The sequence below is a fragment of the Streptomyces sp. NPDC031111 genome, assembly GCF_055570675.1.
The window spans coordinates 1-56,903 of sequence record NZ_JBVIGS010000017.1 but is presented as its reverse complement, the minus strand read 5'-3'; the positions used below and the strand labels follow the sequence as shown (position 1 = coordinate 56,903).

The following is a 56,903-nucleotide window of genomic DNA, read 5'->3' as shown; positions in this document are numbered from 1 at the left end:
CCATGGCCGCCTACGCCGAGTCCTTCCTGCACAAGGACGCGCCCCTGTTCTCGGACGCGCTGACCGTCTCGCCGTACCTCGGCTACGGCTCGCTGAGCCCGGCCGTGGCACTGGCGCGGGAGACCGGCACGGGGCTGTTCGTGCTGGCGCTCACCTCGAACCCGGAGGGCGGCGAGGTGCAGCACGCGATCCGTGCCGACGGGCGGACCATCGGGGCGACCATGCTCGGGCACCTGGCCGTCGAGAACGCCGGCGAGGAGCCCCTCGGGTCCTTCGGCGCGGTGGTCGGCGCGACGCTCGGCGACCTCTCCTCGTACGACCTGGACATGGGCGGGCCGATCCTCGCGCCCGGCATCGGCGCGCAGGGAGCCACGCCGGCCGACCTTCCGGCGGTGTTCGGAGGCGCGGTGCGCAATGTCGTGCCGAACGTCAGCCGGGGAGTGTTGCGCCACGGTCCCCACGCGGTCGCTCTGCGTGACGCCGCGGAGCGGTTCGCGGAGGAGATCCGGGCCGCGGTGACGCCGGCCTGAACCGTCCGACGACGGATTCCGAGGTCGCCGGACTCTGGATACATCCTCAAATCCGGGGCAGTATGTCCTCAATGTCCGGCCTGGCAAAGGCTGACCAGGACTTTTCCGCTGTTCTCGCTGACTCCGGCGGAGTTGGCCGCTAGTCTCCGACGGAGAGTAAACGGGCAAGCGTGTTGCTCGTGGCTCCCCAGGTGTGGGGCGACTAGGTTCCTCACCGGTCCGTATCCGACAGTTCGACATCCGAGGTGACGTAGGCGTGGCTCTTCCGCCCCTTACCCCTGAACAGCGCGCAGCCGCGCTCGAAAAGGCCGCCGCGGCTCGCCGGGAGCGGGCCGAGGTCAAGAATCGACTCAAGCACTCCGGCGCCTCCCTTCACGAGGTCATCAAGCAGGGCCAGGAGAACGACGTCATCGGCAAGATGAAGGTCTCCGCCCTGCTCGAGTCCCTGCCGGGCGTGGGCAAGGTCCGCGCCAAGCAGATCATGGAGCGACTGGGCATCTCCGAGAGCCGCCGCGTGCGCGGTCTCGGTTCCAACCAGATCGCCTCCCTGGAGCGCGAGTTCGGCAGCACTGGCTCCTGAGTCCCGGGCACTCCGGGATTGCTGGAATAATCGCTGCATGACTGAACGTCCGCGGCTGACCGTGCTCTCCGGCCCCTCCGGGGTCGGCAAGAGCACGGTCGTCGCCCATATGCGCAAGGAACACCCCGAGGTCTGGCTCTCGGTGTCGGCGACGACCCGCAAGCCCCGCCCGGGGGAGCAGCACGGAGTCCACTACTTCTTCGTCACCGACGAGGAGATGGACAAGCTGATCGCCAACGGCGAGCTGCTGGAGTGGGCCGAGTTCGCCGGCAACCGCTACGGCACGCCGCGCGCGGCGGTGCTGGAGCACCTGGAGGCGGGTGTGCCCGTGCTCCTGGAGATCGACCTCCAGGGCGCGCGGCAGGTCCGCGATTCCATGGCCGAGGCGCAGCTGGTGTTCCTGGCTCCTCCCTCCTGGGAGGAGCTCGTGCGCAGGCTCACGGGCCGGGGCACGGAGTCGCCCGAGGTCATCGAACGACGACTGGGGGCCGCGAAGACCGAACTGGCCGCCGAGCCCGAGTTCGACACCACCCTGGTCAACACCTCCGTCGAGGACGTGGCCCGCGAGCTGCTAGCCTTGATGAACGTCGTGTGATCGTGAGCAGTCGTTCACCGGTCGCACCGACTGAATCTTTCCCATCCATCGGAAGGTAGAGCGTGTCCTCTTCCATCTCCGCGCCCGAGGGCATCATCAACCCGCCGATCGACGAGCTCCTCGAGGCCACGGACTCGAAGTACAGCCTCGTGATCTACGCGGCCAAGCGGGCCCGCCAGATCAACGCGTACTACTCGCAGCTCGGCGAGGGCCTGCTCGAGTACGTCGGTCCCCTCGTCGACACCCACGTCCACGAGAAGCCGCTCTCGATCGCCCTGCGCGAGATCAACGCGGGACTGCTGACCTCCGAGGCCGTCGAGGGCCCCGGTCAGTAATCGGTCGGTAAGTCGTATCAGCTGATTGCAGCTGACTTTTCCACAGGCCCGGCAGTACGTCTGCCGGGCCTGTGGTGTCTCATGGGGGTGGTTGCACGTTTCCGAGGTCCGGGGAGAGACGGTGGACAAGCCCAAGGTCGTTCTGGGGGTCAGTGGTGGCATCGCCGCGTACAAGGCCTGTGAGCTGCTCAGGCGGCTGACGGAGTCGGGACACGACGTCCGGGTCGTCCCCACCGCCTCCGCGCTGCACTTCGTCGGCGCCGCCACCTGGTCCGCCCTCTCCGGCAACCCGGTCTCCACCGAGGTCTGGGACGACGTCCACGAGGTGCCGCACGTCCGCATCGGACAGGACGCCGACCTGGTGGTCGTCGCCCCCGCCACCGCGGACATGCTGGCCAAGGCGGCCCACGGCCTGGCCGACGACCTCCTCACCAACACCCTCCTCACCGCCCGCTGCCCGGTGGTCTTCGCCCCCGCCATGCACACCGAGATGTGGGAGCACCCGGCCACCCAGGACAACGTGGCGACACTGCGGGCGCGCGGCGCCGTGGTCGTCGAACCGGCCGTCGGCCGGCTCACCGGCGTCGACACCGGCAAGGGCCGGCTGCCCGACCCGGGCGAGATCTTCGAGGTCTGCCGCCGGGTGCTGGCCCGCGGTGTCACCGAACCCGACCTCAAAGACCGACACGTCGTCGTCAGCGCCGGAGGCACCCGCGAGCCCCTCGACCCCGTCCGCTTCCTCGGCAACCGTTCCTCCGGCAAGCAGGGCTACGCCCTCGCCCGCACCGCCGCCGCCCGGGGCGCCCGCGTCACGCTGATCGCGGCCAACACCGCCCTGCCCGACCCGGCGGGCGTGGACGTCGTGCGCGTCGGGACCGCCGTCGAACTGCGCGAGGCGGTGCTCGGAGCGGCCCGGGACGCCGACGCGGTGGTCATGGCCGCGGCCGTCGCGGACTTCCGCCCTGCCGTCTACGCGGCCGGGAAGATCAAGAAGAAGGACGACCAGGAGCCCGAGCCCATCACCCTGGTGCGGAATCCGGACATCCTCGCCGAGATCTCCGGCACTCGGGCACGCGCCGGACAGGTGGTCGTGGGCTTCGCCGCGGAGACCGACGACGTGCTCGCCAACGGCCGCGCCAAACTGAAGCGCAAGGGCTGCGATCTGCTGGTGGTGAACGAGGTGGGGGAGAGCAGGACCTTCGGCTCCGAGGAGAACGAGGCCGTGGTGCTGGGGGCCGACGGCAGCGAGACCCCCGTGGCGCACGGCCCCAAGGAAGCCCTGGCCGAAACCGTGTGGGACCTGGTGGCCGAACGACTTGGATGAGTGATTCATTCGTCCACCAGTTCCCCGAAAGCTCGCCCCTCGGGGCGTGGCGCCACTGGCCAACGCCGCTCGGCATGGGCAGAATGCCCGTGCCGCAGGTCACAGCGCTCTCGCGAGACGAGACGGGGGGACCGGTGGCGAAGCACGACCGATAAACTGTTCCACGGACGGCGTCGGGTGCAGCCCCCGCCGTCCGCCAATGATCAGCCAGCAGCCGCTGCAACCCCAGGGAGCGTTGTGTCCCGTCGTCTGTTCACCTCGGAGTCCGTGACCGAGGGTCACCCCGACAAGATCGCTGACCAGATCAGCGACACCATTCTCGACGCGCTGCTCCGCGAGGACCCGACCTCCCGGGTCGCCGTCGAGACCCTCATCACCACCGGCCTGGTGCACGTGGCCGGCGAGGTCACCACCAAGACGTACGCGGACATCGCGACGCTGGTGCGCAACAAGATCCTGGAGATCGGCTACGACTCCTCGAAGAAGGGCTTCGACGGCGCCTCCTGCGGCGTCTCGGTGTCCATCGGCGCGCAGTCCCCGGACATCGCTCAGGGTGTCGACACCGCGTACGAGTCCCGTGTCGAGGGCGACGACGACGAACTGGACCGGCAGGGCGCCGGCGACCAGGGCCTGATGTTCGGCTACGCGACGGACGAGACGCCGACGCTGATGCCGCTGCCCGTCTTCCTCGCCCACCGGCTGTCCAAGCGCCTCTCCGACGTGCGCAAGAACGGGACCATCCCCTACCTGCGCCCGGACGGCAAGACCCAGGTCACCATCGAGTACGACGGTGACAAGGCGGTCCGTCTGGACACCGTGGTCGTCTCCTCCCAGCACGCCTCCGACATCGACCTGGAGTCGCTGCTCGCCCCCGACATCCGCGAGTTCGTCGTGGAGCCGGAGCTGAAGGCGCTCCTGGACGAGGGCATCAAGCTCGACACCGAGAAGTACCGGCTGCTGGTCAACCCGACCGGCCGCTTCGAGATCGGTGGCCCGATGGGCGACGCCGGCCTGACCGGCCGCAAGATCATCATCGACACCTACGGCGGCATGGCCCGCCACGGCGGCGGAGCCTTCTCCGGCAAGGACCCGTCCAAGGTGGACCGCTCGGCGGCGTACGCGATGCGCTGGGTCGCCAAGAACGTGGTGGCGGCCGGTCTGGCCGCCCGCTGCGAGGTGCAGGTGGCGTACGCCATCGGCAAGGCCGAGCCGGTCGGCCTGTTCGTGGAGACCTTCGGCACCGCCAAGGTCGACACCGAGAAGATCGAGCGGGCCATCGACGAGGTCTTCGACCTCCGCCCGGCCGCGATCATCCGCGACCTGGACCTGCTGCGCCCGATCTACGCCCAGACCGCCGCCTACGGCCACTTCGGCCGTGAGCTGCCCGACTTCACCTGGGAGCGCACCGACCGCGTGGACGCCCTCCGCAAGGCGGCGGGGCTGTAGGCCCGGCCGCCCCACGTCCCACGAGGCCCGGCACCCCCTCCGCGGGGGGCGCCGGGCCTCGGCGCGTCCGCGGGCCGGCCGCCGAAAATCTCCGCGCACACCGCCGAGGAGAGCCCTAGGCTGTGAGCGCGGCGACGCCACGGCCCGGTGCGAAGGGCACGGATACTTCTGGTGAACACCTCGCAGGTTCGAATCCTGCTGCCGGTCCCCGACCGGTATGGCCGAGCGGCCCAAGGCAGAAGCGCCTTCGGGCGTTCGTGATCCGTACCCGGGCAGACCTCGGGCCGGCGTCGCTGTCAGTCGTGTTTGGTAAGAATGCAGGTGTGAGCAGCGAGAACGGACAGCCGGACGGCGGCGCGGAGGGCGCGCCGCCCGAGCAGCTCGCGCTCATCCGGGAGAGCGTGCGCAAGGCCAAGGCGCCCCGGGCCAAACCGCGCACCTGGCGGGGCGCCGCGCTCGCCAGGGAACTGCCCGTCGCCCGGGTCCTCGTCGACAAGGGCGTACTCCACCTCGACCGCTACTTCGACTACGCCGTGCCCGAGGAACTGGACGCCGACGCCCAGCCGGGCGTGCGGGTGCGGGTGCGCTTCGGGGCCGGGCGGCACCGCGTGCGCGAGGGGCGGCGCGAGGGCGGCGGACTGATCGACGGATTCCTCGTCGAGCGGCTCGCCGAGTCCGACTACTCGGGACCTCTGGCGGCACTGGCCCAGGTCGTCTCGCCCGAGCGGGTGCTCAGCGAAGAGCTGCTGGGGCTCGCCCGCGCGGTCGCCGACCGGTACGCGGGCAGCCTCGCCGACGTCCTCCAGCTCGCCGTGCCGCCGCGCAACGCCCGCGCCGAGCAGCGGCCCTCACCGGCCCCGCTGCCCCCGCCCGCGCCGCCCGCACCCGGCTCCTGGGACCGGTACGAACAGGGGCCCGCCTTCCTGACGTCGCTGGCCTCGGGCGGCGCCCCCCGGGCCGTGTGGAACGCGCTGCCCGGGCCGGGCTGGAGCGAGGAACTGGCCCGGGCCGTCGCCGCGACCCTGGCCTCGGGGCGGGGCGCGCTGGTCGTCCTGCCGGACGGACGGTCCGTCGCCCGCGTCGACGAGGCCCTCACCGCGCTGCTGGGGGAGGGGCGGCACGCGGTGCTCACCGCCGACGCCGGCCCCGAGAAGCGGTACGCGCAGTGGCTCGCCGTGCGGCGGGGGTCCGTACGGGCCGTCGTCGGGACGCGGGCGGCGATGTTCGCACCGGTGCGCGACCTCGGACTGGTCGCCGTCTGGGACGACGGCGACGACAGCCACAGCGAGCAGCACGCCCCGCAGCCCCACGCCCGCGAAGTGCTGCTGCTGCGGGCCGCGCAGGACAAGTGCGGCTTCCTGCTGGGCAGCTGGACCTGCACCGTGGAGGCCGCCCAGCTCGTCGAGACCGGCTGGGCCGGACCGCTGGTCGCCGGGAGGGAGCGGGTGCGGGCCGCCGCGCCGCTGGTGCGGACCGTCGGCGACGGGGAGCTGGCCCGCGACGAGGCCGCCCGCGCGGCCCGGCTGCCGAGCCTCGCCTGGCAGGCCGCCAGGGAGGGGCTGCGGCACGGGCCGGTGCTCGTCCAGGTGCCCCGCCGGGGATACGTGCCGCGGATGGCGTGCGCCAACTGCCGGGAACCGGCGCGGTGCCGGCACTGCTCCGGACCGCTCCAGGCACAGGGCGCCGACGACCTGCGGTGCGGCTGGTGCGGGCGCGAGGAGGGCGGATGGCACTGTCCGGAGTGCGGCGGGGTCCGGCTCCGGGCCCAGGTGGTGGGCGCGCGGCGGACCGCCGAGGAACTGGGCCGCGCCTTCCCCGCGGTGCCGGTGCGGACCTCGGGACGCGAACACGTGCTGGACACGGTGCCGGGGACGCCCGCGCTGGTGGTGAGCACCCCGGGCGCGGAACCCGTGGCCGAGGGCGGGTACGCGGCGGCGCTGCTGCTGGACGGATGGGCCATGCTCGGCCGGCCGGATCTGCGGGCCGGGGAGGACGCGTTGCGCCGCTGGATCGGCGCGGCGGCGCTGGTGCGTCCGCAGTCGGCCGGCGGCACGGTGGTGGTGGTCGCCGAGCCGACCCTGCGGCCCGTGCAGGCGCTGGTGCGCTGGGACCCGGTCGGGCACGCGCTGCGGGAACTCGCCGAGCGGGGCGAACTGGCGTTCCCGCCGGTGTCGCGGATGGCGGCGGTGTCGGGGCCGGGGGAGGCGGTGGCCGGGTTCCTCCGCGCGGTGGAGCTGCCCGAGCGGGCGGAGATCCTGGGCCCGGTGCCCCTGCCGGTCACCCCGGCGGGCCGCCCGCGACGGCCCGGCGCACCGCCACCGGGTGAGCACTGGGACCGCGCACTGATCCGGGTGCCCCCCGGCGTCGGCGCGGCGCTGACGGCCGCGCTGAAGTCCGCCCAGGCCGCTCGAATGGCCCGGGGCGGAAGCACCCCCGTGTGGGTCCGCATCGACCCCCCGGACATCGGCTGATCCCGCCGGAACGTCCCCGCCCTCCCGGGGCGGTGCGTCCGGGAGGGCGGGAAGGGTGGGGCTCAGCTGTTGCGGGGGGCGGGAAAGGCGGTCGGGCGTGGCTCGTCGCGGAGGGACGGGCTGCCGGCCGTGGGCTGGGTCGGCATGGAACGGGCCGCGGGGACGGTCGGCACCGTGGAGACGCCGGCGCCGACATTGACCGTACGGGTGCCCGCCGCCTCCGCGGCGGCCTCGGTGGCCGCCGGTGCCTGGGCGGCACGGCGGGCGCCGTAGCGGCGGTGCACCGCCTGCTTGGTGACTCCGAGCGCGGAGCCCACCGCGTCCCAGGAGAAGCCGAGTGAGCGGTCGAAGTCCACGGCCGCCGTCACCAGGGTCTCGACGCTGTCCCGCAGCTCCTGGGCGAGACGGACCGTCGGGGCGGGGGCGCGTCCGTAGACGACGAAGCCCGTGGAGGGGCCGGAGCGGCGCGGGCGGTAGACGTTGCCCAGCTGGGCGGTGAGCGTGCGCAGCGCGTCCACCTGCCGGCGGACCCGCTCGATGTCCCGCACCAGCAGGTGCAGGCTGGCCCGAGCCTGGGCGTCGTGGGTTGCGTGGTCGGCCATGAACAAGCCTCTCGAACCGGCGTTGAAAGGGATGAGCCCGTGTCGGGGGCCCGTGGTCAACTCTTTCTTGACCAACGCGGGAGCGCTCCGCGGGTCACGGGGTGGGGGCGTGGGGGCATATGCCCACGCCCCTGTGGGAGGTTTGCGCCTCGGCCTTCGGCCGAGGTTTCTCCCCGCCCGCGCACCGCCCGTTTCCAGTGGGTCGAGAGGTGGACGTTTCCCGTGGGGGGGTGTTCGCCGCCGGCGGCTCGCCCTGCGTGGGTGCGTGCGACGCCGCCTCATAGACTGGTGCGCTGCCCGTGTCCGTCCCCGCCCGAGAGGCCCCCAGCACCCCATGAAGCTCGTCTTCGCCGGTACCCCCGAGGTCGCCGTTCCCGCACTGGACGCTCTTCTCGCCTCCGGGCGGCACGAGGTGGCCGCCGTCGTCACCCGCCCCGACGCGCCCGCCGGACGCGGGCGCAGGCTCGTCGCCTCCCCCGTCGCCGAGCGGGCGGAGGAAGCCGGGATCGAGGTGCTGAAGCCGGCCAGGCCCAGGGACCCCGAGTTCCTGGAGCGGCTCGAGCGGATCGCCCCGGACTGCTGCCCCGTCGTCGCCTACGGAGCCCTGCTGCCCAGGGCCGCCCTCGACATCCCCGCCCGGGGCTGGGTCAACCTGCACTTCTCACTGCTGCCCGCCTGGCGCGGCGCCGCGCCCGTGCAGCACGCCATCATGGCCGGCGACGAGATCACCGGCGCCGCCACCTTCCTGATCGAGGAGGGCCTGGACTCCGGGCCCGTCTACGGCACCGTCACCGAGGCGATCCGCCCGACCGACACCAGCGGCGACCTGCTCACCCGGCTCGCCTTCGCCGGCGCGGGGCTGCTCGCCGCCACCATGGACGGCATCGAGGACGGCACCCTGAAGGCCGTACCGCAGCCCGCCGACGGCATCAGCCTCGCCCCCAAGGTCACCGTCGAGGACGCCCACGTCGACTGGAACACCCCGGCGCTGCGCGTCGACCGGGTGGTGCGCGGCTGCACCCCCGCTCCCGGCGCCTGGACCACCTTCCGCGGCGAGCGGCTCAAGATCGTGCAGGCCGCTCCCGTACCGGAGCTGACCGATCTCGCGCCCGGGCAGCTGTCCGCCGGCAAGAACAACGTGTACGTGGGCACCGGGTCGTACGCCGTGGAGCTGCTGTGGGTGCAGGCCCAGGGCAAGAAGCCGATGCGGGCGGCGGACTGGGCGCGCGGGGTGCGCATCGCCGCAGGGGAGAGCGTCGGCGGCTGACGCCACCGGGACCCGCACGACGTAGGCTGGAGCGCGCACCTCACCTCACATCCGGAGCACATTTTTCGTGAGCGACCAGCCCCGTCGGCCCCGCAGGCCCGCCAAGCCCTACCGTCGGCCCAAGAAGGACCCCGTCCGCATCCTCGCCTTCGAGGCCCTGCGGGCCGTCGACGAGCGGGACGCGTACGCCAACCTCGTCCTGCCCCCGCTGCTGCGCAAGGCGCGCGAGAAGGGCGACTTCGACGCGAGAGACGCGGCGTTGGCGACCGAGCTGGTGTACGGCACGCTGCGCCGGCAGGGCACGTACGACGCGGTCGTCGCGGCCTGCGTCGACCGGCCGCTGCGCGAGGTGGACCCGCCCGTGCTGGACGTCCTCGGCCTCGGCGCGCACCAGCTGCTCGGGACGCGGATCCCGACGCACGCCGCCGTGTCCGCCACCGTCGAGCTGGCCCGGGTGGTGCTCGGCGACGGACGCGCCAAGTTCGTCAACGCCGTGCTGCGGAAGATCGCCCAGGACGACCTCGACGGCTGGCTGGAGCGGGTCGCGCCGCCCTACGACGAGGACCCCGAGGACCATCTCGCCGTCGTGCACTCGCACCCCCGCTGGGTGGTGTCCGCGCTGTGGGACTCCCTCGGCGGCGGACGCGCCGGCATCGAGGAGCTGCTGCGCGCCGACAACGAGCGGCCCGAGGTGACCCTGGTCGCCCGTCCCGGCCGGGCCACGCCCGCCGAACTGCTCGACGAGGAGGCCGCCGTACCCGGCCGCTGGTCGCCGTACGCGGTGCGGCTGACCGAGGGCGGGGAGCCGGGCGCCATCACGGCGGTCGCGGAGGGCCGGGCCGGGGTGCAGGACGAGGGCAGCCAGCTCGTCGCGCTCGCGCTCGCCAACGCGCCCGTCGAGGGCCGCGACCGGATGTGGCTGGACGGATGCGCCGGACCGGGCGGGAAGGCCGCGCTGCTCGGGGCGCTCGCCGCCGAGCGGGGCGCCGTACTGCTCGCCTCCGAGAAGCAGCCGCACCGGGCCGGGCTGGTGGCGAAGGCGCTGCACGGCAACCCCGGGCCCTATCAGGTCGTCGCCGCCGACGGGACGCGTCCGCCGTGGCGGCCCGGCAGCTTCGACCGGGTGCTGGTCGACGTGCCGTGCACGGGCCTGGGCGCGCTGCGCCGGCGGCCCGAGGCGCGCTGGCGGCGCCGGCCGGAGGACCTGGACGGTTTCGCCCCGCTCCAGCGCGGGCTGCTGCGTACCGCCCTGGAGTCCGTGCGGGCCGGCGGTGTCGTCGGCTACGCCACCTGCTCGCCGCACCTCGCGGAGACCCGGTCCGTCGTCGCCGACCTGCTCAAGCAGTTCCCGGACGCCGAGCTGATCGACGCCCGGCCGCTGCTGCCCGGTGTGCCTGACCTCGGCGAGGGCCCCGACGTCCAGCTGTGGCCGCATCTGCACGGGACCGACGCGATGTATCTGGCGCTCATCCGCCGGACCGGCTGACCGTCTCCTCGGGCTCCCGCACCGCGCCGGCGTCCTCGCGGGACAGCCGGTGCGGCCACCACACCTTCGGTCCCACGTCCAGGAACAGCGCCGTGACCAGCACCGACCGCACGACGAAGGTGTCGAGGAGCACGCCCAGGGCCACCGCGAAGCCGATCTCGGCGAACGCGACCATGGGGAGCGTGCCGAGCGCGGCGAAGGTGCCGGCGAGGACCAGTCCCGCCGAGGTGATCACGGCACCCGTGGCGGCGAGACCGGTCACCACGCCCGGCCGGGTGCCCTGGCGGGCGGCCTCCTCGCGGACGCGGGTGGTCAGGAAGATGTTGTAGTCGATGCCGAGGGCCACCAGGAAGACGAAGACGAACAGCGGGAAGTCGGTCGACTCGCCCGCGTAGTCGAAGACGTGCCGGAAGGCCAGGGCACTGAGGCCGAGCGCCGCCGCGAACGACAGGATCACCGTCGCGATCAGCAGCAGCGGGGCGATCAGGGCCCGCAGCAGCACACAGAGGATCAGCAGCACCACGACCAGCACCAGCGGGATGATCAGCACATTGTCGTGCGTGGTCGCCTCGTCCATGTCCAGCAGGGCCGCCGTACCACCGCCCACCCGGGCGTCGGCGTCCGGGACCGCGTGCACGGCGTCCCGGACCCGCTCCACGGTCTGTTTCGCCGCGTCGCTGTCCGCCGGGGCGGTCATGGTGGCCTCGAACAGCACCGTGCCCTCGAAGGAGGGCTTCGTGCCCGGTGGCAGCCCGAGGGACTCCGGGACGACCCCCTCCGTACCGGCGACCGCCCGGCCCACCTGCTCGGCCTGCGCCTGGTTGGCGACCACGACGAGCGGATCGCCGCTGCCCGCGGGGAAGTACCGCGCGGAGACCTCCTGTCCGGTGATCGAGTCGGGCTTCCCGGTGAACGCGTCCGCGTTGCCGATGCCCTCCGCGCGGAGCTGGATCAGGCCCAGCGAGCAGACCGCCAGCACCGCGGCCGTCACGCCCCACACCATGCGGGGACGGCGGGCGATACGGCGGCCCGTGCGGGCCCACACGCCCCGCTCGGTGGGGTCGGGGGCGCCGTGGTGCGGGATCACCGGCCAGAAGATCCACCGGCCGCAGATGACCAGCAGCGCGGGGAACAGCGTCAGCATGGCCAGCAGGGCGACCGCGACACCGATCGCGGCGACCGGGCCGAGGCCCCGGGTGGAGTTCATCTCGGCGGTCAGCAGCACCAGCATGCTGAGCACCACGGTCGCGCCGGAGGCCAGCACGGCGGGGCCCGCGCGGTGCAGGGCCAGCGCCATCGCCTCGTGCCGGTCCTCGTGCCGGCGCAGCTCCTCCCGGTAGCGGGCGACCAGCAGCAGCGCGTAGTCCGTGCCCGCGCCGAAGACCAGCACCGTGAGGATGCCGGCGCTCTGCCCGTTGACCGTCAGGCCCGCGTACTCGGCCAGGAAGTAGATCAGTGCCTGCGCCGTGAACAGCGCGCAGATCACCGAGAGCAGCGGCACCAGCAGCAGGGTGGGGCTGCGGTAGGTGACCAGCAGCATCACGATCACGACGCCCATCGCCGCGAACAGCAGCGTGGAGTCGATGCCCTCGAACGCCTCGGCGAAGTCGGCCGACGTGCCGCCCGGGCCCGTGATGTGCACGGCGAGTCCCTCGCCGCTCTCCCCGACGTCGTCCCGGATCGAGTCGACCGCGGGTCCGATCCGTTCCCAGCCCTGCGCGTCCATCGTGATCGGCACGAAGACCTGCGCGGCCCGCGGGTCGGTCTCCCGGTCGAACACCGGACCGCGGGCCTCGTCGCCCCTGATGCCGTGGTCGCTCAACTGCCCGAGCTGCTCCACGTCCTCGGCGATCCGCTCCCGGTCGGCGGCCGTCAGACCGCCGTCCCGCGCGTAGACCACGATCGCGGGGATCTGCTCGGGCCGGAAGTCCTCGGAGATCTCCAGCACCTGCGTGGACTCCGCCGACCCCGGCAGCCACGAGGCCGCGTCATTGTCCTGCGCATCGGTCAGCTTCTGCGCGAACGGCGCCGTCACGAACAGCACCACCACCCACAGAACCAACACCAGCCACTTCGAACGCCGCCCGCAGACCAACTGTGCAATCCCACGGCTAGCCGTCATACCCACCTCCGCAGCAGCACCGGCAAGGGGCGCGGGGAACTGCGCGACCAGCCACACTCAACCCGCAGCCGAACCGAACCGCCAGCCCTCCGGGGCCCCCACCGTCCAAGCACAGGACAGCGCATACGCTTGGGGCATGGCCCCGCAGATCAGCCCCAGCATCCTCTCCGCCGACTTCGCCCGCCTCGCCGACGAGGCAAAGGCGGTGGCCGGCGCCGACTGGCTTCACGTCGACGTCATGGACAACCATTTCGTCCCGAACCTCACGCTCGGCGTGCCGGTCGTAGAGTCGCTCGCCCGTGCGACGGACACCCCGCTGGACTGTCATCTGATGATCGAGGCCCCCGATCGGTGGGCGCCCCAGTACGTGGAGGCGGGGGCCGGTTCGGTCACCTTCCATGTCGAGGCGGCCACCGCGCCCGTGCGGCTCGCCCGGGAGATCCGCGCCAAGGGCGCCCGTGCCTCCATGGCGCTCCGCCCGGCCACCCCCATCGAGCCGTACGAAGACCTGCTCCCCGAACTCGACATGCTGCTGATCATGACGGTCGAGCCGGGATTCGGGGGTCAGGCCTTCCTCGACATCATGCTTCCGAAGATTCGCCGTACCCGCGAGTTGATCAGCAAGCACGGTCTGGAGCTCTGGCTCCAGGTCGACGGCGGGGTCTCGGCGTCCACCATCGAGCGGTGCGCCGACGCCGGCGCCGATGTCTTCGTCGCGGGTTCCGCCGTGTACGGGGCGGAGGATCCGGCCGAGGCGGTACGTGCATTGCGCAACCAGGCCGAGGCCGCCACGGCCAAGGCGTCGTGGGCGTGCGACCACTGAGCGTCAGGAACATGAACGGCACCCAGCAGGGCTGATCGACCGCGCCGGATCTGCAAGGATGAACGGCGAATCCAGAGTGTGAACAGCAGTGAGGAGATCGCCGTGTCGGGTATGTCGGCGGGCCGGTCAGCCATGCGGATGGGACCCGCTGAGCTGGTGCAGGCGGCGGCCATGGCCCGCCGCTTCTACCTCGAGGGCAAATCCAAGATCCAGATCGCCGAGGAGTTCGGCGTCAGCCGCTTCAAGGTGGCCCGGGTCCTGGAGACCGCCCTCGAACGGGATCTCGTACGGATCGAGATCCGCGTGCCGGCCGAGCTGGACGCAGAGCGCTCCGACGCGCTCCGCGCCCGGTACGGCCTCAGGCACGCCGTCGTGGTCGAGTCCCCGGCCGAGGCCGAGGAGACACCCGACCCCGAGAACCTGGGAGAGGTGGCCGCCGACCTGCTCGGCGAGCTGGTCAACGAAGGGGATGTGCTGGGTCTGGCCTGGGGCCGCTCCACCATCCACATGGCGGCGGCCCTGGACCGGCTGCCGCCCTGCACGGTCGTGCAGTTGACGGGCGTGTACGACGCCGGGACCGCCGAGCGCGGCTCGGTGGAGGCCGTGCGGCGCGCCGCGCAGGTGTCGGGCGGCGACGCCCACCCCATCTACGCCCCGATGCTGTTGCCGGACGCGGCCACCGCCCAGGCGCTGCGCCACCAGACGGGCATCGCGCGGGCCTTCGAGTACTTCGACAAGGTCACGGTCGCCTGTGTCTCCATCGGTTCCTGGGAGCCGGGCATCTCCACGGTGCACGACATGCTCAGCGACGAGGAGCGGGCGCACTACGCCTCCCTCGGTGTCGCCGCGGAGATGTCCGCGCACCTCTTCGACGCCGAGGGACGCCGGGTCGGCCGGGACCTGGGGGAGCGCTGCATCACGGTCAAGACCGACCAGCTGCGCCGGGTCCCCGAGGTCGTGGCGATCGCGGGCGGACAGCGCAAGGGACCCGCGATCGACGCCGTACTGCGCTCCGGTCTTGTCACCAGCCTGGTGACGGACACGTCGGCCGCGGACTACCTGATGACGGCGGGCCCGGCGCCGAGGTCCGCCCTCAACCGCGCGGACCCGGATGGCCCCTGACGGCGGGTGAGGCGGGGGCGGGCCTGGCAGCATCGGCCGCATGGTGCTGAGACGGGCCCTGCTCCCGCGTCTCCTGGCCTGCCTGCTCGTCCTGGTGCGCCGGGGCGGGCGGGACGGTGAGACCTACTGCACCGACGACCACCACGCATCGTTCACGGCGGTACCGCAATGACGTACGAACCGACGGACCGGCTCGTGGTCGCGCTGGACCTCGACGGGGTCACCGACAAGGCGGGACTGATGGACCGCTGCGCCCGGGCGCTGGCCCTGCCCGACTGGTTCGGCCGCAACTGGGACGCCCTCGTGGACTCCCTCTCCGACCACACCGTCTGGCCCGAGGGCGCCGTGGAACGGGGACTGCTGATCGTCGTACGCGGCTGGCGGGCCTACGCGTCGGCGAGCCCCGCCGAGTGGGCGACCGCCCAGGACGTGTTCGCCGAGGCCGCCGACCGGACGCCGTCGCTCACCGTGGCACTCGCCCTCGGAGGATCCTCCGAACAGGGCCCTGACCAGCCTGGATGATGCGACTGGAGATGGCGTTCCGGTCGACATGGGACAATGAAGTACGTGCTCTTCCCCCTGGCTGACCTGTCCGGGGGCCACCTCTGATCGACTGGGATGTGCAGCACGTGCGTTTCCTCAACGACATCCAGCCCGCGTACGACCTGACGTACGACGACGTCTTCATGGTGCCGAGCCGCTCCGCGGTCGGCTCGCGTCAGGGCGTGGACCTCAGCTCCCCGGACGGCACGGGCACCACCATCCCGCTCGTCGTCGCCAACATGACCGCCATAGCCGGCCGCCGCATGGCCGAGACGGTGGCCCGGCGCGGCGGGCTCGTGGTCATCCCGCAGGACATACCCATCGAGGTCGTCACCGAGGTCGTCTCCTGGGTGAAGGGCCGCCACCACGTCCTGGACACCCCGATCGTGCTGGCCCCGCACCAGACCGTCGCCGACGCGCTCGCCCTGCTGCCCAAGCGCGCGCACAACGCGGGCGTCGTCGTCGACGACGAGCACAGGCCGATCGGCGTGGTCACCGACACCGACCTGTCCGGCGTGGACCGCTTCACCCAGCTCGAAGAGGTCATGTCCAAGGACCTGCTCCTCATCGACGCCGACATGGACCCGCGCGAGGCGTTCCACCACCTCGACGGCGCCAACCGGCGCTACGCGCCCGCCGTGGACCAGGACGGCCGCCTCGCCGGCATCCTGACCCGCAAGGGCGCCCTGCGCGCCACCCTGTACACGCCGGCCACCGACGCCGACGGCAGGCTGCGCATCGCCGCCGCCGTCGGCATCAACGGCGATGTCGCCGGCAAGGCCCGGCAGCTGCTGGACGCGGGCGTCGACACCCTCGTCATCGACACGGCGCACGGACACCAGGAGTCGATGATCAGCGCGCTGAAGCTGGTCCGCGACCTGGACCCGCAGGTTCCGATCGTCGCGGGCAACGTCGTCGCCGCCGCCGGCGTCCGCGATCTGATCGAGGCCGGCGCGGACATCGTCAAGGTCGGCGTGGGCCCCGGCGCCATGTGCACCACCCGCATGATGACCGGCGTCGGCCGGCCGCAGTTCTCCGCCGTCCTGGAGTGCGCGGCCGAGGCGAGGAAGTACGGCAAGCACGTGTGGGCCGACGGCGGTGTCCGCCACCCGCGCGACGTGGCGATGGCGCTCGCGGCCGGCGCGTCCAACGTGATGATCGGCTCCTGGTTCTCCGGGACCCACGAGTCCCCCGGCGACCTCCAGCACGACGCGAACGGCCGCCCCTACAAGGAGTCCTTCGGCATGGCCTCCGCGCGTGCCGTGCGCAACCGCACCTCCGAGGAGTCGGCGTACGACCGCGCCCGCAAGGGGCTGTTCGAGGAGGGCATCTCCACCTCCCGCATGTTCCTCGACCCGGCCCGCCCCGGCGTCGAGGACCTGATCGACTCGATCATCGCGGGCGTCCGCTCCTCCTGCACCTACGCCGGTGCCGGCTCGCTGGAGGAGTTCGCCGAGAAGGCCATCGTCGGCATCCAGAGCGCCGCCGGCTACGCCGAGGGCAAGCCCCTGCACGCCAGCTGGAGCTGACGGCCCCCTAACGGGTCGGGGCGGGTGTGCGACGGCCCACACCGTCGACGCAACGAACACCCGCCCCACCCCCAGGAACGCAATGATCTTGCGCGAGTGCGCAAGGTTGCTGCATTTCAGTAGCAACGAAGAACCTCGTAGGGTTACGCGCTGTACGTGGTGCGGCGGGGACCCCGCTCGACGGGTCCCGGCTGTCGCGGGACGCCGTCGGTCCCTGCCGCGGAACACCGGCAGTGACAAAGGAGTCAGCGCGTGCTCGACCAAGGCGCACCCCCGCACAACGGCCGCCCCGCCGCCCCGCCGTCCCCGGGCCTCGGCGCGCGCCTCATGCGCCGCAAGCCCGTGGAACGCCTGGTCGCCGAGGGTGGCCAGGGTGAGGGCGGCTCCCTGCGCCGCTCCCTCGGGCTGTGGCAGCTGACCATGATCAGCATCGGTGCCACCCTCGGCACCGGCATCTTCGTCGTCCTCGGGGAGGCCGTCCCCAAGGCCGGTCCCGCGGTCACGCTGTCCTTCGTCATAGCCGGTCTGACGGCCCTCTTCTCCGCCCTCTCCTACGCCGAGCTGGCGGGCACCATCCCGGTCTCCGGCTCCTCCTACTCGTATGCGTACGCAACGATGGGCGAGCTGATCGCCTGGGTCTGCGGCTGGTGCCTGATGCTGGAGTACGGCGTGTCGGTCGCCGCCGTCGCCGTCGGCTGGGGCGAGTACCTCAACGAACTGCTCGACGGGACCATCGGCGTCACCATCCCGGCGGCCCTGTCCGCCCCGCCCGGCGACGGAGGCGTCTTCAACCTGCCCGCGCTGATCGTCGTCCTGCTCGCCATGGCGTTCCTGATGGGCGGGGCCCGCGAGTCCGCCCGCGCCAACACGGTCATGGTCGTCGTGAAGATCGGCGCGCTGGTGCTGTTCTGCGCCATCGGCGTCCAGGGCTTCCGCTCCGGCAACTACGAGGACTTCATGCCGCTCGGCATGGCCGGCGTCAGCGCCGCCGCGGCGACGCTCTTCTTCTCGTACATCGGCTTCGACGCCGCCTCCACCGCCGGTGAGGAGGCGAAGAACGCCCAGCGTGACCTGCCGCGCGCCATCATGCTGTCCCTCGTCGTCGTCACCGCGCTGTACGTCCTCGTCGCCGCCGTCGCCGTCGGCGCCAAGCCCTGGCGGAACTTCACCGACTCCGAGGCCTCGCTCGCCCAGATCATGCACGAGGTCACCGGCCAGGGCTTCTGGGGCACCCTGCTGGCGTTCTGCGCCGTCGTCGCCATCGCCAGCGTCGTGCTGGTCGTGCTCTACGGCCAGACGCGCATCCTGTTCGCCATGTCCCGCGACGGGCTCGTGCCCAAGGTGTTCGCCAAGGTCAACCCCAGGACCGGCACGCCCCGCGCCAACACCCTGATCGTCTCCCTGTTCTGCGGCGTCCTGGCCGCGGCGGTGCCGCTCGGCCAGCTCGCCGACGCCACCAGCATCGGCACCCTGTTCGCCTTCGCGCTGGTCAACGTGGCCGTCGTGGTGCTGCGCCGGAAGCGTCCCGAGATGCCCCGCACCTTCCGGGTGCCGCTGTCGCCGGTCCTGCCCGCGCTGGGCTTCGCCTTCTGCGTGTGGATGATGGGCAGCCTGTCCGGCATCACCTGGGCGGTCTTCGGTGTCTGGATGGCCGTCGGGCTCGTGTTCTACTTCCTCTACGGCTACCGCCGCTCCCGGCTCGCCGCCCCGGCCACACCAGAAGCGAAGTGAACCACCCGCAGTGCTGAACGATCTCGACGAACGCATCGTGCACGCCCTCGCCGAGGACGCCCGCCGCTCCTACGCGGACATCGGCCAGCTCGTCGGCCTGTCCGCGCCCGCCGTCAAACGGCGCGTGGACCGGCTGCGCGCCACCGGGGCCATCACCGGATTCACCGTACGGGTGGACCCCGCCGCCCTCGGCTGGGAGACCGAGGGGTTCGTCGAGATCTACTGCCGCAGCAACACCTCCCCGGAGACCATCCAGCGGGGTCTGGAGCGCTACCAGGAGGTCGTGGCCGCATCCACCGTCACCGGTGACGCGGACGCGGTCGCCCAGGTCTTCGCCTCCGACATGCGCCACTTCGAGCGGGTCCTGGAACGCATCGCGGGCGAGCCGTTCGTCGAGCGGACCAAGTCCGTGCTGGTGCTGTCCCCGCTGCTGCGGCGGTTCTCGTCCGGGTCGCCCACGTAGGCGGTCCGGGGCGCCCGCGTGGGCAAAGGGTGGGCGCGTGGCACGCCGTCCCGCTAGCATCGGTGCCATGACCTGGCGACATTGATCCACCAGTCGTGCCTCCCGAGGGCCACCTCGGGCGCCGTACGTCCTCGACGTCCGGTGTCCGAAACGCCCCCTTGGGAAGGCCTCATGACTCTCACGCCCACGCGTGTGTCCGACGTTCGCGTGCGACGGCTGACGACGACGCTGTACGGCTACGCGTTCCTCGAAGACTTCATCCTTCTGTACCCGGTGTACGCGCTGCTCTTCAGCGACACCGGGCTGTCGGTCTGGCAGATCTCGTCCCTGTTCGCCCTCTGGTCCGTCACCGGTGTCCTGCTGGAGGTCCCCTCCGGGGCGTGGGCAGACGCGGTCTCCCGGCGCCTGCTGCTGTGGCTCGGGCCGCTGCTCACCGCGACCGGCTTCGCCCTGTGGGTGCTCGTTCCGTCGTACGGCGCCTTCGCCCTCGGGTTCGTGCTGTGGGGGGCCGGTGGAGCGCTTGGTTCCGGTGCGCTGGAGGCGTTGGTCCACGAGGAGCTGGAACGGTTTGATGCGGTTGACCGCTATGCCCGGATCATGGGCCGGGCCCGTGCGGCCGGGCTGGTCGCCGTCATGGCGGCGATGGGGCTCGCCGGACCGGTGCTCGCATGGGGCGGCCATGCCGCCGTGGGTGCGGCGAGCGTGCTGGTGTGTCTGCTGACGGCGGCCACGGCGCTGCGCTTTCCCGAGCACCGGGTTTCGGGGAGCGGGCACGAGAGCTGGACCGCGATCCTGCGCGCCGGGCTTGCCACGGCCCGCGCGGACCGGTCCGTGCGGCGGGCGCTGCTGCTGGTGGCGGCGGTGAGTGCCGTCTGGGGGGCGCTCGACGAGTACACGCCGCTGCTGGTGCGGGGGACCGGGGTCGCCGACGGGGCGGTTCCCTATCTGCTGCTGCTGATCTGGGCCGGGGCCACGGTGGGAAGCCTGCTGGCCGGTGAGGGTGAGCGGCTCGGTACGGCCGGGCTCGCCGCGCTGCTGGCCGGGGCCGGCCTGGCCCTCGCCGTCGGGGCGGGCGTCGGGACACCGGTGGGGCTGGTTCTCGTCGCTCTCGCCTTCGGGGGCTTCCAGGCGGCGACCGTGCTGGCGGACGCCCGGCTCCAGCGGCGCATCGAGGACTCCGGGCGGGCCACCCTGACGTCGGTCGCGGGTCTGGGCACGGAGCTGGCGACGGTCGGGGTCTTCGGCGGCTACGCGCTGATCGCCTCGGGGTACGCCCACAGCACCGCCTTCGTGGTCTTCGCGGTCCCCTACCTGGCGGCGGCGCTGCTGCTGCTCGGCGGGACGGCCAAGGCGCGCGCGTAGGCCGCGCCGGGGGTGCCCGTCCTCGGACTGGCGCGAATCACGCTTCTTGGAGGGCGCGGGGCGCGGACGCGCCAGCCACTGCGGGCGACCACCCCCGCCCCCTCACCGCCGTCGGCGGCCATCCGTCTCCGCCGGCCGCGGTCAGCCGCATGCCGCCCATCCGCGGGCAGTCGTGCCGCGTCTCCCGCGGGCAGTCGTGCCGCTGGGGCGGCACGGGTGGGCGCGACGGCACCCCGTAAGCGCCGGGCCGCGCGACCCACCCCCGACCCACACCAACGCCGGGGCACCCCGCAGGGCGCCGGGCCGCACAGACCATCCCGCGCCGAGCCGCGCGAACGGCACGCACCAGCACAGGGCACCCGTACCGCGCCGGGCCACGCCAACCCACCCCCGGCCCACACCACCGCACGGTGCCCAGGAGCACGCAGCCCCCACAGTGCAACGAATCGCCGCCGACCCCACAGACGACGCAACAAACCCCTCACCCGCACGCAACGGCTCCGCCTTGTCCCCCCGAGCCCCCCACCCGTACCGTCTTTCTGACCCCCCAACCCACCCGCGCCCCGGTGAGGAACACGCATGCGCACCGCCCTGCTCCAGAGCTCCGGCCGGCCCGGCTCCGTCGCCGAGAACCTCAAGGTCCTCGACGAGGCGACCGCCCGCGCCGCCGCCGCGGGCGCCGCGCTGCTCATCACCTCGGAGCTGTTCCTCACGGGATACGCGATCGGCGACGACATGCCCCGGCTCGCCGAGCCCGCCGACGGCGACGCCGCCGACGCGATCGCGGAGACCGCGGCCCGGCACGGCGTGGCGATCGCCTACGGCTACCCCGAGCGGGACGGCGAGCGCGTCTTCAACTCCGTGCAGCTGATCTCCGCCGACGGCACGCGCCTCGCGAACTACCGCAAGACCCACCTCTTCGGCTGCTTCGAGCGCGACCACTTCACCCCGGGCGAGCAGCCCGTCGTCCAGGCCGAGCTGAACGGCCTCACCGTCGGCCTGATGATCTGCTACGACGTCGAGTTCCCGGAGAACGTGCGCGCCCACGCCCTCGCCGGCACCGACCTCCTGGTCGTACCGACCGCCCAGATGCACCCGTTCCAGTTCGTCGCCGAGCACATGGTGCCGGTGCGCGCCTTCGAGAACCAGATGTACGTGGCGTACGTCAACCGGGTCGGCCGCGAGGGCGAGTTCGAGTTCGTCGGGCTGTCCACGCTCGCCGGACCCGACGGGGTGGCCCGCACCCGGGCCGGCCGCGCGGAGGAACTGGTCCTCGCCGACGCCGACCCCGAGTTCCTCGCCGCCTCCCGTGAGGCCAACCCGTATCTGACCGACCGCCGCCCCGGCCTCTACGGGTCCCTCGTCTGACCACCCCCACCCCCGCTTCACCTGTGCAAGGAGTCCGTACCCCATGACGTCCACCGTGCCCAACGCGATCGAGCACGCCGACGAGCAGCAGCCGCCGATCACCATGTTCGGCCCGGACTTCCCGTACGCGTACGACGACTTCCTCGCCCACCCGGCGGGCCTCGGACAGATACCGGCGACCGAGCACGGCACCGAGGTCGCGGTCATCGGCGGCGGGCTGTCCGGCATCGTCGCCGCGTACGAGCTGATGAAGATGGGGCTGAAGCCGGTCGTGTACGAGGCCGACCGGATCGGCGGGCGGCTGCGGACCGTCGGGTTCGAGGGGTGTGACCCGTCACTGACGGCCGAGATGGGCGCGATGCGCTTCCCGCCGTCCTCCACGGCGCTCCAGCACTACATCGACCTGGTGGGCCTGGAGACCCGTCCCTTCCCCAACCCGCTGGCCGAGGCGACGCCGTCGACGGTCGTCGACCTCAAGGGCGAGTCCCACTACGCCGAGACGCTCGACGACCTGCCGCAGGTCTACCGTGACGTCGCCGACGCCTGGGCCAGGTGCCTCGAAGAGGGCGCCGACTTCTCCGACATGAACCGCGCCCTGCGCGAGCGGGACGTCCCGCGCATCCGCGAGATCTGGTCGAAGCTGGTCGAGAAGCTCGACAACCAGACCTTCTACGGCTTCCTCTGCGACTCCGAGGCCTTCAAGTCCTTCCGCCACCGCGAGATCTTCGGCCAGGTCGGCTTCGGCACCGGCGGCTGGGACACCGACTTCCCCAACTCCATCCTGGAGATCCTCCGGGTCGTCTACACCGAGGCCGACGACCACCACCGCGGCATCGTCGGCGGCTCCCAGCAGCTGCCGCTGCGCCTGTGGGAGCGCCAGCCGGAGAAGATCGTCCACTGGCCCCACGGCACCTCGCTGAGCTCCCTGCACGTGGCCGGCGAGCCCCGCCCGGCGGTCACGCGGCTCAACCGCACCGCCGGCAACCGGATCACGGTGACCGACGCGAACGGCGACATCCGCACCTACCAGGCGGCGATCTTCACCGCCCAGTCCTGGATGCTGCTGTCCAAGATCGCCTGCGACGACTCCCTCTTCCCGATCGACCACTGGACCGCCATCGAGCGCACCCACTACATGGAGAGCTCCAAGCTGTTCGTACCCGTCGACCGGCCGTTCTGGCTCGACAAGGACGAGGACACCGGGCGGGACGTCATGTCGATGACGCTGACGGACCGTATGACGCGCGGGACCTATCTGCTGGACGACGGTCCGGACAAGCCCGCCGTGATCTGCCTGTCGTACACCTGGTGCGACGACAGCCTGAAGTGGCTGCCGCTGTCCGCCAACGAGCGGATGGAGGTCATGCTGAAGTCGCTCGGCGAGATCTACCCCAAGGTCGACATCAGGAAGCACATCATCGGCAACCCGGTGACCGTCTCCTGGGAGAACGAGCCCTACTTCATGGGCGCGTTCAAGGCCAACCTGCCCGGCCACTACCGCTACCAGCGGCGCCTGTTCACGCACTTCATGCAGGACGCGCTGCCCGAGGACAAGCGGGGCATCTTCCTCGCCGGCGACGACATCTCCTGGACGGCGGGCTGGGCCGAGGGAGCCGTCCAGACCGCGCTGAACGCGGTCTGGGGCGTCATGCACCACTTCGGCGGCGGGACCGACCCGGTCAACCCGGGGCCGGGCGACCTCTACGACGAGATCGCCCCGGTCGAACTCCCCGAGGACTGAGCCCGCTCAGACCCCGGCGGCCCGCGCCTTCTCGTACACCGCGGCGGCGACGTCCTTGAGCTCCTGGGCGTCGCGCGTGGTGCTCTGCGCGTCGACGAGGATCTCGTCGAAACCGATCCCGGCGTGGGTGACGAGGTCCTCGACGATCTGGTCCACGCTGCCCTGGAAGGGCCGGCGGCCGGCACCGTCGTACGTCTTCGCCGAGTACCGCAGGTTCGCCCGCAGCACCGTGCGCAGCGGTGCCGTGCGCCCGCGCTCGGCCGCCAGCTCCTGGAGCCGGCTCCACTGCGCGGCCAGCTCCTCGGGGCCCGCCCCGGTGGGCATCCAGCCGTCGGCGTGGTCCACGATGCGGCGCCACGCCTTCGCGCTGCGCCCGGCCAGCAGGACCGGGATCGGCCGGGCGGGCTTCGGGCCCACCACGGCCGGGGCGATCCGCGTGACGTCCCCGTCGTACGACACCGGGTCCGGCCCCCAGACCGCGCGGCACACCCCGATCAGCTCGTCCAGGGCCCGGCCCCGGTCCTCGAACGGCCGCACCGCCGACGCCGCGAACTCGTCGTGCGACCAGCCGGTGCCGAAGCCGGCCACCACCCGGCCGCCGCTCGCCGCGTCCAGCGAGGCCAGGGTCTTGGCGAGCTGGAACGGCACGTGCAGCGGTCCCACCAGGACGCTCGTGCCCAGCTCCGCGCGCCGGGTGGCCGCGGCTGCCAGGGTGAGCGTGACCAGCGGATCGGCCACACCGCGGTACTCGTCGGGCCAGGGGAGGCCCTCGACGCCGTACAGGCCCTGAGTGGCGGGTTCCGGGAACAGGGCCCGCTCGTACACCCACAGGCTGTCGTAGCCGGTCTCCTCGGCGGCGCGCGCCACGTCGGGCACGTCCCGTCCGAGGTCGTACGTACGGTTCTGGGGGAGGCCGAGGCCGAGCCGTGTCACCATGCTCCGTGCTCCTTCGCGAGACGTCGGATCGCGCCCAACGTACAGCGCGGGGAGAGTGGTTCGGGCGCGTCGGTGGCCGGATCAGTCCGGCAGCGGTGTGAGGAGCATGCGGCCGGCGAAGCCCACCGCCGTGTCCAGGCGTTCGGTGAACTCACCGGCGACGTCCGGCAGTCCGCGCAGCGCCCACAGGGCGCGGGCCGCCGTCCAGGCGGCGTCCCGCGCGCGTTCCAGGCTCCACGCGCCGAGCAGATGGGTCAGCGGGTCGGCGATCCGCAACAGATCGGGGCCCGGCGTCAGCTCCTCGCGGATACGTTCCTCCAGCGAGAGGAGGAGATCGCCCACCTCGTCGAACTCGTCCTCCAGATCGACGGGTTCGCAGCCGAGGCTACGACACGCGTCCACGACGGCGAGCGCCAGATCGTGACCGATGTGCGCGTTGATGCCCGCCAGCGCGAACTGCAGCGGACGTACCCCGGGATGGCGGCGGAACTGGAACAGCGGGCGCCAGCAGGCCGGTGGCCGCCGCTCCTCGAACACCGCGTCCACCACCGCCAGATAGCGCTCCGCGAAGCGGACGTCCAGCGTGATCGCCGCCCGCGCGTCCGGGAACCGGCCCGCGTCGACGTGCCGGTCCACGGCCTCCGTGACGGCGAGGTAGACACGGTTGAAGACCGCGACCCCGTCCCGCGCGGGAAGGGCCGCGTCGAGGGCGCGCATACGGGAGAGGACCTCGTCCACGGACGTGAGGACTTGTTCGCATTGCGCCATGAGCGCAGAGTCGCACCTTTAGGCTGGCGCCGGTGGCGGCGGGCCCGACGCGTCCCCGGAACGGGGGAACACGCCCGCCGTGGGGGAGGGGGAGCACTACTGTGTCAGGCTCGCGTGCCCGGCGCCTGGCCGCGCGGAGGGCCGAGCGCCGACGTGCCGCCCGGCGCGGCGCGATGGTCGCGGCGGCCTCCGTCGTGGTCGCGATCGGCACCGTCACCGGGATGATGTCGGCCGTCGGTGACGGAGCCGGATCGGACGAGGCGCGCCCGGAGACGACCTCCTCGCCCCGCCTGGATCCGCTGCCCGCCGTGCCGTCGCCCTCACCGTCCCCGACGACGTCCCCTTCGCCCACGGCCGGTCCCGAGAAGAAGGCGAGCCCGAAGGCGTCCGCGTCCAGGACGGAGAGGAAGCGGCAGGCCGCCCCCGTGGCCACCCGCCTCTACCGCCACCCCGCGAGCCGGGTCCTGGACTGGGTGCGGGCCAACCCCGACGACCCGCGCCGCGCGGTCATAGAGTCCCGCATCGCCGACCAACCCGCCGCCGTGTGGTTCGCGGACTACTCCCCGGACTCGATCACCTCCCGGGTGCGCGCCGTGGCGTCCGGGGGCGCGGCACAGGGACGGGTGCCCGTTCTCGTGCCGTACGCCATCCCCGACCGTGACTGCGGCGGACACTCCGAGGGCGGGGCGCCCGACCTGGCCGCCTACGACGCGTGGATCGACCGGTTCGCCGCCGGGCTGGGGAGCGGTGAGGTCGTCGTCGTCCTGGAGCCCGACTCGATCGCCCAGTCCGAGTGCCTCTCCGCCGGGCAGCGCGCCGACCGCTTCGCCTCGCTGGCGCGGGCCGGCCGGGTGCTGAAGGAGGCCAACCCCCGGGCGCGGGTCTACTTCGACGCCGGGCACTCCGGCTGGCACGCCCCGGCCAAGCAGGCGAGCCTGCTGCGGCAGGCCGGGGCCGCCTCGGCCGCCTCCTCCGACGGCGTCTTCAGCAACGTCTCCAACTTCCACGCCACGGCCGACGAGATCGCCTACGACCGCGCCGTGCTCGACGCCCTGGACGGTCCCCCGAGCCTCGGCGCGGTGATCGACACCAGCCGCAACGGCAACGGCGCCCCGTCGGACGGCGAGTGGTGCGACCCCGCGGGCCGCAAGCTCGGCCGCGCCCCGACGCTCGGCACCGGGGAGGCCAGGATCGACGCCTACCTGTGGGTCAAGCTGCCGGGGGAGTCGGACGGCTGCAAGGGCGCGCCGGGCACCTTCACCCCGTCGTACGCCTACGACTTGGCGCGCTGATCGTCCTCGGCGCCGTTCGTGTCGTAGGAGGACGTGCCCTCGTCGAGCAGCGGCTCCTGCGTCTTGAGGTGGGCGGGGGCGAAGGCGCGCAGCGCGTGGTAGCCGGTGATGACGACCAGGGTGCCGAGCGCGATGCCGCTGAGCGAGAAGGTGTCGGTGAACTCCATGCTCACGTTGCCGACGCCGATGATGATGCCCGCCGCGGCCGGCACCAGGTTCAGCGGGTTGCGCAGGTCCACCTTGGCGTTGATCCAGATCTGGGCGCCGAGCAGGCCGATCATGCCGTACAGGATGACGGTGATCCCGCCGAGGACACCGCCGGGGATGGCCGCCACGACCGCGCCGAACTTCGGGCAGAGACCGAACAGCAGGGCGAAACCGGCGGCCGCCCAGTACGCGGCCGTGGAGTAGACGCGGGTCGCGGCCATCACGCCGATGTTCTCGGAGTAGGTGGTGTTGGGCGGGCCGCCCACCGCGGTGGACAGCATGGAGCCGACACCGTCGGCGGAGATGGCGGTGCCGAGCTTGTCGTCGAGGTTGTCGCCGGTCATCTCGCCGACCGCCTTGACGTGCCCGGCGTTCTCGGCGATCAGCGCGATGACCACCGGCAGGGCGACCAGGATCGCCGACCATTCGAAGGACGGGCCGTGCAGGGTGGGCAGGCCGATCCAGTCCGCCTGCCCCACACCGGACAGGTCCAGGCGCCAGTGGTCGGTGACCTCGCCGCTCGCGTCCGCCGAGTGGATCCGGCCGAAGATCCGGTCCAGCGCCCAGGACAGGACGTACCCGAAGACCAGTCCGAGGAAGATCGCGATCCGGGACCAGAAGCCGCGCAGGCAGACCACGGCCAGACCGGTGAACAGCATCACGAACAGGGCGGTCCACTGGTCCTGCGGCCAGTAGGTGGAGGCGGTGACCGGCGCCAGGTTGAAGCCGATCAGCATCACCACCGCGCCGGTCACGATCGGCGGCATCGTGGCGTGGATGATCCGCGCCCCGAACCGCCGCACCGCGAGACCCACCAGGAACAGCGCGGCCCCCACCACGAAGACCGCGCCGGTGACCGTGGCGCTGGAGCCGCCCTGGGCCCGGATGACCGCGGCGACGCCGACGAAGGAGAGCGAGCAGCCCAGATAGCTGGGCACCCGGCCGCGGGTGGCCAGCAGGAACACGACGGTCGCGACGCCCGACATCATGATCGCGAGGTTGGGGTCCAGACCCATGAGCACCGGCGCCACGAAGGAGGCGCCGAACATCGCCACGACGTGCTGGGCGCCCAGACCCGCCGTGCGGGGCCAGGAGAGCCGTTCGTCGGGGCGGACCACCGCGCCGGGGGCTGGGGTGCGTCCGTCGCCGTGCAGTGTCCAGCGGACGCCGAGATCCATGGGCTGTCGCTTTCGTCGTATGAGCAGCGTGTCCGGACCATTGTGGGGTCTGAGCAGCAGTGCTTCGTACAGACGGGCGGGCGGGGCGGCCCGTCTGAGCGTCTGCTTAGGATGAGGGCGCGCCGCTTTCCGTGTAGGCGGCACTCATCCCGTACGTCCCAGGAGTCCCGCCCGTGACCGCCGAAGCCCCGCCCGCCCCCGCCCTGTCGTACGGCCGGCTGATCCCCGTGACCGTCCACTTCGACGACCTCGACGCGCTGGGGCTGCTGCACAACGCCCGCTACCCGCTGCTGGTCGAGCGGGCGTGGACCGAGCTGTGGCAGGAGAAGGGCATCCGCTTCGACGGCGACTGGGTCGCGGCCGGTGACGCCTGCAACGCGGTCAGGGAGCTGCGGATCGGCTACGAGGCGCCCGTCACCCGGGCCGGCACGTACGCGGTCCACCTGTGGCTGGAGCGGCTCGGCACGACCGGGCTGACGTACGGCTTCCGCTTCTGCTCCGAGGACGGGGCGGTGACCTACGCGCGGGGCAGTCGGGTGCTGGTGCGGCTCGACGCCACGACCCTGCGCCCGGCGCCCTGGAGCGAGACGTTCAGGGCCGCGGCTCGGGAACTGCTGCCTCCGGCCGGGTGATCTTCGTACGGTCCCCCGCGCGCAGCACGCTCGCGAAGCCGGCGATGCCGCACGACAACACGGTGACCAGGACGAACGACACCATCAGACTGGTCGCCTGGGCCAGCAGGCCGATGGCGCTCGGGGCGATCAGCCCCGAGGTGTAGGTGATGGTCGCGACGCCCGCGATGGCCAGGCTCGGATTGGAGCCGCTGCGGCCGGCGGCGGCGAAGCACAGCGGCACGACCACCGCGATGCCGAGCCCCATCAGCGCGAATCCGCCCATCGCCATCGCGGGGTGCTCGGCGAACACGATCAGCAGCCCGCCGAGGATCGCGACGACACCGCTCGCGCGGACGGTACGGACGGCGCCGTAGCGGTCCACCACGTGGTCTCCGGCGATCCGGGCGATCGCCATCGTGAGGGTGAAACCGGTGGTGCAGGCCGCGGCGAGACCGGCCGAGGTCTCCAACTGGTCGCGGAGATAGACCGCCGACCAGTCCAGGCTCGCGCCTTCCGCGAACACCGCGCAGAACCCGATCGCGCCGATGAGCAGCGCGGAGCGGGGCGGCAGCGCGAACCGCGGGGGCGGCTCCTCGTCCTCCGCGGGCTGGAGGTCGAGCACCCAGGTACAGGCGGTCACGCCCACCACCGTCAGTACGGCGGCCGCGAGCGCGTGGTGCAGCCGGGCGTCCGAGCCGAGGTGGGCGGCGAGCGTGCCGGCCGCCGAACCGATCAGGGCGCCGGCGCTCCACATGCCGTGCAGTCCGGACATGATCGACTTGTTGAGACGGTTCTCCACCTCGACGCCGAGCGCGTTCATCGCCACGTCGGACGTGCCGGCCGTGGCGCCGTAGACGAACAGGGCCAGACAGAGGGTGACGAGGTTCGGGGCGAGGGACGGCAGGACCAGCGCGAGCGTCCACAGCGCGAGCAGGCCGCGCAGTGCCGTGCGGGCGCCGAAGCGGTGGCTGATGCTTCCCGCGAGCGGCATCGCGATGGACGCGCCGAGCGCGGGGAAGGCGAGCGCGAGTCCGAGCTGCCCGGCGCCGATCCCGGCGTGGTCCTGGATCCAGGGGACGCGGGTGGCGAACGAACCGGTGACCGCGCCGTGCACGGCGAACACGGCGGCCACGGCATACCGGGCCCGCCTCACATCGCGCTGCTGATGGACCACTGCGGTCATTGTCCCGCCCCTCCCTGTCGCCGGTTCCCGAACGCGCCGCCGTAAACTATCAGGAACCCTGCCTGAAAGATAAGGGGTTATTCGCTCGCTCCCCGCTCGTCCACGCCCGTCCGCGCCTCCGGTCCTCGTACGGACCGGTCCCGCCGATCTGGAAGGATCCCGGCATGGCCGCATCCCCGAGCACCGCCAGAGCCCTCAACGACCGGCTCGCCCTGCGCCTGCTCCAGCAGCAAGGCCCGTTGACCGCAGGCCAGTTGAAGCAGCTGACCGGTCTGTCCCGGCCGACCGTCGCCGACCTCGTCGACCGGCTCACGGAGGCCGGGCTCATCGCGGTGGTCGGCGAGGCGGGGGAGCAGCGGCGCGGACCCAACGCCAAGCTGTACGGCATCGTCGCCGGGCGGGCGCATCTGGCCGCGCTGGACGTCCGCACGGAGGGCGTCACCGTGATCGTGTCGGACCTCGTCGGCGAGGTGCTGGCCGAGGCCGCCCTTCCCATCACCGGGGACGCGGGGACCGGCCCGGCGGTCGAACAGGCGGTGGCACTGGTCGAGCGGACGGTGAAGGAGGCGGGCGCCGACCGGCTGCACACCGTCGGCATCGGGGCACCCGGGCTGATCGACCCCGCGAGCGGCGAACTGCGCGACTCCACGGGGCTGCCCGAGTGGCACCGGCGGCTGGTCGCCGCACTCCAGGAGCGGCTGCCCGAGACCCGGGTCACCGTGGAGAACGAGACGAACCTCGCGGCGCTGGCCGAGCAGCGGGACGGGGCGGCCCGCGACCGGGACACCTTCGTCCTGCTGTGGCTGGGCCACGGCACCGGCGCCGCGGTGATCCTCGACGGCACCCTGCGCAGGGGTGCCTCCGGCGGCACGGGCGAGATCGGCTTCCTCCCGGTCCCGGGCACGAGCGGCCTGCCGTCGGCCACCGGCTGCGACGGCGGCTTCCACTCCCTGGTGGGGGCGGCGGCGGTCGCGGAACTGGCGGCGGAGTACGGCGTCGTGGCGGAGCCGGGGATCGAGCCACCGGCGGCGGGCGCGGTGCGGACGGCCGTCGCGGCGGAGGGGGCCGCCTCCCCGGAGGCACGCTTCCTCGACACCCTGGCCGACCGGATCGCGGTGGGCGTCGCCTCGGTGGTCGCGCTGCTGGACCCCGGGCACGTCGTCCTGGGCGGCGAGATCGGCCAGGCCGGCGGCGAGCCGCTCGCCGCCCGGGTCCGGGACCGCCTGGCCGCGATGTCACCCCTGCCCGTGGACGTGCACCCCAGCACGCTGGGCGGCGGCGCGGTCCTGCGCGGAGCCCTCCTGACGGCCCGCGACCAGGCCCAGAACGAACTCTTCGGCGCGCCCGAACTCTAGGGCGGTCCGCGCCGATCACGCCGGATCAGCGAGCGGCGCCCGGTGCCGTGCATCGCAAGGGAGTCGATGCGATGGGGTCCCTCCCGCGCAAGGGGGTCCCCCGCTCGAGCGTCGGGGAATCGGCGAGTGACGACAACGCGGCGAGGCGCGGTGCCAGGCGTCGGGAGCCTGGCCTGATCAACGAGACAGCCCTCCAGCCGCCCGCCGACCGGGCCGGCAGCACACAGGGCGCCGCCGCGCCGACCGCCTTGCCGGACGTCGGAGCGCGCTCCAGGGGTGGGCCTCCTCGGGCGCGCTGGGGCCGTGGTCCGCCTGTCCTGGTGGCGGAGGCCCGGCGTGCGGTGGGGGCGATGTGGGGCGGGGCTGTCGAGAGCGCTGCTCCGTCGCTGCGGCCCTTCGGTGCCCCGCCCGGTGGTGGCGCGGGCCCGGGGCCGCTTCGGGCGCCGCCGGCGCCGCCCGGCTCGCCCGGCGGAGCCGAATGCGAGGCCGGCGCGGGCAGGCCGTGCGTGCGGGCTGCCGGCGACCGGGCTGGTGAGCGCCGTGTCGGCCGTGTGTGCGGGCTGCTGGCGGCCGGGGCGGTGAGCGCCGTGTCGGCCGTGTGTGCGGGCTGCTGGTGGTCGGGGCGGTGAGCGCCGTGTCGGCCGTGTGTGCGGGCTGCTGGTGGTCGGGGCGGTGAGCGCCGTGTCGGCCGTGCGTGCGGGCTGCTGGTGGCCGGGGCGGTGAGCGCCGTGTCGGCCGGGCGGCGCGGGCTGCTGGTGGCCGGGCCCGTGAGCGCCGTGTCGGCCGGGCGGCGCGGGCTGCCGGTGGCCGGGGTGGTGAGTGCCGTGTCGGCCGTGTGTGCGGGCTGCCGGCGACCGGGCCGGTGAACGGCTGCGTCGGCCGTGCGGTGCGGGCGCCGCCGCCACGCGGCGGTCAGCGGCGCGTGGCGGCGGCTCCGAATCGCTTCGCCAGGTACTCGTCGAAGGTGCCCTTGCCGACCGCCCGGTCCGGGGCGAGGTGGCCGCCTTCGCGGAAGGCGTTGTAGGCCGCGCCGCGCAGGGGGAGCTTCGCCACCGCACGGCGGCGGCCCGTCGCCTTCAGATAGGCGCGGGCCAGGGAATCGAACGTCCGTACCTCCGGGCCGCCCATGTCGGCGACGCGGCCCGCCGGCGCGGCCTGCGCGAGCTCCGCCAGACGTTCCGCGACCTCGGTGACCTCGACGGGCTGGTCCTTCACCCGGGCCGGCAGCAGCAGGACCGGCAGCTTCGCCATGCCCTGGAGCACCGTGAGCACCAGATCGTGGAACTGGGTGGCGCGCAGCACCGTCCAGCCCAGCCCCGACTCCTCGATCAGCCGCTCCACGGCCAGCTTGGTCTTGTAGTAGCCGAACGGCACCCGGTCGACCCCGACGATCGAGATGTACACCAGATGGCCGACACCGGCCCGCCGGGCCGCGTCGATCAGGTTCCGTGCGGCCTTCTCGTCGCCGCCCCGCGCGGACGTCGCACAGTGGACGATCGTGTCGGCCCCCGTGACGGCAGCCTCCAGCCCGCTCCCGCCCTCGCGCAGGTCGGCGGCGTACGGCTGCGAGTGCCGGCTGAGCACCCGCACCTCGTGACCGTCCGCCCGCAGCCGTTCGGTGACGTGCCGGCCGAGCGTTCCGGTACCGCCGGTCACCAGGATCGTGCTCATGCTGTTCAGCCCCTTCGGACACCCGGCGCTCCCGGACGGAGCGCCTTCGTCAACCGGGACGGATCAGCCACCGTCGGATGTGACATGGCCGTGCCGGCGACGTCGTACGCCGTCCAGCTTCGCCGGGTCCGGCACCGGCCGCATCCGCGCGTGGTGAGGCCCGGCGGCGGGCAAGGGCCGTCGTCACCGCCGCCGGGCCGGTCCTGCGAGGGTCAGCAGGCTCCCTGGTCCCGCCAGACCCCCCACTCGCCGGTGGTGCCGGGCTCCTCGCCCTGCGTCCACCACTGCGCCTTCCAGACGTGGCCCTCGTGGGACACCACGCTGCCCCCGCCGTACGCGGACGAGGCGTTCCACGCCGGGTCCGAGCAGTCGCCGGGCTCACCGGGCGGCGTCGTCGGCGGGTCCGTCGGCGTCGTGCCGGTGCCCGGCTCGACGACGGTCGTCCCGCGCGCGAGATCCGTGGCGAGGGCGTACTTCTTGCCGCCGACCGTGACCGTCCAGTTGGACGGGGTCGACACGGGCAGGTAGTAGTTGAACGACAGGTCGACGGTCGCCCCCGGCGCCAGCGACTGCCACGCCGGCAGCTTCAGCGACACCCGGTGGAAGTCGCCCTTCAGGCCGCCCACGTTGCCGCCCGTGTGGTCGCTGCTGATGACCTTGGTGCCGAAGCCGGACTGGTCGGAGGCGTTCCCCGGAGCGGCGGTCGCGTAGTCGAACTGGAACTCCGTGCCGCCCGGCAGCGCGGTCCTCGTGTTGTTCGTGATCCGCAGCTTGGGCGTGATCGGGTAGTTGGAGTCGCCCAGCTTGAAGTCCGTGAACTCCACGTCCACGTTCACGGCCTCCGCCGGCAGGTCCGCGTTGGACTTCCGCGCGCCGTACGGTGCGGCCGCCTTGAACTTGTCGTACATCAGCGAGGTGAGCGTGTCGCCCGTCTCGTACTGGCCCTCGGTCGCGTTCCAGTCGTAGTCACCGGCCAGCTCCCAGACCATGGTGCCGCCGATGCCGCGGTCCACGACGTAGTCGGCCTTGGCCGCGACCGACTGCTCGTCCTCGGTGGACAGGAAGACCTTCTTCTCGGCGTTCCACAGCCAGGGGGCGACCAGCGTCGAGTCGTACTTGCGGGCGTACGTGCCGGTCAGCTCGGTGTCGGCCGGGAAGCCGTAGTCGGTGACGTAGTCGCCGACGATCCCCTTCTCGAGGTTCTTGGCGTGCCACATCGGGTTGGAGCCCGCCGGGGACTCCTTGCCGTTGGTGTCGAGGTCGTGCCAGAGGTTGTCGATGCCGACGGCGCCGTCACCGCACTTCGTCAGCCCGGAGCCCGCCGGGCAGGAGGAGGCGGCCGCCTTCCCCCACAGACCGTCGGTCCCGCCCTGCACGTTCTTGTGGCCGCGGGTGTAGTACGGCAGGCCGATGTTGATGCGGCCGGCCGGCATGGAGCCGCGGAAGTAGTGGTAGGCCCAGTCGGTGTTGAGGTAGCCGATGCCGCCGTACTGGGCGCTGCCGTAGACGTTCGCGGCGGCCAGTTCGGCGTCCTTGCCGTCGTCGAACAGGGAGGCGTTCGGGCCGACGTACTCGTTCCAGGCGCCGTGCAGGTCGTACGACATGATGTTGACGTAGTCCAGGTACTTCTGGACCTGGAAGGTCTCCATGCCGCGCAGCAGATAGCCGGACGAGGGGGCCGCCACCGTCAGCATGTAGTGCTTGCCGTCGGCCGCGCCCGCGCGGTCCAGCTTCTCGCGCAGCGTCTTCATCAGCGCCGCGTAGCCCTTGACCAGTCCGGCCCGGCGGGCGTTGGCGAAGGACCAGTCGAGCGGGTTGCCCGCGTCCTTCATCGTCGTCGGGTACTCGTAGTCGATGTCGACGCCGTTGAAGCCGTACTTGCGGATGAAGTCGACCGTCGAGTCGGCGAAGGTGTTGATACCGGCCTGGTTGACCGACCCGTCGGCGTTGGTGGCCATCGAGTAGAAGCCGCCGGAGTTCACGCGGTTTCCGCCGTCGTCGAAGTAGCCGCCCGTCTCGGCCCAACCGCCCACCGAGATCAGCGTCTTGACGTCCGGGTGCTGCTTCTTGAACTTGTTGAGCAGATTGAAGTGGCCCTTGTAGGGCAACTGCGGGTCCATCTCGGCGCCGGCCACGCCCGGCCAGGTCATCCCGGTGGCCGCGTTGGCGGCTCCGTCCGTGCCGACGGAGATCTTGTTGCCCTTGTCGATGTGCGCGAACGCGTAGTTGATGTGGGTGATCTTGTCCCACGGGATGTCGGACGCCAGGTAGGCGGGCTTTCCGTCCTTACCGGTGCGCCAGCCGGTGAAGTAGCCGATCACCCGGCGCTGGTGGTCGGCGCCCATCCTCTCGCGCCCGGCCGAGTCGTAGACCGAGCAGTACGGGACGTCGACGCCCGGCGTCCGGTACAGGCCGTCGGGACGGCAGGACTCCTGGTCGGCGGCGTGCGAGACGGTGGCCGGGAGGGCGGCGAGCAGCAGTCCGGCGACGGCCGCTGCGGAGGCGAGGAGCGCGGGTCTCGCTCCCGGGCGTGAGGGGGACGGCACAGTGGGTTCCTCTCCACGTAAGTTGGCGCAGACCCTAAGAGGACTAGACCACAGCGTCAATAGGTATGGACCAATCTCGGGGCTCGTCAAAGGGTCGCGGCGGCGGGGGAGTTGCCCTTCGCGCGACGCCGGGCAGCCCGCGCGTCACCCGCTGTGAGCCACTCCACACCGTTCGCCCGCATGGAGGGGTTCCGGTCGTGGCAGACTGGCTCTGTACCAGTAGCAGCGCACTCCGGGGTCGGTGAAAGTCCGAACCGGCGGTTACAGTCCGCGACCCGGTCGCCTCCAGCGGCCGGTTGACCAGGTGAAATTCCTGGACCGACGGTTAAAGTCCGGATGGGAGGCAGTGCGCGGCGGGCGGGCATCCATGCGCGCCGTCGTACCGGTTCGCCCGTGGAGGCGAGCTCTGTCCGGCGTCGCTCCCGGTGTCGTCGCCCGTGGTTTCTGTCGTCATCGACAGCCCCGGAGTCCGTGCCCGAAGAGGCAGGAGGACCCGGGAAGTGTTCACCGGAATCGTCGAAGAGCTGGGCGAGATCACCGCCGTCGAGACCCTCGACGACGCCTGTCGCTTCCGGCTGCGTGGCCCCGTCGTCACCGCAGGCGCGAAGCACGGCGATTCCATCGCCGTCAACGGCGTCTGCCTCACGGTCGTCGAGCACGAGGGCGACGAGTTCACCGCCGACGTGATGGCGGAGACCCTCAACCGCTCCAGCCTGGGCGTCCTCACCGTCGGATCGCGCGTCAACCTCGAACGCCCCACGGCCGTGGGCTCCCGCCTCGGCGGCCACATCGTGCAGGGCCATGTCGACGGCACCGGCGAGATCCTCGAGCGCAAGCCCTCGGAGAACTGGGAGCTCGTGAAGATCTCCCTCCCCGCCGACCTCTCCCGCTACGTCGTGGAGAAGGGCTCCATCACCGTCGACGGCATCAGCCTCACCGTCGTCGACGCCGGACCCGACTACTTCACCGTCAGCCTCATCCCCACCACCCTCGCCCTGACCACGCTCGGCACCAAGCAGCCCGGCGACCCGGTCAACCTCGAGGTGGACGTCATCGCCAAGTACGTCGAGCGGATGCTCGGCGACCGCGCCATCGGCGAGGGGGCGGCCCGGTGAACTGGCTCAACTCCGAGGCGTTCACCCTCCTCGACCAGCACATCAAATGGTCGGACATGATCGGCAACGTGATCGGTCTGATCGCGCTCGCGCTCGGCTGGCGCCGCTCCATCTGGACCTGGCCCGCCCAGTTCGTCTCCGGCCTGATCCTCTTCGCCGCCTTCGCCACCGCCCACCTCTCGGGCAGCGCGGGCAAGCAGGTCGTCGTCATGCTGGTCGCCGCCTGGGGCTTCCGGCAGTGGAGCCGCGGCCGGCAGCAGGCGCAGGACGGCTCCGTCGCCGTACGGTTCGCCACCAATCAGGAACGCCTGCTCCTGCTGGGCGCGGCTGCCGTCGGCACCCTCGCCGTCGGCGGGCTGTTCACCCTCTACCCGTCCCTGTCCTGGGACCCCTGGCCGGACGCCTACATCTTCGTCGGCACCATCGTCGCCATGTACGCGCAGGCCCGCGGCATGGTCGAGTTCTGGTTCGCCTGGCTGCTGGTCGACCTCGTCGGCGTCCCGCTGAACTTCGCCAACGGTTTCGCCTTCTCCGGTTTCGTCTACGTCATCTACGGCGCGCTGGTCCTGTGGGGCCTGCGCGACTGGTGGCTGCGCTCCCGTGACGCGCGGCCCGCCCTGGAAGGAGCGCCGGCATGAGTGCGGCACCGATCCTGTACAGCACCGACGGCGTCGAGGACCTCGAGCTCGACCCGGTCGAGCAGGCCATCGCCGACATCGCGGCCGGCCGCCCGGTCGTGGTCGTCGACGACGAGGACCGCGAGAACGAGGGCGACCTCGTCATCGCCGCCGAGAAGGCCACCCCCGAGATCGTCGCCTTCATGATGAGCGAGTGCCGCGGCCTGATCTGCGCCCCCATGGAGGGCGACGAGCTGGACCGGCTGCGGCTGCCGCAGATGGTGGACGACAACACCGAGTCGATGAGGACCGCGTTCACCATCTCCGTCGACGCCTCCGCCGCCCACGGCGTGACCACCGGCATCTCGGCCGCCGACCGCGCCACCACGCTCCAGCTGCTGGCGAGCGGCACCGCCGAACCCGCCGACCTCGTCCGCCCCGGCCACATCTTCCCGCTGCGCGCCCGCACCGGCGGCGTACTGGTGCGCAACGGCCACACCGAGGCCGCCGTCGACCTCGCCCGCCTCGCCGGCCTGCGCCCGGCCGGCGCGATCGTCGAGATCGCCGGCGAGGACGGCACCATGCTCCGGCTGCCCGAGCTGATCCCCTTCGCCCGCAAGCACGGCCTGACGATCATCTCCATCGAGGACCTGATCGCCTACCGCCGCTCCGCCGAACCCACCGTCCGCCGCGAGGCCGAGGTGCGTCTGCCCACCTCCCACGGCGCCTTCACCGCGTACGGCTACCGCTCCACCGTCGACGGCGTCGAACACGTCGCCCTCGTCCACGGCGACATCGGCGACGGCGAGGACGTCCTCGTCCGCGTCCACTCCGAATGCCTCACCGGCGACATCTTCGGCTCCCAGCGCTGCGACTGCGGCCCCCAGCTCGACGCGTCCCTGGACCGGATCCAGGCCGAGGGCCGCGGCATCGTGGTCTACCTGCGCGGACACGAGGGACGCGGCATCGGACTCATGTCCAAACTGCGCGCCTACGAACTCCAGGAGCGCGGCCGGGACACCCTCGACGCCAACCTCGAACTCGGCCTGCCCGCCGACGCCCGCGACTACGGCGCCGCCGCGCAGATCCTCGCCGACCTCGGGGTCCGCGGCGTCCGCCTGATGACCAACAACCCCGACAAGTCCGACGCGCTCGTCCGCCACGGCATCAAGGTCGGCGCACGTGAGCCGATGGCCGTCACCGCGAGCGAGCACAACCTCCGCTACCTGCGCACCAAGCGGGACCGGATGGGCCACGACCTGCCCTGGCTGGACACGCCGACCGTGCCCGCCTGCGGCAACCAGTAAGAGAAACCAGCGAGGAGAGACGTGAGCGGCAAGGGTGCACCGGAACTGTCCGTACGCGACGTGGGGGACCTGCGGGTCGCCGTCGTCGCGGCACAGTGGCACGAGAAGGTGATGGACGGACTGGTGGACGGCGCCCTGCGCGCCCTGCACGACCTCGGCATCGACGAGCCGACCCTGCTCCGGGTCCCCGGCAGCTGGGAACTCCCGGTGGTGGCCAAGGTCCTGGCCGGCCGCGGCTACGACGCGGTCGTCGCCCTCGGCGTCGTCATCCGGGGCGGCACGCCCCACTTCGACTACGTGTGCCAGGGCGTCACCCAGGGCCTCACCCAGGTCTCGGTCGACACCGGTGTGCCCGTCGGCTTCGGCCTGCTCACCTGTGACAACGAGGAGCAGGCCCTGGACCGCGCCGGACTGCCCGGCTCCAGCGAGGACAAGGGCCACGAGGCGGTCACCGCGGCCGTGGCGACCGCGGCCTGCCTGCGTTCAGTATCCGAACCCTGGCGGTGAGCAGGCCCCGTCACCGCGTAGGGTAAGGACCACCATGTCCAAGAAGACGTTCGAGGAGCTCTTCACCGAGCTCCAGCAGAAGGCCGCCCACGGCGACCCCGCCACCTCCCGTACCGCCGAGCTGGTCGACAAGGGCGTCCATGCCATCGGCAAGAAGGTCGTCGAGGAGGCCGCCGAGGTCTGGATGGCCGCCGAGTACGAGGGCAAGGAGGCGGCGGCCGAGGAGATCTCGCAGCTGCTGTACCACGTCCAGGTGATGATGGTCGCCCGCGGCATCACCCTCGACGACGTCTACGCCCACCTGTAAGAACCGACGCTCGCGACACACCCCTCTCACACGAAGGAAGCCGACCTCATGCTGCGCATCGCCGTCCCCAACAAGGGTTCACTGTCCGGCCCTGCGGCGGAGATGCTGCATGAGGCCGGCTACCAGCAGCGCCGCGAGTCCAAGGAACTGCGCATCGTCGACCCGGAGAACGAGGTCGAGTTCTTCTACCTCCGCCCCCGCGACATCGCGATCTACGTCTCCTCCGGCCAGCTCGACATCGGCCTCACCGGCCGTGACCTGCTGATCGACTCCGGCGCCGACGCCGAGGAGATCCTGGCGCTGGGCTTCGCCCGCTCCACGTTCCGCTTCGCCACCAAGCCGGGCACCGTCGGCGACGACCTGGCGGACCTGAAGGGCAAGACGGTCGCCACCTCCTACGAGGGCATCGTCGCCAGGCACCTCGCCGACCACGGCGTCGACGCCTCCGTCGTGCACCTCGACGGCGCCGTCGAGACCGCCATCGAACTGGGCGTCGCCGAGGTCATCGCCGACGTCGTCGAGACGGGCACCTCACTGCGCAACGCCGGCTTGGCGGTCGTCGGCGACCCGATCATGAAGTCCGAGGCCGTCGTCATCCGCCGCACCGGCGCGGACGGCGAGGAGCCCAAGGTGCAGCAGTTCCTGCGCCGCCTCCAGGGCGTCCTGGTCGCCCGGACGTACGTGATGATGGACTACGACTGCCGGGTCGAGCAGCTGGAGAAGGCCGTCGCCCTCACCCCGGGCCTGGAGTCCCCGACCGTGTCCCCGCTGCACAACGAGGGCTGGGTCGCCGTCCGCGCCATGGTCCCGTCCAAGGAGGCACAGCGGATCATGGACGACCTCTACGACATCGGCGCCCGCGCCATCCTCACCACGGCCATCCACGCCTGCCGCCTCTGACCGGGCCCCGGAGCAACGCCATGCCGGACGCAACCGCGGACCAGCCGCCCGAACTGCCCGTCACCTTCCGTCCGGGCCGCACCCGTGTGGTGCTGCTCACGGCGGGCGCCGCGCTCTTCGTGGTCATCACCCTGATCGCGCTGCTCCTCGAGCAGCTCAGCCCCGGGGAGCGGATCAGCTTCGTCTTCACCGCCGCCATGCTGGCCGGCGTGCTGCTGTTGCTGGCCCGGCCGAAGGTCGTCGCCGACGAGGCGGGCGTCACCGTCGTCAACATCGTGAGCCGGCGCCGCCTGGACTGGGCGGAGATCCTTCAGGTGAACCTCCGTCCCGGTGATCCTTGGGTCTTCCTCGACCTCAGCGACGGCACCAGCATGCCCGCGCTCGGCATCCAGCCGGGCATCGCCAGGCAGCGGGCCGTCGCCGACGCGCGGGCCCTGCGCGCCCTCGCCGAGGCCCGCTCCACGGCCGGGCCCGGCGCACCCCGGAGCTGACACCTCAGGGAAGCGTCGGGGACGTCCACCTGCCGCAGTCGCCCATGTCTTGATTAATCTGGTGGGCGGAGGCGCGACGACCGCGCCTCCGCCCCTGCCGCCCCGCCCGGTGCCCAGGGGCTCCAGCTACCCGAGGAGTGACCCTCTCCGGCGATGGACGGATCGTCCTGTAGTACCTGCGCCGCCCCCTGCCGACATAGCGCGGACCCGTTCCACGAGGTCCGCGCGCATGCGGAGGCGGCGGCATCATGACCACCCCCTTGCTGCTGCTCGCAGCCGCCTTCCTGCTGATCCTGGCCAACGGATTCTTCGTGGCCGCCGAGTTCGGCCTGGTCACCGTCGAGCGACAGGACGCCGAGGAGGCCGCCGCGGGCGGCGACCGGCGCGCCCGTCGGGTCGTCGAGTCGCTCAGGGAACTCTCCTTCCAGCTCTCCGGCACCCAGCTCGGCATCACCATCACCTCGCTCGTCGTCGGCATGCTGGCCCAGCCGGCGCTCGCCGAACTGCTGCACGGGCCCTTCACCGGCATCGGCATACCCGAGGGAGCGGTCCCCGGTGTCGCCGTCGTCGTCGGCATGCTGCTGGCCTCGGCCGTACAGATGGTGATCGGCGAACTCGTGCCCAAGAACTGGGCCGTGTCCCGCCCGCTCCAGGTCGCCCGCTTCGTGGCCGGCCCCCAGCATGTGTTCGCACGCCTGTTCCGCCCGGTCATCGCCGGGCTGAACGCCGTCGCCAACCGCCTGGTGCGCGCCCTCGGCCTCGAGCCCGCCGAGGAGCTGGCGTCCGCCCGCACCCCCGGCGAACTCGTCTCCCTGGCTCGGCACTCCGCCCGGGCCGGTGCCCTGGAGCAGGACACCGCGGACCTCTTCGTCCGCACCCTCTCCCTCGCCGAACTGACCGCGCAGCACGTCATGACCCCGCGGGTGAAGGTCAGCGCCCTGCAGTCCTCCGCCACCGCGGAGGACGTGGTCAACCTGACCCGGGCCACCGGCCTGTCCCGCTTCCCGGTGTACCGGGAGCGGATCGACGAGATCGTCGGCATGGTGCATCTGAAGGACGCCCTCGCGGTGTCCGTGCACGACCGGCTGCGCACCCCCGTGGGCCGCATCGCCCGTCCGGCGCTGCTCATCCCCGAGACCCTGCCGGTACGGCCGCTGCTCACCCGGCTGCGCAGCGAGCAGCCCATCGCGGTCGTCGTCGACGAGTACGGTGGCACGGCCGGCGTCGTCACACTGGAGGACATCGTCGAGGAGGTCGTCGGTGAGGTGCGCGACGAGCACGACGGCCACGAGGTGCCCGAACTGGCCGCCGCCCCGCCGGAGGACGGCAACCCCGCCTGGGACGTCGACGGCGGCGTCCGGGTCGACATCCTCCAGCGCATAGGCGTGGAGGTGCCCGAGGGCCCGTACGAGACGGTGGCCGGCCTGGTCGCCGATCTGCTCGGCCGGATCCCGGCCGTCGGGGACCGCGCGGAGCTGCCGGGCTGGCGGCTGTCGGTACGCCGCGTCGGCCACTACCGCGCCGAACGCGTCCGCCTGGTCCGAACGGCACCGCTGCCTCTCGTGGAGGCGGCCGGATGAGCCTCCTGCAACTTCTCTTCGCCGCGCTGCTCGTGCTCGCCAACGGCTTCTTCGTCGGCGCCGAGTTCGCGCTCGTCTCGGTCCGCCGCAGCCAGATCGAACCGCTCGGCACGGCCCGCGCCCGCCAGGTCCTCTACGGCCTGGAGCACCTGCCCCAGATGATGGCGGCCGCCCAGTTCGGCATCACCGTCTGCTCGCTGACCCTGGGCGCGGTCGCCGAACCGACGGTCGCCCATCTGCTGGAGCCGGTCTTCGCGTGGATGCACATTCCGCACGGCCTGATCCATCCGCTCGGCTATGTCATCGCCCTCGCCGTCGTGGTCTTCTTCCACCTCGTCATCGGCGAGATGGTCCCGAAGAACCTGGCGATGGCGGCCCCCGAGAAGGCCGCGCTGTGGCTGAGCCCCGGCCTGGTCTGGTTCGCCCGGCTGTGCAAGCCGGTCACGATCGCGTTCGGCGCCTGCGCCCGGGCCGTTCTGCGGCTCTTCCGCGTCGAGCCGAAGGACGAGGTCGAGGCCGTCTTCACCAGTGAGCAGCTCAACCGGCTGGTGGAGGACTCCGGTCAGGCGGGTCTCCTCGACCCCGAGGAGGCGGAACGGCTGGAGGACGCGCTGGAGCTGGGCTCGCGCCCGGTGACGGACGTCCTGCTGGACCGTGAGTCGCTGGTGACGGTCACGCCCGCGGTCACCCCCGGGGAGGTCGTGGAACTCACCGCCCGCACCGGGTACAGCCGCTTCCCGGTGGCCGCGGAGAGCGGCGCCTTCATGGGCTATCTGCACGTGAAGGACGTACTGGACCTGGAGGACTCCGACCGGGCCGTCCCCCAGCAGCTGTGGCGCCCCATGACGACGCTCCGCCCCGAACTCCCGCTGGACGACGCCCTGACGGTGATGCGCCGTGCCGCTACCCACCTCGCCCAGGTCTCCGACGCCTCCGGCCGGATACTGGGCCTGGTGGCCCTGGAGGACGTCCTGGAACTCCTGGTCGGCGAGGTACGCGACCCGGCCCACCGAGAGGTAACGGTCACACCCCAGAGGGCGAGCGGAACCCCGGAGGAGGCCCTGACCCCCTAGCTGCGGGCAGTCGTGCCGCTGGGGCGGCACGGGTGGGCGCAGCGGCACCCCGCAGGCGCGGGCAAGTCGAACGCCCCCCCCGAGTCGCCCCGTCGCCGGTGCCTCACATCGGCGACGGGTCCGAGGGCCCCCGCCCCGACAGAACCTCCCCATACGCCTGCATGAGATCCGGCAACCGCAACGTCGCCAGATCATCCCGGCTCAACGCCCCGGGATACACCGACAGCCGCAGATCCCGGTACGCACAACTCTTCTCGTACAGCGTCCGCAGAAACCGCCCGTTCCCCAGCTCGTCGATCCACCCCTGCTCCACCACATGCCCGGCGATCGACCGCAGCTCGTCCAACGCCTCCTCGTCCCACACATCCCCGTTCTCCGCCGCCAGCACCTCCCCGATCGAGGTCAGCTCCAACGGCCGGTACGAGGGAAAGTCCACCCGCGTGGTGAACCGAGACGACAACCCGGGATTCGCGGCCAGCAGCCGGTCCATGCCCTCGGGATACCCGGCCAGGATCACGACCAAATGGTCCCGGTTGTCCTCGGCCCGCTTGAGCAGCACCTGGAGCGCCTCGTCCCCGTAGGCGTCCCCCTTGCCGTACCCGGAGTTGGACAGGGAGTAGGCCTCGTCGACGAACAGGACGCCTCCGAGCGCGGAGTCGATCAGCTCGTTCGCCTTCACCGCGGTCTGTCCGAGGTACTCACCGACCAGATCGGCCCGCTGCGCCTCGACGAGGTGATCGCCGCCGAGCAGCCCGAGGGCGTAGAAGACGCGGCCCAGGATGCGGGCCACGGTGGTCTTGCCGGTTCCGGAGGGCCCGGAGAAGACGAAGTGGCGCTTCGGCGGCTGCACCGGCAGCCCCTGCCCCGCCCGCAGCCGCGCCATGTTCAGTTGTGCCGACAACGCCTTGACCTGGCGCTTCACCGGCTCCAGGCCCACCATGCGCTCCAGTTCGGCGAGCGCCTCCTCCAGTAAGGCGGGGTCGGTGGGGCCGGTGGGCAGCGGTGACACCCCGCCGCCCGTCCGTTCCCGCACTCCGGGACCGCCGGCCGGGGGCGGCGGGGGACCCGGTGCCGGCTCCGGGTCGGGCAGCCTGAGGTCCCGCCCCTCGGTGCCGAAGAGCGGGTCGAGCATGTCGGGGCCGTCCATCACGTCCTGCCCCGCGCCGGTGAGCGTGATCGCGGCGAGATCCGCGGAGTCGTCGTAGCCGTCGCCCTCGGCTATCGCCGCGAGCCGGGCGGAGGTGTCCATGAAGGCCGGATCGACCCGGTGCACGGCCCGGTACAGGGGGAGCGCCGCGGCGCTGCGGCCGGTTCCCTCGTGGGCGCGGGCCAGCCAGTAGCGCAGCTCCTTGCGCTGTGGCTGCTCGCTGCGGCACCGCATCAGCGCCGCCGACAGCAGCGGTTCGGCCTGCCCGTACATCTCCAGCCGTACCCGGGCCATGCCGCCGAACAGGCCCGCCTCGATGCCCAGCATCGGGTCCTCGACCAGTGAGTCCGTGTGCCGGACCAGCTGCTCCCAGTCCTTGACCAGATAGGCGCGGCAGGCGTGCAGGAAGCGGACCTGTGGATCGGTGTCGACCGGGGGCAGCCCGGCGAGGGCCCGGTCGAGTTCGGGAACGTGGCGGCCGTCCAGCCAGTGCGAGGCGTGCGCCAGCAGCAGATCGCGGGGGCTCTCCAGCACCGGCTGCACCCACCAGCCCAGCCAGTACCAGGAGTTGAGCGTGCGCCGGTGCCGGGCGCGCTGTTCGCCGAAACGCTCCCGATGACGGAACATCCTGAGCAGCGCGGTCGTCGTGTCGACGCGCAGCGCGTGCAGCCCGAGCCAGCCGTCGGCCATCCCCGGGTCGATCCGCACCGCGGCCCGGAACTCCTCCTCCGCCTGCGGATAGGCGCCCATCGTGTAGGCGTCCACGCCTCGCAGCCAGGCGAGGTCGGCCGGGGCCTGCGGGCCCTGCGTGCCGAAGTCCATCACGTCCCCCACAAACCGTGCCCCCGTCGGTGTGCCGGCCGGCCCTCGCCCGTCGGCTCCCTGTGGTCGAACCGCTGTACCGCGGACCGGAGTTGCAAGGTGCGCGAAGCAGCGTCCGTAGGTCGCACCGAGGGCATCGTACCTGCGGCGGCGGCACGTCCGTAGGGTGCCGTGCACGCCGAAGGGCGAGGTGGGAGGGGAGACGCGGACCGCGCTCCGTGACCCAGGGTGATCGTCATATGCCACTGAGCGGTCGAAAAACGCGAAGAGGGCAGAACGAAGCCCCCGATCACGGGGGAACAACCGGGGGCTTCGCGTCTGCCGGCGGCTCCGAAGGGCCGCACATTGAGAACGTAAGACCTGTACGGGCCCCCGGTCAAGCCGAGTTGGGGTACTCCGGCAACTTGTCCGGGACCGCTCTTCACGACTTCACCACATCGAGGATGACCCGTCACCGTGCGTGAGCGGAGGGTGTGAATCGTCCGTCCCGGAAGGCCCGGGAAGCAACTCGTAACCCGTTGGTCGCTGACGCACCAGAAGGCCCGCGAAGGGTCGTGTGGGGTCGCCGGCGAAGTGCTCGCGCTCCGCGCGCACCCAGCCGTCCCAGAACTCCCGCTGTTCCTCTCCGTCCCGGGCCCGGCCCCGCGACCAGGACTCCTCGCGGGGCAGGTCCATCCAGAGCAGCAGCGCCAGATACGGGCGCAGGGCCCGGCGTCCCGCGCCGACGCCCTCCAGGACGATCACGGGTGCGGGCGGCAGCGGGCGGGGCGGACCGAAGCGGCGGGTCCGCCAGTCGTAGGGGGAGTAGTGCGCGGTCTCGCCACGGCCGAGCGGTTCGAGCACCTGGCTCAGCAGCCGTGCGGTCCAGTCGAACAGTTCGCTGTGGCTGGCGATGTCGTCGAGCCGCAGCACCGGGGCACCGCCCAGCGCCTCGGCCAGCTCCCCGGCGAACGTCGACTTCCCGGAGCCGGCGTGCCCGTCGACACCGACGAGCCGGACCGGACCGCACGAGGGGGCGAGCCGGCGGATGCGGGAGGCGAGATCGTGAATGGCTGGTTCCAGGGGAGGGCTCGAGTGGCGTGCTGACGGGAGCACTCTAGGCCCCTGGCCGGGAGGGCCGCGCGGGTCCCGTCATTGGTCGAGTCCCATGTTGGTCGGCGCGGCACCGGCCGAGGTGCTGGCACGATCCGCCAGGCTGCGTTCATAGTTGGCGCACACACGCTTCATCCGGCGGACGCACACGGTCCGGCCGGCCGTGCACTGGTCCTGTCCCGACTCCGACACCTGGGGGTCCTCCACCCATGAGCAGAGCCGAACTGCCGTCCCGCAGAACCCTCCTGGCCGCGGCGGTCGTCGCCGCCGTCGCCGGGAGCGCGGGGCCGGCCTCCGCCGGCACCGCCACCGTCGGCACACCGAGCCGAGGCGCCACCGACCCGGTGGGCGCCGGCCGGGCCGCCGCCCGCACCATCGACAACCGGGCCTGGACCTCGTACACCGACTGGCGCTCCGGCACCGCCGACGGAACCCGCGCCGTCGCCGGTGCCCGCCCCGGCCTCGTGATCGCGAGGGCCGCCGGCACCACGGACTACACCGACCCGCACACCGGCCGCACGGCCGCGTGGGAGTACGCCGGCTGGACCTCGCCGGTGCACCGCCTCGGCGTTTCGGCCACGGAGGTCATCGCCTCCTGGAACGCGCACACCCCCGAGGGCACCTGGCTCCAGGTGGAACTGAAGGGCACGTACTCCGACGGCACGGACACCCCCTGGTACGTCATGGGCCGCTGGGCGGCCGGTGACCAGGACATCCGGCGCACCTCGGTGGACGACCAGAGCGACGGCAAGAGCACCGTCTGGACCGACACGCTCTCCGTCGACGACGCGGCCTCGGGCCTGCGCGTCGTCTCGTACCGGCTGCGCCTCACCCTCTACCGCCGCCCCGGCACCCGGCTCACCCCGACCGTGTGGCGGCTCGGCGCGATGGGCTCCGACGTCCCGGACCGGTTCACCGTCCCCGCCTCCGAGCCCGGCCTCGCCAGGGAGCTGATCGTCCCGCGCTACTCGCAGGAGATCCACAAGGGCCAGTACCCGGAGTACGACAACGGCGGCGAGGCCTGGTGCAGTCCGACCTCCTCGCAGATGATCATCGAGTACTGGGGCGGCCGGCTCACCGAGGAGCAGCTCTCCTGGGTCGACCCGTCCTACGCCGATCCGCAGATCTGCCACGCGGCCCGGTACACGTACGACCACCAGTACGCCGGCTGCGGCAACTGGCCCTTCAACGCCGCCTACGCGGCCACGTTCGAGGACCTCCAGGGCGTGGTCACCCGGCTGGGCTCCCTCACCGACCTGGAGACGCTGATCGCCGCGGGCATCCCGGCCATAACGTCCCAGTCGTTCCTGGCGGAGGAGCTGACCGGAGCCGGGTACGGCACCTCCGGGCATCTGATGACGGTGATCGGCTTCACCGCCGACGGCGACGTGATCGCCAACGACCCCGCGTCGGACGACAACGCGGCCGTGCGCCGCGTCTACAAGCGGCGCGAGTGGGAGAACATCTGGCTGCGGACGAAGCGCTACAACGCCTCGGGCAGGGTCGTCTCCGGCACCGGAGGGGTCTGCTACCTCTACTTCCCGGCGCGTCCGACCCCGCGCCAGCGCAAGGCGCTCGCGGCGGTGGGCGTGCGCTGATCCGGTCCGCCCGCGGGCCCCGGGCGACCGGGCCCCGCGGGCGCCTGTGACCAACGTCTCGGCCGCGGAAGCCGTGCACGGTGGCAAGGTGGACGGCAGTCGCAGGGGGAGTCCACCGCACCACAGAGACCAGCGAGAAGCCATGACCGCGAACGCAGCCACCGTCACCCGCGCCCGCACCGGCGGCCCCCGGGACGACGGCCCGAAGATCCTCGAGCACGCCATGGGATGGACCCTCGTGGTGGTCGTCGCGATGCTCGTGACCCAGCTGGGACTGCTGTAACCCGAGGTCGCGGGGCTGCCCGTCCGGGCCCGTCGGCGGACCTGCCATACTGCGGCGGGATGTCCCGCCGCCCGCAGGAAGACCTGGGTCCGAAGTGAACGTCAGCCGGCAGTCCGCCGTGCGCCCCGCGGCGCGCGGTACCGAGCGTTCGTCGGCGCGCCGCGCCGAACTCATCGCCATCGGGCGGAAGTTGTTCGCCGACACGTCGTACGACGCGCTGTCGATGGACGACATCGCGCGCCAGGCGCGGGTCGCCAAGGGGCTGATCTACTACTACTTCCACTCCAAGCGGGGCTACTACCTGGCGATCATCGAGGACTCGGTGGCCGGCCTGGTGACCTTCGCGGCGAGCGGGGCCACGCTGCCGCCCGTGGAGCGGGTGCACCGCACCATCGACAGCTATCTGCGGTACGCCGAGCACAACCAGGCCGCCTACCGCGCGATCGTCAGCGGCGGCGTCGGCTTCGACACCGAGGTGCACGCCATCCGGGACGGTGTGCGCGAGGCGATCGTCTCGACCATCGCCGAGGGCGCCTACGGGCGTACGGACATCGCGCCGGTGGCGCGGATGGGGTTGCTGGCCTGGGTGTGCAGCGTGGAGGGTGCCGCCCTCGCCTGGATCGACCGCGGTGAACTCTCCCGCGAGACCATGAGCGAGCTGCTGATGAAGACGCTCGGCGGAGCCATGCGCGCCATCGAGGAGCTGGACCCCGCCCACCCGGCCCCGGCGCCCGCCCGCCGCGACGGCTGAGGCGCGCCGGCACGGAGGCGGGGGCGGGAGTCCCCCCGTGGAACCCCGCCCCCGCACGCCCGGAGGGACTACCGGATCGCCTTGATCAGCTCCCCGTTCGCGGTGTCGCCGCTCAGCTCCCAGAAGAACGTGCCGCCCAGCCCCTGCTGGTCCTTGTAGGTCATCTTGGTCCCGATGGTGGCCGGGGTGTCATAGCTCCACCAGTCGTTGCCGCACTTGGCGTACGCCGTGCCGCCCACGGTCCCGGTCGCCGGGCACTTGGCCTTGAGCACCGTGTAGTCCTCGATGCCCTGCTCGTACGTGCCCGCCGCCGGGCCGGTCGCGGTGCCGCCGGGCGCCGACTGGGTGACACCGGTCCAGCCGCGGCCGTAGAAGCCGATGCCGAGCAGCAGCTTGGAGGCGGGGATCCCGAGCCCCTTGAGCTTCGCGATCGTCGCCGAGCTGTGGAAGTCCGCCTTCGGGATGCCGTCGTACGAGGTGAGCGCCGAGTGCGGGGCGGTGGGGCCGGCCGCGTCCCAGGCGCCGAAGAAGTCGTACGTCATCGGGTTGTACCAGTCGACGTACTGGGCGGCGCCCGCGTAGTCGGCCGCGTCGATCTTGCCGCCCGGGGTGGCGTCCGCGGTGATCGCCGCGGTGACCAGGTTGCCGGAGCCGAACTCGGCGCGCAGCGCGGACATCAGGTTCCGGAAGGCGTCCCGGCCACTGGAGTCGCAGGTGGCACCGCAGGCGTTCGGGTACTCCCAGTCGATGTCGATGCCGTCGAAGACGTCGGCCCACTGGGAGTTCTCGACCAGGTCGTGGCAGGACCGGGCGAACGCGGCCGGGTTCTTCGCGGCCTCGCCGAAGCCGCCGGACCAGGTCCAGCCGCCGAACGACCACAGGACCTTGAGGTCGGGGTGGAGCTTCTTCAGTTCGCGCAGCTGGTTGAAGGTGCCGCGCAGCGGCTGGTCCCAGGTGTCGGCGACGCCGTCGACCGACTCGGCGGCGGTGTAGGTGCGCTCGGTGGCCGCGTAGGAGTCGCCCATCGCGCACTTGCCGCCGGTGACGTTGCCGAAGGCGTAGTTGATGTGCGTGAGCTTGTCCGCCGAGCCCGACGTCTCGATGTTCTTGACGTAGTACTTGCGGTCGTAGGTGCCCCATTCGGTGAAGTAGCCGAGGACCTTGGAACCCGCGGCGGCCTCCTGAGCCGAGGTCGCTGCGGTGGCGGTCGGGGCGCCCGCGCCGGCGAGCAGTCCGGCGCCGAGCACGGCGGCGCAGACGGCGGACACGAGCGCCCGCAGGGTGCGGGGGCGGTGGGGGGATTGCATCCGGTTGTCTCCTCGTGGGGGAGGGAACGCGGGTCGATTGGCATGAACGCGGTGACCCGGTGGAGCGAAACCCTAGGAGGACTAGACCAGTTGGTCAATGGTTCGGACCAATCCGGAGGGCGAAAGATTTCTTTGAGTAAGCGCTCGTTAACTGGTGACTCGGTGCCGCCGATCGGGCATACTCGCAGCGCACAGCCGCTGGTCAGCAGCTTCCGAGACCCGGGAGTGCGAGCATCGGCCAGGCACCGATACAACCCCGGCGGAGCCGCCCCCACCCAAGGCGCACGCCGATGTGCCCGAACAGGGAGGAGAGCGTCGCCATGCCCGACCGCGCCCCGCAGCCGGTGGACCGGCAACTGCCCACGGACGAGGCCCGGGACCTGATCTCGCTCGTCCGCGACATCGCCCAGCGCGAGATCGCCCCCAGGGCGGCCGAGGAGGAGGACGCGGGACGTTTCCCCCGCGAACTGTTCGCCCTGCTCTCCGAGTCCGGACTGCTCGGCCTGCCCTACGCCTCCGAGTACGGCGGCGGCGACCAGCCGTACGAGGTCTACCTCCAAGTCCTCGAAGAGCTCGCCGCCGCCCGCCTCACCGTCGGCCTCGGCGTCAGCGTGCACACCCTGGCCTCCTACGCGCTCGCCGCCTACGGCGCCAAGGAGCAGCAGGCCGAGCACCTGCCCGCGATGCTCGGCGGCGGCCTGCTCGGCGCGTACTGCCTCTCCGAGCCCGCCTCCGGCTCGGACGCGGCCTCCCTGCGCACCAAGGCGGTGCGCGACGGCGACGACTGGGTGATCAACGGCACCAAGGCGTGGATCACCCACGGCGGCATCGCCGACTTCTACACCGTCATGGCCCGCACCGGCGAGGAGGGCCCGCGCGGCATCAGCGCGTTCCTGGTGCCCGGTGACGCGGAAGGGCTGAGCGCCGCCGTGCCGGAGAAGAAGATGGGCATGAAGGGCTCGCCCACCGCCCAGGTTCATCTCGACGGCGTCCGGGTCCCGGACGCCCGGCGCATCGGCGAGGAGGGCCAGGGCTTCGCCATCGCCCTGTCGGCGCTGGACGGCGGCCGGCTCGGCATCGCCGCCTGCGCGATCGGCCTGGCCCAGGCAGCACTCGACGAGGCGCTCGGCTACGCGACCGAGCGGCGGCAGTTCGGCAAACCGATCGCCGACTTCCAGGGACTGCGCTTCATGCTCGCCGACATGGCCACGCAGATCGAGGCGGGACGCGCGCTGTACCTGTCGGCGGCCCGGCTGCGCGACGCGGGGCGGCCGTTCGCCAAGCAGGCGGCCATGGCCAAACTCCACTGCACGGACACCGCGATGCGGGTCACCACCGACGCCGTGCAGATCCTCGGCGGCTACGGCTACACCGCGGACTTCCCCGCCGAGCGCTTCATGCGCGAGGCGAAGGTGCTGCAGATCGTCGAGGGGACCAATCAGATCCAGCGCATGGTCATCGCCCGCCACCTCGCGGGGCCGGAGACGCGCTGAACTGACCGAGCCCCCGCCAGGGCGCGGCGAGCCGGGTCCATTCGGGGTCCTGCCGGCCGGGCAGCGTACGGCCCCGGTCGGCCCAGGTCCGCATCAGATCGCGGTAGATCGGCGGATCCGGGAGCCGGGGCGGCACGGTTGCGGCCGCCTCCGTGGGAGGCGGCACGAAGACACGGCGTTGACGCCCGGTCGTCGAGTACGTGGGGGTCGTCATACCTGGGCAACGCGGAACCGGCCGAACCGGTCACCGACCCCCGGAATCGGGCGTGCGTTCGCGATCGCCCCGTACGGCGGACGAGGGCGGACCGCGCCGCCCTCGTACCGGCCCTCGCTCAGGCGGCCTGACGCCGCATCGCCGGGACCCTGATCGGGCGCGAGCCCGGGCCGCCGACGTGCGAGAAGGGCTGGGTGCGCCAGTCGAGTCCCTGAGGGAGCGTCAGCAGCAGGGCGGTGTCCTGCTCCTGGGGAGTGACGGACTCGTCCGCCGGCCGGGCCTCGGCGGCGCGGCGGCCGGTGCCGGCGCAGACCGTGAGCCCGAACGGGTTCCACGGCGAGGCGCACAGCGCGTGCTCCGGCAGGACGTCCTCGTCCGCGAGCAGGGCGATGGGCTGCGCGCAGTCCGGGCAGATCACCCGGTACATCTCGAAGGTGTCGTACGCGTCGAACTCGTCGTCCTGGGCGTCGGGTTCGACGTACTCCGGATCGAGCTCGACGACCGGCTGCTGTCGCTTGGACGTGGTACGACCAAGGCGCTTAAGACTCTGCATTGGGTTCTCCCCCTCGGGCTGGGCCGTGAAGGCACTGCGGCCTCGACCACAGCAAGCACTTCCCGTCCCCCCTCCGGGGTAATCACGGGAACATCACGGAGACGGTTCGAAAGCTGTGGCGTTCGTCACACGCGGTCAAAGGGTGCCCGCTGCGACGGCTTTGTCCCCCCGGAGTGTGCGCGGCGCGCCTCCGGCATGTCACGAACCGGGTATGACCTGGGCGGCTCAGGTATCCGAGGAGATCAGGCGCACTGTAGGTTCTTGCGCCATGGAGGAGCTGGACCGACAGATCGTGCAGCTGCTCGTCAAGGACGGGCGGATGAGCTACACAGACCTGGGCAAGGCCACGGGCCTGTCCACGTCGGCCGTGCACCAGCGGGTGCGCCGGCTGGAGCAGCGTGGCGTCATCCGCGGCTATGCCGCGGTGGTCGATCCGGAGGCCGTCGGCCTGCCCATGACCGCCTTCATCTCGGTCAAACCCTTCGACCCCAGCGCCCCCGACGACATCGCGGACCGGCTCGCGGGCGTCCCCGAGATCGAGGCCTGCCACAGCGTCGCGGGCGACGAGAACTACATCCTCAAGGTGCGCGTGTCCACACCGCACGAACTGGAGGAACTGCTCGCCCGCGTGCGCTCCCTCGCGGGCGTCTCCACCCGTACGACGGTCGTCCTCTCGACGCCGTACGAGTCCCGGCCGCCGCGCATCTGAACGCGCCCCGCGTGCGGGGCGGACCGGGCGACGCGGGAGACTGTGGGACATGAGTGAACGCACCGCCCCGCCCCGCACCGTCCTGCTTCGCCGCGGAGAGGTCCACAGCCCGGCCGACCCCTTCGCGACCGCGATGGTCGTCGAGCGCGGTCAGGTCGCCTGGGTCGGCTCCGAGGGCGCCGCCGACGCCTTCGCGGACGGCGTCGACGAGGTGATCGACCTCGACGGAGCCCTGGTCACCCCCGCGTTCACGGACGCCCACGTCCACACCACGGCCACCGGCCTCGCCCTCACCGGACTCGACCTGTCCGCCGCCCCCACGCTCGAGGCCGCGCTGGCCCGCGTCCGGGAGTTCGCCGCCGCCCGCCCGGACGACCGGGTGCTGCTCGGCCACGGCTGGGACGCCGCCCGCTGGCCCGGGGGCCGCCCGCCGACCCGCGCGGAACTCGACGAGGCCACCGGCGGCCGCCCCCTCTACCTCAGCCGGATCGACGTCCACTCCGCGGTCGTCACCACCGCCCTGCTCGACCTGGTGCCGGCCGGGACCGTCCGCGAGGACCGCCCGCTCACCGGGGACGCCCACCATGCCGTGCGCGCCGCCGCCCTGGCCGCCGTCACGCCCGCCCAGCGCACCGAGGCCCAGCGCGCCGCCCTCGCGCACGCCGTCTCCCTCGGCATCGGCACGGTCCACGAGTGCGGCGGCCCGGAGATCTCCTCCGAGGACGACTTCACCGGCCTGCTGCGGCTCGCCGCCGAGGAGTCCGGCCCCCGCGTCGTCGGCTACTGGGCCGAACAGGACGTCGCCAAGGCGAAGGAACTGGGCGCGCTCGGTGCCGCGGGCGACCTGTTCGCCGACGGCGCCCTCGGCTCGCACACCGCCTGCCTCCACGAGCCGTACGCCGACGCCGGGCACACCGGAACCGCGCACCTGGACGCGGCCGCCGTGGCGGCCCACGTCGTGGCCTGCACCGAGGCCGGTCTCCAGGCGGGCTTCCACGCCATCGGCGACGCCGCCGTGAGCACCGTCGTCGACGGCATGCGGGCCGCCGCCGAGAAGCTCGGCCTCGCCCGCGTCCGTGCCGCCCGGCACCGCGTCGAGCACGCCGAGATGGTCACCCCCGAGACCGTCGCCGCCTTCGCCGAACTCGGCCTGACCGCCTCCGTCCAGCCCGCCTTCGACGCCCTCTGGGGTGGTGAGGACGGCATGTACGCCCAGCGCCTGGGACCGGAGCGGGCCCGCACCCTGAACCCGTTCGCGGCACTGCTGCGCGCCGGGGTCCCGCTCGCCTTCGGCTCCGACAGCCCGGTCACCCCCCTCGACCCCTGGGGCACGGTCCGGGCCGCCGCCTTCCACCGCACGCCCGAGCACCGCGTCTCCGTACGCGCCGCGTTCACCGCGCACACGCGCGGTGGCTGGCGGGCGACCGGACGCGACGACGCGGGCGTCCTGGTGCCCGGCGCGCCCGCCGACTACGCCGTCTGGCGCACCGGTGAACTCGTCGTCCAGGCCCCCGACGACCGGGTGGCCCGCTGGTCCACCGACCCCCGCTCCGGCACCCCCGGCCTGCCCGACCTCGCCCCCGGCCGTGACCTGCCGGTCTGCCTGCGCACCGTGGTCGGCGGGCGCACGGTCTTCGTACGGCCGGGCGAGTGATCTACGAGGGCGGCGCGGTGACGATCATGTGCCGCGCCCTTCTCCCGCGACCTGCAGATCCTCGTCGCTGACCAGGCGCTTGAACCACATCGCGCAGGTCGAACGACTGTTGACAGGCGGCCGTCGGGGGCCGGTAGGTTCGGCCGGGTCCACCACCGGACGCCCGACCGGAGAACGTCCGGCCACTCGTGTCAGCGCCGCTGGGTCAGGGACGGTGTGCCGCACCGGGGCACCGTCACTGGGAGCCAGGCTCAGCGGCGGCGCGGTACCGAGGGACGTGCCAGCCGGCCGGGGAGGTGTGACCCCGGGTGGGGCCCGGGCGCTCAGTAGACAACGGCTTCAGGTCGATCCGCAGCCGGCGGATCCCGGGCCGGCCCGAAGGGCGCCGGGCCCCCATCCGCTGCCCCTCTTCACACGCTCAAAAAGTGTGTTCCTACCCGATCTTCGGTAAACGACACCACCATACGAACGTCCTGTCACGTCGACGCAGGCCGGGCCCACTATGGTGGGATCCTGTGCACAGGACATGAAGGGGCAGCAGTGAACGACGGCGACGGGACCCGCTCGGCAGGATCCCCGGGGCGGAACTTCGGCCCGCTCGGCACGGCTCTGGTGATCATCCCGACCTACAACGAGGCGGAGAACATCAAGGCGATCGTCGGCCGGGTGCGCAAGGCCGTTCCCGAGGCGCACGTTCTCGTGGCCGACGACAACAGCCCCGACGGCACGGGCAGGCTCGCCGACGAACTGGCCGCCGGGGACGACCACGTCCAGGTGCTGCACCGCAAGGGCAAGGAGGGCCTGGGCGCGGCCTATCTCGCCGGCTTCCGCTGGGGCATGGAGCACGGCTACGGCGTGCTGATCGAGATGGACGCCGACGGCTCCCACCAGCCCGAGGAACTGCCCCGTCTGCTGACCGCCCTCAAGGGCGCCGACCTCGTGCTCGGTTCCCGCTGGGTGCCGGGCGGCCGGGTGGTGAACTGGCCGAAGTCCCGTGAGTTCATCTCGCGCGGGGGCAGCCTCTACTCGCGCGTGGCGCTCGATCTGCCGCTGCGCGACATCACCGGAGGATTCCGCGCCTTCCGCAGCGAGACCCTGGAGGGCCTCGGCCTCGAGGAGGTGGCCTCCCAGGGGTACTGCTTCCAGGTCGACCTGGCCCGCCGGGCGGTCAAGGCCGGCTACCACGTCGTCGAGGTCCCGATCACCTTCGTCGAGCGCGAGCTCGGCGACTCCAAGATGAGCCGTGACATCCTCGTCGAGGCGCTGTGGCGGGTCACGGCGTGGGGCGTGGGGGAGAGGGTCGGCAAAGTCCTCGGGCGCGGCGAGGAGAAGCCGCGGCCCCAGCCGGACGCCAAGCGGCCCGAGCCGGTGGCCACGCGGTCCGAGCCGGACGCCACGCGACCCGAGGCGTAGGCCCACGACGTCCCTGTCGTTCCGTCCGATCCCGCTTATCCCGACCTGAGCCGGGGCCAGGCACACTGGGACCATGACGACTGGCGCTCAGACCCCGTATCCCGCCCGGCCGCGGCGCTCCCGGCTGCGCACCTTCCTGCCGCTGGGGATCGCCGCATGGCTCGTGCTGGAGATCTGGCTGCTCACGATGGTCGCCGGGGCGTCGAGCGGACTGGTCGTCTTCCTGATTCTCGTGGGCGGCTTGGTGCTCGGCTCGGTCGTCATCAAGCGCGCCGGCCGCCGGGCCTTCAAGAACCTGACCGAGACGCTGCAACAGCAGCAGGGCGGGGTGATGCCCGAGGCCCGGCCCAACAGCGAGGGCAACGGGCTGACGATGCTGGGCGGCCTGCTGCTGATCCTCCCCGGCCTGATCTCGGACGCGGTGGGACTGCTCCTGCTGGTGCCGCCGGTCCAGAAGGCCGTGAGCCGCTACGCCGAGCGCACCTTCGAGCGCAAGCTCCGCGAGGCCGCGCAGGGCTCCCTCGGGGACGCCTTCCAGCAGGCCCGTATGCGCCGGCCCGACGGCAAGGTCGTCCAGGGCGAGGTCGTCCGGGACGAGCCCGGAAGCACTCCGGGGGACACCCCTCAGGGTCCGCGCCCGCCCCTCACCCGCTGACGGCGGCCGGGACCCGCGCACACACAGGACCGGGGGGGGGGGGGGGGGGGGGGGGGGGGGGGGGGGGGGGGGGGGGGGGGGGGGGGGGGGGGGGGGGGGGGGGGGGGGGGGGGGGGGGGGGGGGG

The 56,903-nt window shown here is 72.4% G+C and carries 51 protein-coding genes and 1 riboswitch (1 of these 52 running past the window's edge); of the genes, 39 read left to right on the top strand and 12 right to left on the bottom strand.

The window, feature by feature from the left end; translation table 11 throughout:
- From pyrF to ACZ470_RS29685, 7 genes are all read left to right on the top strand, one after another.
- Positions 1 to 530, top strand: partial view of an orotidine-5'-phosphate decarboxylase gene (gene pyrF / locus ACZ470_RS29715; RefSeq protein ID WP_468432164.1) — the 3' portion only. The gene continues 316 nt to the left of window position 1, outside the view; the window shows 530 of its 846 coding nt (coding positions 317-846); its start codon lies off the left edge, out of view; its stop codon occupies positions 528 to 530.
- Between the two features lie 256 nt (positions 531 to 786).
- Positions 787 to 1,110: an integration host factor gene (locus ACZ470_RS29710; RefSeq protein ID WP_003977346.1), complete on the top strand. Its 324-nt coding sequence runs from the start codon at positions 787 to 789 to the stop codon at positions 1,108 to 1,110.
- A 37-nt stretch (positions 1,111 to 1,147) separates the two neighbouring features.
- Positions 1,148 to 1,705 carry a guanylate kinase gene (gene gmk / locus ACZ470_RS29705; protein WP_468432162.1) on the top strand — a complete coding sequence of 186 codons (558 nt, stop codon included), beginning with the start codon at positions 1,148 to 1,150 and terminating at the stop codon, positions 1,703 to 1,705.
- A gap of 62 nt (positions 1,706 to 1,767) precedes the next feature.
- Positions 1,768 to 2,040, top strand: a complete 273-nt coding sequence (rpoZ, locus tag ACZ470_RS29700) for a DNA-directed RNA polymerase subunit omega (protein ID WP_004933985.1) — start codon at positions 1,768 to 1,770, stop codon at positions 2,038 to 2,040.
- A 121-nt stretch (positions 2,041 to 2,161) separates the two neighbouring features.
- On the top strand, positions 2,162 to 3,364 hold the full coding sequence (coaBC, locus tag ACZ470_RS29695; RefSeq protein WP_468432161.1) for a bifunctional phosphopantothenoylcysteine decarboxylase/phosphopantothenate--cysteine ligase CoaBC: 1,203 nt from the start codon (positions 2,162 to 2,164) through the stop codon (positions 3,362 to 3,364).
- A gap of 237 nt (positions 3,365 to 3,601) precedes the next feature.
- Positions 3,602 to 4,810 (top strand): methionine adenosyltransferase, encoded by a 1,209-nt coding sequence (metK, locus tag ACZ470_RS29690; RefSeq protein ID WP_468432159.1) that lies wholly within the window; start codon positions 3,602 to 3,604, stop codon positions 4,808 to 4,810.
- Between the two features lie 323 nt (positions 4,811 to 5,133).
- Positions 5,134 to 7,281 carry a primosomal protein N' gene (locus tag ACZ470_RS29685; protein ID WP_468432158.1) on the top strand — a complete coding sequence of 716 codons (2,148 nt, stop codon included), beginning with the start codon at positions 5,134 to 5,136 and terminating at the stop codon, positions 7,279 to 7,281.
- A gap of 62 nt (positions 7,282 to 7,343) precedes the next feature.
- On the opposite strand, the gene ACZ470_RS29680 is transcribed toward ACZ470_RS29685, so the two are convergent.
- The gene (locus tag ACZ470_RS29680) at positions 7,344 to 7,883 is read right to left on the bottom strand and encodes a hypothetical protein (RefSeq protein ID WP_468432157.1); all 540 of its coding nucleotides are present in this window, start codon (positions 7,881 to 7,883) and stop codon (positions 7,344 to 7,346) included.
- 334 nt (positions 7,884 to 8,217) lie between these two features.
- Between ACZ470_RS29680 and fmt the strand changes: the two genes are divergently transcribed.
- Together fmt and ACZ470_RS29670 are read left to right on the top strand one after the other, a co-directional pair.
- Positions 8,218 to 9,150 (top strand): methionyl-tRNA formyltransferase, encoded by a 933-nt coding sequence (fmt, locus tag ACZ470_RS29675; protein WP_468432156.1) that lies wholly within the window; start codon positions 8,218 to 8,220, stop codon positions 9,148 to 9,150.
- Between the two features lie 67 nt (positions 9,151 to 9,217).
- Positions 9,218 to 10,636 (top strand): RsmB/NOP family class I SAM-dependent RNA methyltransferase, encoded by a 1,419-nt coding sequence (locus ACZ470_RS29670; RefSeq protein WP_468432155.1) that lies wholly within the window; start codon positions 9,218 to 9,220, stop codon positions 10,634 to 10,636.
- Here the strand turns inward: ACZ470_RS29670 and ACZ470_RS29665 are convergent.
- Complete coding sequence (locus ACZ470_RS29665) at positions 10,617 to 12,758, bottom strand: MMPL family transporter (protein ID WP_468432153.1); 2,142 nt, start codon at positions 12,756 to 12,758, stop codon at positions 10,617 to 10,619. The genes ACZ470_RS29670 and ACZ470_RS29665 overlap by 20 nt on opposite strands.
- A 136-nt stretch (positions 12,759 to 12,894) precedes the next feature.
- On the opposite strand from ACZ470_RS29665, the gene rpe reads away from it, so the two are divergent.
- The 10 genes from rpe to ACZ470_RS29615 all read left to right on the top strand — a co-directional run bounded on the left by rpe (position 12,895) and on the right by ACZ470_RS29615 (position 23,440).
- The gene (gene rpe, locus ACZ470_RS29660) at positions 12,895 to 13,581 is read left to right on the top strand and encodes a ribulose-phosphate 3-epimerase (RefSeq protein WP_468432151.1); all 687 of its coding nucleotides are present in this window, start codon (positions 12,895 to 12,897) and stop codon (positions 13,579 to 13,581) included.
- 78 nt (positions 13,582 to 13,659) lie between these two features.
- Complete coding sequence (locus tag ACZ470_RS29655) at positions 13,660 to 14,703, top strand: sugar-binding transcriptional regulator (RefSeq protein ID WP_468432149.1); 1,044 nt, start codon at positions 13,660 to 13,662, stop codon at positions 14,701 to 14,703.
- A 40-nt stretch (positions 14,704 to 14,743) separates the two neighbouring features.
- Complete coding sequence (locus tag ACZ470_RS29650; protein ID WP_468432147.1) at positions 14,744 to 14,875, top strand: hypothetical protein; 132 nt, start codon at positions 14,744 to 14,746, stop codon at positions 14,873 to 14,875.
- Entirely contained in the window at positions 14,872 to 15,225 is a 354-nt protein-coding gene (locus tag ACZ470_RS29645; protein WP_468432146.1) for a barstar family protein, read from the top strand. Before ACZ470_RS29650 ends, ACZ470_RS29645 begins: the two co-directional genes overlap by 4 nt.
- Before the next feature lie 107 nt (positions 15,226 to 15,332).
- Positions 15,333 to 16,775: a GuaB1 family IMP dehydrogenase-related protein gene (locus ACZ470_RS29640; RefSeq protein ID WP_468432375.1), complete on the top strand. Its 1,443-nt coding sequence runs from the start codon at positions 15,333 to 15,335 to the stop codon at positions 16,773 to 16,775.
- Positions 16,776 to 17,027: 252 nt separating this feature from the next.
- Positions 17,028 to 18,506, top strand: a complete 1,479-nt coding sequence (locus ACZ470_RS29635) for an amino acid permease (RefSeq protein ID WP_468432145.1) — start codon at positions 17,028 to 17,030, stop codon at positions 18,504 to 18,506.
- Between the two features lie 10 nt (positions 18,507 to 18,516).
- Positions 18,517 to 18,969, top strand: a complete 453-nt coding sequence (locus ACZ470_RS29630) for an Lrp/AsnC family transcriptional regulator (RefSeq protein ID WP_033275118.1) — start codon at positions 18,517 to 18,519, stop codon at positions 18,967 to 18,969.
- Positions 18,970 to 19,140: 171 nt separating this feature from the next.
- A complete protein-coding gene (locus ACZ470_RS29625) occupies positions 19,141 to 20,331 on the top strand; it encodes an MFS transporter (RefSeq protein WP_468432143.1) in 1,191 nt (396 codons plus the stop codon).
- A gap of 579 nt (positions 20,332 to 20,910) precedes the next feature.
- On the top strand, positions 20,911 to 21,699 hold the full coding sequence (locus ACZ470_RS29620) for a carbon-nitrogen hydrolase family protein (protein ID WP_468432141.1): 789 nt from the start codon (positions 20,911 to 20,913) through the stop codon (positions 21,697 to 21,699).
- A gap of 43 nt (positions 21,700 to 21,742) precedes the next feature.
- A complete protein-coding gene (locus ACZ470_RS29615; RefSeq protein WP_468432139.1) occupies positions 21,743 to 23,440 on the top strand; it encodes a flavin monoamine oxidase family protein in 1,698 nt (565 codons plus the stop codon).
- Between the two features lie 6 nt (positions 23,441 to 23,446).
- Here ACZ470_RS29615 and ACZ470_RS29610 read toward each other — a convergent pair whose 3' ends face one another.
- Positions 23,447 to 24,376: an LLM class F420-dependent oxidoreductase gene (locus ACZ470_RS29610; RefSeq protein ID WP_468432138.1), complete on the bottom strand. Its 930-nt coding sequence runs from the start codon at positions 24,374 to 24,376 to the stop codon at positions 23,447 to 23,449.
- An 81-nt stretch (positions 24,377 to 24,457) separates the two neighbouring features.
- Positions 24,458 to 25,144, bottom strand: coding sequence for a DUF5995 family protein (locus ACZ470_RS29605; RefSeq protein ID WP_468432136.1), 687 nt, complete (start codon positions 25,142 to 25,144; stop codon positions 24,458 to 24,460).
- Between the two features lie 173 nt (positions 25,145 to 25,317).
- On the opposite strand from ACZ470_RS29605, the gene ACZ470_RS29600 reads away from it, so the two are divergent.
- A complete protein-coding gene (locus ACZ470_RS29600) occupies positions 25,318 to 26,436 on the top strand; it encodes a glycoside hydrolase family 6 protein (RefSeq protein ID WP_468432373.1) in 1,119 nt (372 codons plus the stop codon).
- On the opposite strand, the gene ACZ470_RS29595 is transcribed toward ACZ470_RS29600, so the two are convergent.
- Entirely contained in the window at positions 26,418 to 27,821 is a 1,404-nt protein-coding gene (locus tag ACZ470_RS29595; RefSeq protein WP_468432134.1) for a uracil-xanthine permease family protein, read from the bottom strand. The two genes, ACZ470_RS29600 and ACZ470_RS29595, sit on opposite strands and share 19 nt — an antisense overlap.
- A 173-nt stretch (positions 27,822 to 27,994) precedes the next feature.
- Here ACZ470_RS29595 and ACZ470_RS29590 point away from each other — a divergent pair, with 173 nt between their 5' ends.
- Complete coding sequence (locus ACZ470_RS29590) at positions 27,995 to 28,453, top strand: acyl-CoA thioesterase (RefSeq protein WP_468432132.1); 459 nt, start codon at positions 27,995 to 27,997, stop codon at positions 28,451 to 28,453.
- Here the strand turns inward: ACZ470_RS29590 and ACZ470_RS29585 are convergent.
- Positions 28,413 to 29,618, bottom strand: a complete 1,206-nt coding sequence (locus ACZ470_RS29585) for an MFS transporter (protein ID WP_468432130.1) — start codon at positions 29,616 to 29,618, stop codon at positions 28,413 to 28,415. The genes ACZ470_RS29590 and ACZ470_RS29585 overlap by 41 nt on opposite strands.
- Between ACZ470_RS29585 and ACZ470_RS29580 the strand changes: the two genes are divergently transcribed.
- The gene (locus tag ACZ470_RS29580) at positions 29,618 to 30,973 is read left to right on the top strand and encodes an ROK family transcriptional regulator (RefSeq protein ID WP_468432128.1); all 1,356 of its coding nucleotides are present in this window, start codon (positions 29,618 to 29,620) and stop codon (positions 30,971 to 30,973) included. The genes ACZ470_RS29585 and ACZ470_RS29580 overlap by 1 nt on opposite strands.
- A gap of 912 nt (positions 30,974 to 31,885) precedes the next feature.
- On the opposite strand, the gene ACZ470_RS29575 is transcribed toward ACZ470_RS29580, so the two are convergent.
- Positions 31,886 to 32,644 carry an SDR family oxidoreductase gene (locus ACZ470_RS29575; RefSeq protein ID WP_468432126.1) on the bottom strand — a complete coding sequence of 253 codons (759 nt, stop codon included), beginning with the start codon at positions 32,642 to 32,644 and terminating at the stop codon, positions 31,886 to 31,888.
- 212 nt (positions 32,645 to 32,856) lie between these two features.
- Positions 32,857 to 35,190 (bottom strand): chitinase C-terminal domain-containing protein, encoded by a 2,334-nt coding sequence (locus ACZ470_RS29570; protein WP_468432124.1) that lies wholly within the window; start codon positions 35,188 to 35,190, stop codon positions 32,857 to 32,859.
- 223 nt (positions 35,191 to 35,413) lie between these two features.
- Positions 35,414 to 35,544: riboswitch (FMN riboswitch) on the top strand.
- A gap of 146 nt (positions 35,545 to 35,690) precedes the next feature.
- Here ACZ470_RS29570 and ACZ470_RS29565 point away from each other — a divergent pair.
- The 9 genes from ACZ470_RS29565 to ACZ470_RS29525 all read left to right on the top strand — a co-directional run bounded on the left by ACZ470_RS29565 (position 35,691) and on the right by ACZ470_RS29525 (position 43,087).
- Positions 35,691 to 36,305: a riboflavin synthase gene (locus ACZ470_RS29565; protein ID WP_468432122.1), complete on the top strand. Its 615-nt coding sequence runs from the start codon at positions 35,691 to 35,693 to the stop codon at positions 36,303 to 36,305.
- Entirely contained in the window at positions 36,302 to 36,943 is a 642-nt protein-coding gene (locus tag ACZ470_RS29560; RefSeq protein WP_468432120.1) for a nicotinamide mononucleotide transporter family protein, read from the top strand. Before ACZ470_RS29565 ends, ACZ470_RS29560 begins: the two co-directional genes overlap by 4 nt.
- A complete protein-coding gene (locus ACZ470_RS29555; RefSeq protein ID WP_468432118.1) occupies positions 36,940 to 38,229 on the top strand; it encodes a bifunctional 3,4-dihydroxy-2-butanone-4-phosphate synthase/GTP cyclohydrolase II in 1,290 nt (429 codons plus the stop codon). Before ACZ470_RS29560 ends, ACZ470_RS29555 begins: the two co-directional genes overlap by 4 nt.
- A gap of 21 nt (positions 38,230 to 38,250) precedes the next feature.
- A complete protein-coding gene (gene ribH, locus ACZ470_RS29550) occupies positions 38,251 to 38,736 on the top strand; it encodes a 6,7-dimethyl-8-ribityllumazine synthase (RefSeq protein WP_142196552.1) in 486 nt (161 codons plus the stop codon).
- Positions 38,737 to 38,770: 34 nt separating this feature from the next.
- The gene (locus ACZ470_RS29545; protein WP_468432116.1) at positions 38,771 to 39,043 is read left to right on the top strand and encodes a phosphoribosyl-ATP diphosphatase; all 273 of its coding nucleotides are present in this window, start codon (positions 38,771 to 38,773) and stop codon (positions 39,041 to 39,043) included.
- 48 nt (positions 39,044 to 39,091) lie between these two features.
- Complete coding sequence (gene hisG, locus ACZ470_RS29540) at positions 39,092 to 39,943, top strand: ATP phosphoribosyltransferase (protein WP_468432114.1); 852 nt, start codon at positions 39,092 to 39,094, stop codon at positions 39,941 to 39,943.
- Between the two features lie 20 nt (positions 39,944 to 39,963).
- Positions 39,964 to 40,434 (top strand): PH domain-containing protein, encoded by a 471-nt coding sequence (locus tag ACZ470_RS29535; RefSeq protein ID WP_468432112.1) that lies wholly within the window; start codon positions 39,964 to 39,966, stop codon positions 40,432 to 40,434.
- 248 nt (positions 40,435 to 40,682) lie between these two features.
- Positions 40,683 to 42,014 carry a hemolysin family protein gene (locus ACZ470_RS29530; protein ID WP_468432110.1) on the top strand — a complete coding sequence of 444 codons (1,332 nt, stop codon included), beginning with the start codon at positions 40,683 to 40,685 and terminating at the stop codon, positions 42,012 to 42,014.
- On the top strand, positions 42,011 to 43,087 hold the full coding sequence (locus tag ACZ470_RS29525; protein WP_468432108.1) for a hemolysin family protein: 1,077 nt from the start codon (positions 42,011 to 42,013) through the stop codon (positions 43,085 to 43,087). Before ACZ470_RS29530 ends, ACZ470_RS29525 begins: the two co-directional genes overlap by 4 nt.
- A 103-nt stretch (positions 43,088 to 43,190) precedes the next feature.
- Here the strand turns inward: ACZ470_RS29525 and ACZ470_RS29520 are convergent, their stop codons facing one another.
- Together ACZ470_RS29520 and ACZ470_RS29515 are read right to left on the bottom strand one after the other, a co-directional pair.
- Complete coding sequence (locus ACZ470_RS29520) at positions 43,191 to 45,056, bottom strand: AAA family ATPase (RefSeq protein ID WP_468432106.1); 1,866 nt, start codon at positions 45,054 to 45,056, stop codon at positions 43,191 to 43,193.
- Positions 45,057 to 45,485: 429 nt separating this feature from the next.
- Positions 45,486 to 46,151 (bottom strand): uridine kinase family protein, encoded by a 666-nt coding sequence (locus ACZ470_RS29515; protein ID WP_468432104.1) that lies wholly within the window; start codon positions 46,149 to 46,151, stop codon positions 45,486 to 45,488.
- A gap of 206 nt (positions 46,152 to 46,357) precedes the next feature.
- Here ACZ470_RS29515 and ACZ470_RS29510 point away from each other — a divergent pair, with 206 nt between their 5' ends.
- From ACZ470_RS29510 to ACZ470_RS29500, 3 genes are all read left to right on the top strand, one after another.
- Positions 46,358 to 47,746 (top strand): peptidase C39 family protein, encoded by a 1,389-nt coding sequence (locus ACZ470_RS29510; RefSeq protein ID WP_468432103.1) that lies wholly within the window; start codon positions 46,358 to 46,360, stop codon positions 47,744 to 47,746.
- Between the two features lie 142 nt (positions 47,747 to 47,888).
- Positions 47,889 to 48,029 carry an SCO1431 family membrane protein gene (locus ACZ470_RS29505; RefSeq protein ID WP_468432101.1) on the top strand — a complete coding sequence of 47 codons (141 nt, stop codon included), beginning with the start codon at positions 47,889 to 47,891 and terminating at the stop codon, positions 48,027 to 48,029.
- 94 nt (positions 48,030 to 48,123) lie between these two features.
- Complete coding sequence (locus tag ACZ470_RS29500; protein ID WP_468432099.1) at positions 48,124 to 48,780, top strand: TetR/AcrR family transcriptional regulator; 657 nt, start codon at positions 48,124 to 48,126, stop codon at positions 48,778 to 48,780.
- Between the two features lie 68 nt (positions 48,781 to 48,848).
- Here ACZ470_RS29500 and ACZ470_RS29495 read toward each other — a convergent pair whose 3' ends face one another.
- Positions 48,849 to 50,087: a glycoside hydrolase family 18 protein gene (locus ACZ470_RS29495; RefSeq protein ID WP_468432098.1), complete on the bottom strand. Its 1,239-nt coding sequence runs from the start codon at positions 50,085 to 50,087 to the stop codon at positions 48,849 to 48,851.
- A gap of 320 nt (positions 50,088 to 50,407) precedes the next feature.
- Here ACZ470_RS29495 and ACZ470_RS29490 point away from each other — a divergent pair, with 320 nt between their 5' ends.
- A complete protein-coding gene (locus ACZ470_RS29490) occupies positions 50,408 to 51,580 on the top strand; it encodes an acyl-CoA dehydrogenase family protein (protein WP_468432096.1) in 1,173 nt (390 codons plus the stop codon).
- Between the two features lie 332 nt (positions 51,581 to 51,912).
- Here ACZ470_RS29490 and ACZ470_RS29485 read toward each other — a convergent pair whose 3' ends face one another.
- On the bottom strand, positions 51,913 to 52,347 hold the full coding sequence (locus ACZ470_RS29485; RefSeq protein WP_468432094.1) for a hypothetical protein: 435 nt from the start codon (positions 52,345 to 52,347) through the stop codon (positions 51,913 to 51,915).
- A 268-nt stretch (positions 52,348 to 52,615) separates the two neighbouring features.
- Here ACZ470_RS29485 and ACZ470_RS29480 point away from each other — a divergent pair, with 268 nt between their 5' ends.
- The 4 genes from ACZ470_RS29480 (at position 52,616) to fxsA (ending at position 56,778) form a co-directional block, all read left to right on the top strand.
- Positions 52,616 to 53,056, top strand: coding sequence for an Lrp/AsnC family transcriptional regulator (locus ACZ470_RS29480; protein ID WP_142196567.1), 441 nt, complete (start codon positions 52,616 to 52,618; stop codon positions 53,054 to 53,056).
- A 49-nt stretch (positions 53,057 to 53,105) separates the two neighbouring features.
- On the top strand, positions 53,106 to 54,710 hold the full coding sequence (locus tag ACZ470_RS29475) for an amidohydrolase (RefSeq protein WP_468432092.1): 1,605 nt from the start codon (positions 53,106 to 53,108) through the stop codon (positions 54,708 to 54,710).
- A 540-nt stretch (positions 54,711 to 55,250) separates the two neighbouring features.
- The gene (locus tag ACZ470_RS29470; RefSeq protein ID WP_468432091.1) at positions 55,251 to 56,123 is read left to right on the top strand and encodes a polyprenol monophosphomannose synthase; all 873 of its coding nucleotides are present in this window, start codon (positions 55,251 to 55,253) and stop codon (positions 56,121 to 56,123) included.
- Between the two features lie 73 nt (positions 56,124 to 56,196).
- Positions 56,197 to 56,778 (top strand): FxsA family membrane protein, encoded by a 582-nt coding sequence (gene fxsA, locus ACZ470_RS29465; protein WP_468432090.1) that lies wholly within the window; start codon positions 56,197 to 56,199, stop codon positions 56,776 to 56,778.
- Positions 56,779 to 56,903: the final 125 nt, after the last annotated feature.

Excerpts from the sequence above, each read along its gene's own strand:
- gmk (WP_468432162.1), top strand. The coding sequence starts at position 1,148 with ATGACTGAACGTCCGCGGCTGACCGTGCTCTCCGGCCCCTCCGGGGTC.
- ACZ470_RS29680 (WP_468432157.1), bottom strand. The coding sequence starts at position 7,883 with ATGGCCGACCACGCAACCCACGACGCCCAGGCTCGGGCCAGCCTGCAC.
- fmt (WP_468432156.1), top strand. The coding sequence starts at position 8,218 with ATGAAGCTCGTCTTCGCCGGTACCCCCGAGGTCGCCGTTCCCGCACTG.
- ACZ470_RS29665 (WP_468432153.1), bottom strand. The coding sequence starts at position 12,758 with ATGACGGCTAGCCGTGGGATTGCACAGTTGGTCTGCGGGCGGCGTTCG.
- rpe (WP_468432151.1), top strand. The coding sequence starts at position 12,895 with ATGGCCCCGCAGATCAGCCCCAGCATCCTCTCCGCCGACTTCGCCCGC.
- ACZ470_RS29650 (WP_468432147.1), top strand. The coding sequence starts at position 14,744 with ATGGTGCTGAGACGGGCCCTGCTCCCGCGTCTCCTGGCCTGCCTGCTC.
- ACZ470_RS29645 (WP_468432146.1), top strand. The coding sequence starts at position 14,872 with ATGACGTACGAACCGACGGACCGGCTCGTGGTCGCGCTGGACCTCGAC.
- ACZ470_RS29625 (WP_468432143.1), top strand. The coding sequence starts at position 19,141 with ATGACTCTCACGCCCACGCGTGTGTCCGACGTTCGCGTGCGACGGCTG.
- ACZ470_RS29620 (WP_468432141.1), top strand. The coding sequence starts at position 20,911 with ATGCGCACCGCCCTGCTCCAGAGCTCCGGCCGGCCCGGCTCCGTCGCC.
- ACZ470_RS29615 (WP_468432139.1), top strand. The coding sequence starts at position 21,743 with ATGACGTCCACCGTGCCCAACGCGATCGAGCACGCCGACGAGCAGCAG.
- ACZ470_RS29610 (WP_468432138.1), bottom strand. The coding sequence starts at position 24,376 with ATGGTGACACGGCTCGGCCTCGGCCTCCCCCAGAACCGTACGTACGAC.
- ACZ470_RS29605 (WP_468432136.1), bottom strand. The coding sequence starts at position 25,144 with ATGGCGCAATGCGAACAAGTCCTCACGTCCGTGGACGAGGTCCTCTCC.
- ACZ470_RS29600 (WP_468432373.1), top strand. The coding sequence starts at position 25,318 with ATGGTCGCGGCGGCCTCCGTCGTGGTCGCGATCGGCACCGTCACCGGG.
- ACZ470_RS29595 (WP_468432134.1), bottom strand. The coding sequence starts at position 27,821 with ATGGATCTCGGCGTCCGCTGGACACTGCACGGCGACGGACGCACCCCA.
- ACZ470_RS29585 (WP_468432130.1), bottom strand. The coding sequence starts at position 29,618 with ATGACCGCAGTGGTCCATCAGCAGCGCGATGTGAGGCGGGCCCGGTAT.
- ACZ470_RS29575 (WP_468432126.1), bottom strand. The coding sequence starts at position 32,644 with ATGAGCACGATCCTGGTGACCGGCGGTACCGGAACGCTCGGCCGGCAC.
- ACZ470_RS29555 (WP_468432118.1), top strand. The coding sequence starts at position 36,940 with ATGAGTGCGGCACCGATCCTGTACAGCACCGACGGCGTCGAGGACCTC.
- ACZ470_RS29545 (WP_468432116.1), top strand. The coding sequence starts at position 38,771 with ATGTCCAAGAAGACGTTCGAGGAGCTCTTCACCGAGCTCCAGCAGAAG.
- hisG (WP_468432114.1), top strand. The coding sequence starts at position 39,092 with ATGCTGCGCATCGCCGTCCCCAACAAGGGTTCACTGTCCGGCCCTGCG.
- ACZ470_RS29535 (WP_468432112.1), top strand. The coding sequence starts at position 39,964 with ATGCCGGACGCAACCGCGGACCAGCCGCCCGAACTGCCCGTCACCTTC.
- ACZ470_RS29530 (WP_468432110.1), top strand. The coding sequence starts at position 40,683 with ATGACCACCCCCTTGCTGCTGCTCGCAGCCGCCTTCCTGCTGATCCTG.
- ACZ470_RS29525 (WP_468432108.1), top strand. The coding sequence starts at position 42,011 with ATGAGCCTCCTGCAACTTCTCTTCGCCGCGCTGCTCGTGCTCGCCAAC.
- ACZ470_RS29520 (WP_468432106.1), bottom strand. The coding sequence starts at position 45,056 with ATGGACTTCGGCACGCAGGGCCCGCAGGCCCCGGCCGACCTCGCCTGG.
- ACZ470_RS29510 (WP_468432103.1), top strand. The coding sequence starts at position 46,358 with ATGAGCAGAGCCGAACTGCCGTCCCGCAGAACCCTCCTGGCCGCGGCG.
- ACZ470_RS29505 (WP_468432101.1), top strand. The coding sequence starts at position 47,889 with ATGACCGCGAACGCAGCCACCGTCACCCGCGCCCGCACCGGCGGCCCC.
- ACZ470_RS29495 (WP_468432098.1), bottom strand. The coding sequence starts at position 50,087 with ATGCAATCCCCCCACCGCCCCCGCACCCTGCGGGCGCTCGTGTCCGCC.
- ACZ470_RS29490 (WP_468432096.1), top strand. The coding sequence starts at position 50,408 with ATGCCCGACCGCGCCCCGCAGCCGGTGGACCGGCAACTGCCCACGGAC.
- ACZ470_RS29485 (WP_468432094.1), bottom strand. The coding sequence starts at position 52,347 with ATGCAGAGTCTTAAGCGCCTTGGTCGTACCACGTCCAAGCGACAGCAG.
- ACZ470_RS29480 (WP_142196567.1), top strand. The coding sequence starts at position 52,616 with ATGGAGGAGCTGGACCGACAGATCGTGCAGCTGCTCGTCAAGGACGGG.
- ACZ470_RS29475 (WP_468432092.1), top strand. The coding sequence starts at position 53,106 with ATGAGTGAACGCACCGCCCCGCCCCGCACCGTCCTGCTTCGCCGCGGA.
- fxsA (WP_468432090.1), top strand. The coding sequence starts at position 56,197 with ATGACGACTGGCGCTCAGACCCCGTATCCCGCCCGGCCGCGGCGCTCC.